The sequence below is a fragment of the Exiguobacterium sp. SH0S1 genome (genome assembly GCF_004337165.1).
In the GTDB taxonomy this organism is placed as follows: Bacteria; Bacillota; Bacilli; order Exiguobacteriales; family Exiguobacteriaceae; genus Exiguobacterium; species Exiguobacterium aurantiacum_A.
On the sequence record NZ_SJVC01000002.1, the window covers coordinates 230,687 to 288,357 of the forward strand.

At 50.1% G+C, this 57,671-nt stretch carries 52 protein-coding genes and 1 pseudogene (2 of these 53 running past the window's edge); 9 read left to right on the top strand and 44 right to left on the bottom strand.

The features are described 5' to 3' along the window. A protein-coding gene (locus tag EVJ20_RS07910) for a DinB family protein (protein WP_131507767.1) crosses the window boundary here: on the top strand, positions 1–324 show its 3' portion. It extends 150 nt beyond the left edge of the window; 324 of the gene's 474 nt are visible here — the last part of the coding sequence; the start codon falls outside the window, past its left edge; it ends in the stop codon at positions 322–324. A 531-nt stretch (positions 325–855) separates the two neighbouring features. Next, complete coding sequence (locus EVJ20_RS07915) at positions 856–1,947, top strand: RNA-guided endonuclease TnpB family protein (protein ID WP_131507769.1); 1,092 nt, start codon at positions 856–858, stop codon at positions 1,945–1,947. 84 nt (positions 1,948–2,031) lie between these two features. Here EVJ20_RS07915 and EVJ20_RS07920 read toward each other — a convergent pair whose 3' ends face one another. The 4 genes from EVJ20_RS07920 to EVJ20_RS07935 all read right to left on the bottom strand — a co-directional run bounded on the left by EVJ20_RS07920 (position 2,032) and on the right by EVJ20_RS07935 (position 5,099). Beyond that, positions 2,032–2,646, bottom strand: coding sequence for a hypothetical protein (locus tag EVJ20_RS07920; RefSeq protein ID WP_131507771.1), 615 nt, complete (start codon positions 2,644–2,646; stop codon positions 2,032–2,034). Beyond that, the gene (locus EVJ20_RS07925; RefSeq protein ID WP_131507773.1) at positions 2,639–3,382 is read right to left on the bottom strand and encodes an ImmA/IrrE family metallo-endopeptidase; all 744 of its coding nucleotides are present in this window, start codon (positions 3,380–3,382) and stop codon (positions 2,639–2,641) included. The genes EVJ20_RS07920 and EVJ20_RS07925 overlap by 8 nt, the downstream gene beginning before the upstream one ends. Continuing rightward, positions 3,379–3,714, bottom strand: coding sequence for a helix-turn-helix domain-containing protein (locus tag EVJ20_RS07930; protein ID WP_131507775.1), 336 nt, complete (start codon positions 3,712–3,714; stop codon positions 3,379–3,381). The genes EVJ20_RS07925 and EVJ20_RS07930 overlap by 4 nt, the downstream gene beginning before the upstream one ends. A 143-nt stretch (positions 3,715–3,857) precedes the next feature. Then, the gene (locus tag EVJ20_RS07935) at positions 3,858–5,099 is read right to left on the bottom strand and encodes a UDP-glucose dehydrogenase family protein (RefSeq protein ID WP_131507777.1); all 1,242 of its coding nucleotides are present in this window, start codon (positions 5,097–5,099) and stop codon (positions 3,858–3,860) included. A 126-nt stretch (positions 5,100–5,225) separates the two neighbouring features. Between EVJ20_RS07935 and EVJ20_RS07940 the strand changes: the two genes are divergently transcribed. Further along, positions 5,226–5,465, top strand: coding sequence for a hypothetical protein (locus EVJ20_RS07940; RefSeq protein WP_070328462.1), 240 nt, complete (start codon positions 5,226–5,228; stop codon positions 5,463–5,465). Positions 5,466–5,681: 216 nt separating this feature from the next. Further along, positions 5,682–6,335 (top strand): hypothetical protein, encoded by a 654-nt coding sequence (locus tag EVJ20_RS07945; RefSeq protein WP_131507779.1) that lies wholly within the window; start codon positions 5,682–5,684, stop codon positions 6,333–6,335. A gap of 19 nt (positions 6,336–6,354) precedes the next feature. On the opposite strand, the gene EVJ20_RS07950 is transcribed toward EVJ20_RS07945, so the two are convergent. The 22 genes from EVJ20_RS07950 to EVJ20_RS08055 form a co-directional block, all read right to left on the bottom strand. Continuing rightward, a complete protein-coding gene (locus EVJ20_RS07950) occupies positions 6,355–7,002 on the bottom strand; it encodes a thioredoxin domain-containing protein (protein WP_161568100.1) in 648 nt (215 codons plus the stop codon). Between the two features lie 138 nt (positions 7,003–7,140). Continuing rightward, positions 7,141–7,560, bottom strand: a complete 420-nt coding sequence (locus EVJ20_RS07955) for a GNAT family N-acetyltransferase (RefSeq protein WP_131507783.1) — start codon at positions 7,558–7,560, stop codon at positions 7,141–7,143. Next, the gene (locus EVJ20_RS07960) at positions 7,557–8,498 is read right to left on the bottom strand and encodes a hypothetical protein (RefSeq protein WP_131507785.1); all 942 of its coding nucleotides are present in this window, start codon (positions 8,496–8,498) and stop codon (positions 7,557–7,559) included. Before EVJ20_RS07960 ends, EVJ20_RS07955 begins: the two co-directional genes overlap by 4 nt. Beyond that, complete coding sequence (locus EVJ20_RS07965; protein WP_131507787.1) at positions 8,495–9,481, bottom strand: glycosylase; 987 nt, start codon at positions 9,479–9,481, stop codon at positions 8,495–8,497. Before EVJ20_RS07965 ends, EVJ20_RS07960 begins: the two co-directional genes overlap by 4 nt. Positions 9,482–9,487: 6 nt before the next feature. Then, positions 9,488–10,537 carry a dTDP-glucose 4,6-dehydratase gene (gene rfbB / locus EVJ20_RS07970; RefSeq protein ID WP_131507789.1) on the bottom strand — a complete coding sequence of 350 codons (1,050 nt, stop codon included), beginning with the start codon at positions 10,535–10,537 and terminating at the stop codon, positions 9,488–9,490. Further along, a complete protein-coding gene (gene rfbA / locus EVJ20_RS07975; protein ID WP_131464301.1) occupies positions 10,440–11,414 on the bottom strand; it encodes a glucose-1-phosphate thymidylyltransferase RfbA in 975 nt (324 codons plus the stop codon). The genes rfbB and rfbA overlap by 98 nt, the downstream gene beginning before the upstream one ends. After that, the gene (locus EVJ20_RS07980) at positions 11,411–12,532 is read right to left on the bottom strand and encodes a DegT/DnrJ/EryC1/StrS family aminotransferase (RefSeq protein WP_131507791.1); all 1,122 of its coding nucleotides are present in this window, start codon (positions 12,530–12,532) and stop codon (positions 11,411–11,413) included. The genes rfbA and EVJ20_RS07980 overlap by 4 nt, the downstream gene beginning before the upstream one ends. Positions 12,533–12,555: 23 nt before the next feature. Next, positions 12,556–13,254 carry a WbqC family protein gene (locus EVJ20_RS07985; RefSeq protein ID WP_236636308.1) on the bottom strand — a complete coding sequence of 233 codons (699 nt, stop codon included), beginning with the start codon at positions 13,252–13,254 and terminating at the stop codon, positions 12,556–12,558. Between the two features lie 13 nt (positions 13,255–13,267). Further along, the gene (locus EVJ20_RS07990; RefSeq protein ID WP_131507793.1) at positions 13,268–14,248 is read right to left on the bottom strand and encodes a glycosyltransferase family 2 protein; all 981 of its coding nucleotides are present in this window, start codon (positions 14,246–14,248) and stop codon (positions 13,268–13,270) included. A 12-nt stretch (positions 14,249–14,260) separates the two neighbouring features. Then, positions 14,261–15,376 (bottom strand): polysaccharide biosynthesis C-terminal domain-containing protein, encoded by a 1,116-nt coding sequence (locus EVJ20_RS07995; RefSeq protein WP_131507795.1) that lies wholly within the window; start codon positions 15,374–15,376, stop codon positions 14,261–14,263. Continuing rightward, positions 15,340–16,599, bottom strand: coding sequence for an ATP-grasp domain-containing protein (locus tag EVJ20_RS08000; protein WP_131507797.1), 1,260 nt, complete (start codon positions 16,597–16,599; stop codon positions 15,340–15,342). The genes EVJ20_RS07995 and EVJ20_RS08000 overlap by 37 nt, the downstream gene beginning before the upstream one ends. A gap of 20 nt (positions 16,600–16,619) precedes the next feature. After that, on the bottom strand, positions 16,620–17,750 hold the full coding sequence (locus EVJ20_RS08005) for a glycosyltransferase family 4 protein (RefSeq protein ID WP_131507799.1): 1,131 nt from the start codon (positions 17,748–17,750) through the stop codon (positions 16,620–16,622). 10 nt (positions 17,751–17,760) lie between these two features. Beyond that, positions 17,761–18,804 carry a polysaccharide biosynthesis protein gene (locus tag EVJ20_RS08010; RefSeq protein WP_131438962.1) on the bottom strand — a complete coding sequence of 348 codons (1,044 nt, stop codon included), beginning with the start codon at positions 18,802–18,804 and terminating at the stop codon, positions 17,761–17,763. Positions 18,805–18,912: 108 nt separating this feature from the next. Beyond that, positions 18,913–19,554: a sugar transferase gene (locus EVJ20_RS08015; RefSeq protein ID WP_131507801.1), complete on the bottom strand. Its 642-nt coding sequence runs from the start codon at positions 19,552–19,554 to the stop codon at positions 18,913–18,915. 3 nt (positions 19,555–19,557) lie between these two features. Then, positions 19,558–20,709, bottom strand: a complete 1,152-nt coding sequence (wecB, locus tag EVJ20_RS08020) for a non-hydrolyzing UDP-N-acetylglucosamine 2-epimerase (protein WP_131507803.1) — start codon at positions 20,707–20,709, stop codon at positions 19,558–19,560. Positions 20,710–20,720: 11 nt separating this feature from the next. Beyond that, positions 20,721–22,283 carry an oligosaccharide flippase family protein gene (locus EVJ20_RS08025; protein WP_131507805.1) on the bottom strand — a complete coding sequence of 521 codons (1,563 nt, stop codon included), beginning with the start codon at positions 22,281–22,283 and terminating at the stop codon, positions 20,721–20,723. 19 nt (positions 22,284–22,302) lie between these two features. Next, positions 22,303–23,352 carry an EpsG family protein gene (locus EVJ20_RS08030; RefSeq protein ID WP_131507807.1) on the bottom strand — a complete coding sequence of 350 codons (1,050 nt, stop codon included), beginning with the start codon at positions 23,350–23,352 and terminating at the stop codon, positions 22,303–22,305. A gap of 15 nt (positions 23,353–23,367) precedes the next feature. After that, positions 23,368–24,294 carry a glycosyltransferase family 2 protein gene (locus tag EVJ20_RS08035; RefSeq protein ID WP_131507809.1) on the bottom strand — a complete coding sequence of 309 codons (927 nt, stop codon included), beginning with the start codon at positions 24,292–24,294 and terminating at the stop codon, positions 23,368–23,370. Continuing rightward, positions 24,291–25,508: a glycosyltransferase gene (locus EVJ20_RS08040; RefSeq protein ID WP_201740015.1), complete on the bottom strand. Its 1,218-nt coding sequence runs from the start codon at positions 25,506–25,508 to the stop codon at positions 24,291–24,293. Before EVJ20_RS08040 ends, EVJ20_RS08035 begins: the two co-directional genes overlap by 4 nt. Before the next feature lie 10 nt (positions 25,509–25,518). Next, positions 25,519–26,214 (bottom strand): CpsD/CapB family tyrosine-protein kinase, encoded by a 696-nt coding sequence (locus EVJ20_RS08045; protein ID WP_131507813.1) that lies wholly within the window; start codon positions 26,212–26,214, stop codon positions 25,519–25,521. Beyond that, positions 26,180–26,938 carry a YveK family protein gene (locus tag EVJ20_RS08050; protein ID WP_131507815.1) on the bottom strand — a complete coding sequence of 253 codons (759 nt, stop codon included), beginning with the start codon at positions 26,936–26,938 and terminating at the stop codon, positions 26,180–26,182. Before EVJ20_RS08050 ends, EVJ20_RS08045 begins: the two co-directional genes overlap by 35 nt. Positions 26,939–27,145: 207 nt before the next feature. Then, positions 27,146–27,601 (bottom strand): hypothetical protein, encoded by a 456-nt coding sequence (locus EVJ20_RS08055; RefSeq protein WP_131507817.1) that lies wholly within the window; start codon positions 27,599–27,601, stop codon positions 27,146–27,148. 355 nt (positions 27,602–27,956) lie between these two features. Between EVJ20_RS08055 and EVJ20_RS15290 the strand changes: the two are divergent. Then, positions 27,957–28,899, top strand: a pseudogene (locus EVJ20_RS15290) (family 1 glycosylhydrolase); the annotation flags it as partial. Here EVJ20_RS15290 and EVJ20_RS15395 read toward each other — a convergent pair. Both EVJ20_RS15395 and EVJ20_RS08070 read right to left on the bottom strand, forming a co-directional pair. Then, complete coding sequence (locus EVJ20_RS15395) at positions 28,875–28,961, bottom strand: hypothetical protein (protein WP_442899276.1); 87 nt, start codon at positions 28,959–28,961, stop codon at positions 28,875–28,877. The pseudogene EVJ20_RS15290 and the gene EVJ20_RS15395 overlap by 25 nt on opposite strands. 246 nt (positions 28,962–29,207) lie before the next feature. Next, the gene (locus EVJ20_RS08070) at positions 29,208–30,233 is read right to left on the bottom strand and encodes a GTPase (protein WP_131507819.1); all 1,026 of its coding nucleotides are present in this window, start codon (positions 30,231–30,233) and stop codon (positions 29,208–29,210) included. Between the two features lie 358 nt (positions 30,234–30,591). Between EVJ20_RS08070 and EVJ20_RS08075 the strand changes: the two genes are divergently transcribed. Next, complete coding sequence (locus tag EVJ20_RS08075) at positions 30,592–31,938, top strand: PDDEXK-like family protein (protein WP_131507821.1); 1,347 nt, start codon at positions 30,592–30,594, stop codon at positions 31,936–31,938. 387 nt (positions 31,939–32,325) lie between these two features. On the opposite strand, the gene EVJ20_RS08080 is transcribed toward EVJ20_RS08075, so the two are convergent. From EVJ20_RS08080 to EVJ20_RS08125, 10 genes are all read right to left on the bottom strand, one after another. After that, positions 32,326–33,777 (bottom strand): class 1 isoprenoid biosynthesis enzyme, encoded by a 1,452-nt coding sequence (locus EVJ20_RS08080; protein ID WP_131507824.1) that lies wholly within the window; start codon positions 33,775–33,777, stop codon positions 32,326–32,328. Between the two features lie 131 nt (positions 33,778–33,908). Continuing rightward, positions 33,909–35,486: a phospholipase D-like domain-containing protein gene (locus tag EVJ20_RS08085; protein WP_131507826.1), complete on the bottom strand. Its 1,578-nt coding sequence runs from the start codon at positions 35,484–35,486 to the stop codon at positions 33,909–33,911. Beyond that, on the bottom strand, positions 35,477–38,959 hold the full coding sequence (locus EVJ20_RS08090; protein WP_131507828.1) for an AAA domain-containing protein: 3,483 nt from the start codon (positions 38,957–38,959) through the stop codon (positions 35,477–35,479). Before EVJ20_RS08090 ends, EVJ20_RS08085 begins: the two co-directional genes overlap by 10 nt. A gap of 23 nt (positions 38,960–38,982) precedes the next feature. Next, positions 38,983–40,662 (bottom strand): Hsp70 family protein, encoded by a 1,680-nt coding sequence (locus tag EVJ20_RS08095; protein ID WP_131507830.1) that lies wholly within the window; start codon positions 40,660–40,662, stop codon positions 38,983–38,985. Beyond that, positions 40,655–41,464: a hypothetical protein gene (locus EVJ20_RS08100; RefSeq protein WP_131507832.1), complete on the bottom strand. Its 810-nt coding sequence runs from the start codon at positions 41,462–41,464 to the stop codon at positions 40,655–40,657. Before EVJ20_RS08100 ends, EVJ20_RS08095 begins: the two co-directional genes overlap by 8 nt. A gap of 57 nt (positions 41,465–41,521) precedes the next feature. After that, positions 41,522–42,046, bottom strand: coding sequence for a hypothetical protein (locus EVJ20_RS08105; RefSeq protein WP_131507835.1), 525 nt, complete (start codon positions 42,044–42,046; stop codon positions 41,522–41,524). Between the two features lie 11 nt (positions 42,047–42,057). Further along, positions 42,058–42,477 (bottom strand): CFI-box-CTERM domain-containing protein, encoded by a 420-nt coding sequence (locus EVJ20_RS08110; RefSeq protein WP_131507837.1) that lies wholly within the window; start codon positions 42,475–42,477, stop codon positions 42,058–42,060. 414 nt (positions 42,478–42,891) lie between these two features. Beyond that, on the bottom strand, positions 42,892–43,854 hold the full coding sequence (locus EVJ20_RS08115) for an aldose epimerase family protein (protein ID WP_131507839.1): 963 nt from the start codon (positions 43,852–43,854) through the stop codon (positions 42,892–42,894). A gap of 61 nt (positions 43,855–43,915) precedes the next feature. Continuing rightward, entirely contained in the window at positions 43,916–44,776 is an 861-nt protein-coding gene (locus EVJ20_RS08120) for an NAD-dependent epimerase/dehydratase family protein (protein ID WP_131507841.1), read from the bottom strand. A 77-nt stretch (positions 44,777–44,853) separates the two neighbouring features. Continuing rightward, a complete protein-coding gene (locus EVJ20_RS08125; protein WP_236636311.1) occupies positions 44,854–45,624 on the bottom strand; it encodes a tyrosine-protein phosphatase in 771 nt (256 codons plus the stop codon). A 197-nt stretch (positions 45,625–45,821) separates the two neighbouring features. Here EVJ20_RS08125 and galE point away from each other — a divergent pair, with 197 nt between their 5' ends. Continuing rightward, positions 45,822–46,862: a UDP-glucose 4-epimerase GalE gene (gene galE / locus EVJ20_RS08130; RefSeq protein WP_131507843.1), complete on the top strand. Its 1,041-nt coding sequence runs from the start codon at positions 45,822–45,824 to the stop codon at positions 46,860–46,862. Between the two features lie 38 nt (positions 46,863–46,900). Here galE and EVJ20_RS08135 read toward each other — a convergent pair whose 3' ends face one another. The 3 genes from EVJ20_RS08135 to EVJ20_RS08145 all read right to left on the bottom strand — a co-directional run bounded on the left by EVJ20_RS08135 (position 46,901) and on the right by EVJ20_RS08145 (position 50,042). Continuing rightward, the gene (locus EVJ20_RS08135) at positions 46,901–48,097 is read right to left on the bottom strand and encodes a hypothetical protein (RefSeq protein ID WP_131507845.1); all 1,197 of its coding nucleotides are present in this window, start codon (positions 48,095–48,097) and stop codon (positions 46,901–46,903) included. A gap of 83 nt (positions 48,098–48,180) precedes the next feature. Further along, positions 48,181–49,104, bottom strand: a complete 924-nt coding sequence (locus tag EVJ20_RS08140; RefSeq protein WP_131507847.1) for an LCP family glycopolymer transferase — start codon at positions 49,102–49,104, stop codon at positions 48,181–48,183. Positions 49,105–49,220: 116 nt separating this feature from the next. Beyond that, positions 49,221–50,042 (bottom strand): YihY/virulence factor BrkB family protein, encoded by an 822-nt coding sequence (locus EVJ20_RS08145; RefSeq protein ID WP_236636314.1) that lies wholly within the window; start codon positions 50,040–50,042, stop codon positions 49,221–49,223. Between the two features lie 205 nt (positions 50,043–50,247). Between EVJ20_RS08145 and gnd the strand changes: the two genes are divergently transcribed. Next, positions 50,248–51,129 (top strand): phosphogluconate dehydrogenase (NAD(+)-dependent, decarboxylating), encoded by an 882-nt coding sequence (gene gnd, locus EVJ20_RS08150; protein ID WP_131507851.1) that lies wholly within the window; start codon positions 50,248–50,250, stop codon positions 51,127–51,129. Between the two features lie 114 nt (positions 51,130–51,243). Here the strand turns inward: gnd and EVJ20_RS08155 are convergent, their stop codons facing one another. Beyond that, the gene (locus tag EVJ20_RS08155; RefSeq protein ID WP_161568101.1) at positions 51,244–52,317 is read right to left on the bottom strand and encodes a Fic family protein; all 1,074 of its coding nucleotides are present in this window, start codon (positions 52,315–52,317) and stop codon (positions 51,244–51,246) included. A 750-nt stretch (positions 52,318–53,067) separates the two neighbouring features. Here EVJ20_RS08155 and EVJ20_RS08160 point away from each other — a divergent pair. Beyond that, positions 53,068–55,521, top strand: a complete 2,454-nt coding sequence (locus EVJ20_RS08160; protein ID WP_161568102.1) for a sensor domain-containing protein — start codon at positions 53,068–53,070, stop codon at positions 55,519–55,521. Positions 55,522–55,648: 127 nt separating this feature from the next. On the opposite strand, the gene EVJ20_RS08165 is transcribed toward EVJ20_RS08160, so the two are convergent. Continuing rightward, complete coding sequence (locus tag EVJ20_RS08165; protein ID WP_131507857.1) at positions 55,649–56,059, bottom strand: hypothetical protein; 411 nt, start codon at positions 56,057–56,059, stop codon at positions 55,649–55,651. Between the two features lie 128 nt (positions 56,060–56,187). After that, positions 56,188–57,671, bottom strand: partial view of an FMN-binding glutamate synthase family protein gene (locus EVJ20_RS08170; RefSeq protein WP_131507859.1) — the 3' portion only. 103 nt of this gene lie beyond the right edge of the window; the window shows 1,484 of its 1,587 coding nt (coding positions 104–1,587); the start codon falls outside the window, past its right edge; the stop codon is at positions 56,188–56,190.

A 57,671-nucleotide genomic window follows, 5' to 3' on the forward strand; every position in this document is an offset into this window, starting at 1 on the left:
ACCGCGCTCGGCTACTTCACGAACTTGCTCGGCTTCCGTCTCTCAGCTTTGAAGAGCCTGACCCAGCCCGATCAAGCGGGCCTGATTGCCGACCAGTACGAACGATACGCGCAAGAAATCTCAAGCGCCGCTGACGGTTTTACAGATGACTATTTGCTAGAAGAAGTCGACGTCCATGGGAAGATGACGCCGCGCGGTGCCGTCCTCCGCATGATGATCGACCATCAGACGCATCACCGTGGTCAGATGACGGTACTTTTACGCCAAGCCGGACAACACGTTCCCGGTGTCATGGGTCCGACAAAAGAACAGACGAACCGCTAACTGACCTGTCGCTGATGGGATTGAAGCGCATGATCGAGGAAGGCTACTATTTCACCGAACCGCTCGACGCCATCGCACTCATCACCTCGGGCATCGACCACATGTGACTGCTAAACTAAAAAGAGACGTTCGAGAACCGCCTACAGGAACAGTTCGTACTCGCCGTTCTTCGGGAGCGAAACAAGCTATCGGATAATGTCTGACATGAAGAAAAGTACCCAAGCCGCGTCATAAGTCGACGCATATTGGGTACTTTTTTGTCTTGATGATGCAACATCGTATTCATATCTCATCAATGTGTTGATCGAGCACATTTAACATAATTAAGCGAGAATTCTCCCACCTCTAAGCGTCTGGGGCGAAGCCCAGCGTAGGTGGGAGATGAATCGCCCGTACATAAACCTCTTGGCCACCCCTGTGACAGATATGACGAACAGAAGTTCGTGATTCCGTCAGATTTCCCTTCCCCCGCTGCGGGTATCGGATGAGGAAGACGTTCATCACGATCATCGGCCGAGAGGAGGCGCAGACATGCTGAAGGGTTACAAGTACCGGATCTACCCGACGGCGGCACAGGCCGAGTTCCTCGTCAGGACGATCGGCTGCGCCCGCTTCGTCTACAACAAGCTGCTCGAGGACCGCATCACCCTCCACGAGGAGTCGAGGGCTGGGACCGGCCCGAAGCGGAAGCCCCCGACACCCGCCTCGTACAAGCCCCTGTTCCCGTTCCTCGCCGAGGCGGACAGCCTCGCGCTCGCCAACGCGAAGCTTCACCTCGACGCGGCGTTCGCGAAGTTCTTCGCCGGGACGGCCGGCTTCCCGGTGTTCAAGTCGAGACGGAAGGCGCGCGCCTCCTACACGACGAACAACCAGCACGGCACGATCCGCATCGAGGGGGACCATGTCCGGCTCCCGAAGGTCGGATTCATCCGCTTCACACAGCACCGAATCTTCGATGGCGAGATCCGGTCGGCGACCGTGTCGATGACGAAGACGGGCAAGTTCTTCGTGTCGCTCCTCGTCGAGCAGGCCGACGAGCCCTGGGTCCCCGCCGAGCACAAAATCGGGATCGACCTCGGCCTCGGGCACTTCGCCGTCATGACGAACGACGCGCTCGTGACGGAGAAGGTCCCGAACCCGCGCAACCTGCGCGAGGCCGAGGCGCGGCTCAAACGGGCGCAGCGCGCGCTCTCCCGCAAGAAGCCCGGCAGCAAGAACCGCGAGAAGGCCCGGCTCGTCCTCGCGAAGAAACACGAGCAGGTCAAGAACCGACGGCACGACTTCCTCCACAAGCTGTCTAGACGCATCGTCGACGAGAACCAAGTCGTCGTGGTCGAGACGCTGAAGCCGAGGGAGATGATGCAGGACCGCCGCCTGGCGAAGTCGATCGGGGACGCCGGATGGGGCGAGTTCGTCCGCCAGCTCGCCTACAAATGCAGGTTCTACGGCCGGACACTGATCCAGGCCGACCCGTGGTTCGCCTCGACCCAGGTCTGTTCGGCCTGCGGCGAGAACGGCGGCAAGAAGGACCTGCACGTCCGCGAGTGGACATGCGCCGCATGCGGCACGCACCACGACCGCGACGTCAACGCGAGCCTCAACCTGTTGAGGCTCGCCGACTGAAACACTCCAGGGCAGGGACTGCCCGACGAGCTTGGTCCACAACCGTGGCTGGTCAAAGCACGGTCTTCCCAAGAAGCTCCCACTTCAAGTTGCAAAGCAAACAAGTGGTGAGTAGTTCACATCACGGGGACGAATCGTCTTGAAAAACTTTCGAACCTCGCTCCTTTTCACGACCTCAAATCGCTTTAAATGTATACAGAAATCAATGAGGGTATGCTGACGAATCAATGTTTCTTTCTCCTCTAGATCTACGATGTACAGTTCAGCGTCTGTGATGACTTCTCGAATGTCCGCGTCATCGCTACAAATTAAGCCAACGCTGATCAATCGCGTAGCAGCAAGGCTATGGATTTCACCCAAGTCACTCGTATGTTTGAGTGGCCGACCTTCTCTGATTTTCTTTTCATCCAGTTGTTGAAACGCAAGACGAACTTCTGTCAGATAAACTAGATAAAGGTCATAGAGTTCATCTGTCGCAATCGATGCTTCCGATTCAGGATCGAATAGCACCCAAGTCCCTTCATTGATGAACGCGTCGACCTTTTCTCTAACCGAAGATGTCTTCAGTTCATTCAATACCTCAACATGGATAAGAACTTGTCCATACAGGCTGTTGATCCAATCAAAGACGTCGGCTTGTCGAAAACTTGCCGCATGGATGATGATGTTCGCATCGATGAACACCGGTTCATTAATCATGGGTGGCATCCTCTTGTAGACGACTGACCTCATCTTCTTGAAACGCTCGAGCCAGCTCGGGTCGATAGACGGAGAGCTTGTTCGCAGCGCTCAATCGTGTCAATCGTTCTTCTTCTACTGCTTTGACGACCACTTGTTCATAGGCTGGAAATGACTCGAAGCGTTGGGCTTGATCTAATGGGCTCGGAGCGATCCCGAGACGATTCCGTTCCTTGCGCCAATCGACTTCCTGTTCGCTCAAGTCAGAGAATCGATAATTGAGTTCTCGGAGTCGTCGGACGACCGAGACGTATGGCACTTGGGCCATATCGGCCAAATAGATGATGGCGGACTTCGTATCATAGCCGTCTTTAAGCTTCTCCCAGACTTCTTTTGTCGTACTCTTCGGCAACATGATCGCAGCTGCGAACCGGTCGGCCGCCCGCTCGTGATCGAACCCGTTGACTTGCCACTCGCTTGCTTCAGACAAATGCCATAGTTCATGGGCCGCTGTAAAGTAACGCATACGCAGCGGCTGGTAAGAATTCAATGCGATGAACTCTTCTCCTGACATATGCTTGATAGCGACACCGTAATAAGAGTCGTCCTCGACATATTGAAAAATGAGGTTCGCGCGTTTGGCCAATACCTGTTCGATGTAAGCGCCAATGAAGACGTGACTATCAATGACTTGCTCTAAGAAGTCGGCTGCGAACGCTTCTGCCGTGTCTTCAGCAATTCGTGTTGACGGCTTCATCTCTGCTCACTCTTGAGACCAACATAGTCTTCCACCGCAAATTTCAAACGTTCAAGTTCCATTTTGGACCGTCGCTTCGAGAGTGTCCCTCGCAACTCGACCGTCATGCGCTCTTCTTTCATCGAATCGTCGGTTGTCAACTCGTTGACCGATACGCCTAAGGCCTTCGCAATAGCGACAATACGTTGTGGTTGGATGACACGGCTCTCATTCAACATATGACCCACCAATGCCTTGCTGACCCCGATTTTCTGGGCTAACCATTGATGCGACTGTTGATGATCTTGTAGCCTTGATTTTATATTGTTCACGATGATTGTATTTGATTTCATGATGCCACCTTCTTTCAACGTAATTATAACACCTCTTGTAGACGACTACAAAATTATAAAATAACAAACAATAATATTCCTCACTTGTTCAAAAAAAACCCTCTTCTCATCCTTCGATGAAAAGAGAGCGCAATATGAATGGTTCATTTCGATGACGGTGTGTTCGTCTTGCCCTGCATGCGGCCGACGCCTTCGTACTCGACGTCTTCTGGGTCGCGCGCATACTTCCATGCGTTCCGTGCGTCAATCAACCGTTTCGTCCGCATCCCGGCGAACGCTTCCGGCTTCAAGTTGACGAGTTCGTCCCATTCCGTGACAAGAATCGCCACGTCGGCTCCTTTAAGCGCTTCTTCCGGTGTCAACGCTTGACGGTACTCCCACTTCGCGAGCGGATCGTAGCCGACGACTTCGACTTCACGTAACCGTAAGTGATTGGCGAGTGTGATCGACGGTGCGTCACGCATATCGTCCGTCCCTGGTTTAAAGGCGAGACCGAGGAAAGCGACGCGCAGGTTAGACCGGTGTTCGATCTTCGACGCGACATAGGCGATCTGTTCATCGTTCGCTTGGATCGCCGCACGGATGACCGGCAAGTCGAGTTCGTTCTCGGCCGCGACGTTCAAGAGCGCGTTCATATCTTTCGGGAAGCATGAGCCGCCGTAACCGAGACCAGCGTTTAAGTAAGAACGTCCGATGCGCGGGTCAAGCCCCATCCCGTCGGCAATCGTCGCGATGTCGGCGCCTGCTTTATCCGCGAGGCGTGACAAGTCGTTCATGAAACTGATTTTTGTGGCGAGAAACGCATTTGAAGCGTACTTGATCAGTTCGGCGTTGATCGGTGTCGTGCAAACAATCGGAACACCGAGACGGCCATAAATACCGGCGAGTTCTTCGCTGATTTCAAGATTCCCGCTGCCGATGACGACGCGGTGCGGTTTGAGGACGTCGGCGAGCGCACGCCCTTCTTGTAAGAATTCCGGCACGATTGCGAACGTGTGGGATGGATACATGATGCTAAGTAAGTCGGTCGTCCCCGGTGGCACAGTGCTGCGGATGACGATTTTTTGCTTCGTGTTGATTTCAGACAAAGCCGCATCGACGAACGTCATGTCGCAGCTGCCATCTTCCTTGCTCGGCGTACCGACAGCTAAGAACAAGTAATCGACATCATTTGTGTCGGCGGTGTTATCCGTAAGTGTGATCGAGTCTGCATAGTCTTGGAGCACCTCCGACATACCCGGCTCGTGAAACGGTGCGTGGCCGCTCATGAGGCGGCGCAGTCTCGGTTGGTCTTTCTCGACACCGATGACTTCATGTCCCGCTTTTGCAAGGCCACACAGGGTGGCTAATCCGACATATCCTAAGCCGATGATTCCAAATTTCACGCTAGTTCCTCCTTAAATAATCTATCTTCAACTGTAGCGAAAAGTCGTCTTAAAGGGAAGCCTCTAACACTCTCGCAATGTTGTCTGCTATAATTGGTCAAAATGATGCTAGAAAGGAATAACCGCATGGGCTTGCTCGCTTTCTTTTTGATCACGTTATTCATCTATTACTGGTTTCCGGTCCGGGGGGGACTGCGAACCTTGTTGCTCATCCTCGTCATGATCAGCGGATGGTTGTCCATCTTTGAAATTGTCGCGATTCTCGAAGCCCGTCCTTGGGTGGCCGCTCCGATTTTCCTCGTCCTCGGTCTTGTGATTTGGAAATGGCGTAAAAATCAACAGCTTGAAGACAAGAAGAGCGTTTGACGACAGTCGAACGCTTTTTTTCTTTTTGCACTTATTCCACGAATCTGCCGAAACTCCTGCTTTTTCGATATGTATGACACGTGAACATTTGCTGTGATAAATGTGGTTCAATATCTAGCTGTCGATCCGATTTCTTGAAAGTATGCTTGCGTTGTCGCTTCATTTTCGAGTCGAAACAGGAATAGTCAAAGAGAGTCTAGGAAAAGAGGGGTGTCTATGACGATCATGACGTTCATCACGGCCGCATGCGTGGCGAGCACGCTCAGCCTCGTGTTCATCTGGTTCGCCGAACATCCGGTCGAGCCGATCAAACTACAAGTCTTCGCGACCGTCTTATATTTACTGCTCGTCGGCTCGAGCGTCTACTATTACAACTTGGAACAAGACAAGCTGCACGTCAGCGCCGACTTAGCTGAGATTGAGGCGAGCTATGACGAATCCCTGCTCGCCCTCGAGGAACAACATGCCGACGCCCTCGCCTGGCAAGCGATTCAAATCGAGCGGGACGTGACCGAGAAACTCGAGGCACGCCTTGCCGCCCGCGAAGACACGATGAAAGACAACTTGTTTCAAAAAGTGTTAGATCTAGAAGAAGTCGTTAAGACGCAACGGACCGAGATGTACGCGCTCGAAGACGAATTGCGGGAAGCGCACGCCTTGAACGAGCAACTCGAAAGTGAACTAGCCGCCCTCCAAGACGACGCAGTCGCCACGACCGACGAGACGGATGCGTTCTTCGAGGTGTACGGCTCCTGCCTCGATTTGAACGCAGTCTACCCGGACGGTGTCCCACTCGAGCACGACGCCTATTTGCTGTCGTTTGACACCGATCTTGACGGCATCGCCTGCGGACAGAGCGACACCCAGTAGAAATGAGGGTGTCGCTTGTTCATTCTTTCGGCATCTCGACTTGGTCCCCCGCCTCAATCTCGCCAGACATGACCCGCTCCATCTCCTCTAAGCTGAACGCGTCGAGCAACTTGATCCCGTTCACATACACGGTCGGCACGTATTCGACGCCGAGGTCACGTGTATAGAGCCGTGCGTTTTGAATCCCCGCGTCGACTTGCGGCGCGAGCAGAGCTTCCGCGTCCACATCGAACGTTTCCGCGAGCCGTTGGACGTACGCCTCCGTACCAAAGTCCGAGACCGTCTCGGCGTCGAGCCCGATGTGGCGTTGCAACGCATAGTACCGTTCCGGCATCACTCGTTCCGCATTCGCATCGACACTAGCGAGCAGTTGCGACTGCTCATTCAACAAGACGAGCGGCTGTCCTTTGAACGTCGCCTCTCCCGTCTCGATCCACCGCGACTCGATCTCCGGCAAGACGCTCTCCATCCATTTTTTGCACCATGGGCAACTGTAGTCAAAGACGAAGACGATCTCGTGATCTCCGGTCTCGCCGAGCGCGACCTTATCTTCGAGCGGGAGCTCATACCTCGTATATGTAAACTGCTCTCCCCGTTCATCCGCCTCGCTTGTCCCGCAAGCCGCCAACATCGTCACACCGAGTAAAATCAATAGTAAACGTTTCATGCTCATCCTCCATTTGTCCTTCTGTTCATTTATTCACATACATCTGTTATACCACGCCTCCTATGAAAACTCGAGTGACGTTCTGTTGACACTCCCCGGGCCAAACAAAAAGAAGCGCTACGATTCTAATCAGAACCTTCACGCTTCGCGCTCCATAATCACATCGTTCCCCGCTAGTCCCGTCCCGATGAAGCCATGCTTTCTATAAAATGAAATGGCGTGCTCATTCGTCTTCTCGACGTGTAGCCGGATCAACTGCTTACCTTGCTGCGCCGCTTCATCGAACAGTCTGACCAACAAGTCATGCCCGCTCCCTTTCGGTGCCTCCGGCAAGACGCAGATATGGCTGATGAAGGCGACGTCCGTATCGAAGTAGGCCGCGAGGAGGCCGATCAACCGGTCGTCGTCCCACAGTTCGAACGATGTCGCCCGGTCATGCAGCTTGCGCGCATATTCGTGCAAGTCGATCCTCTCCGACAGTGCCGTCGGGAACAAGGCATCACACGCCTCGAGGTGGGCCTCGTAGTCGGCGACCGACCCGCGGCCGAGCGTGATCATACGTCCTCCAAGACGGCGACACCGAAGCCGTCGCGTCCGAAGGCGTTGCCGTTATACAGCAAATACTGCCGCCCGTTCATCTCGAACACGTGCGGGTAACACTCCATTGCTGAATCCCACCCCGAGTCGCTCCGCTCGAAACCGAGCGAGGCGTCGTCGCGCGTCCACTGCATGAGGTCGTCGGAATAAGCGTAACCGAGCCGGTAGCCGCGCGTCGGGTCGTCCCGGAAGCCGAACGTGTCACGGAAACAGAACACCATGTGATAGCGGCCACCCGCCTCGAACACGGTCGGGAGTGCCTGGCTCTCGTCTGGAATCACATCATCGACGATGCGGCCGTACCGGGTGAACGTGCGCCCGTCCTCGGACGTCGCGAGCGCGATCTTGTACGTCCGTTCGGCGACGCCGTCCGGGCCCGTCTGCCACGTCGTACCGTAAATGTAGTACATATACAGCTTGTCTTTCGTGAAGACGAACGGGTCCCCGACGAGGAACGGCTCATCGACACTCGCCGATAGCACCGGCCCATCACCGAGCCGCTCGAACGTATGCCCGTCGTCATGACTGATCGACAGGCCGATCCCCGTCTCGACCGACACCGACTCGCGTCGGCTCCAGCCGCTCGTATATCCGTACAGGCCCGCGTCCGTCCGCGTGACGTGGAACGGGAAGATGCCGTGCTCATCGAACGTGCCCAGTTTTCCGAGCGGGATGACCGGGTCGTGCGATACGGCGATCACTTCGAACGAAGGTGTCATATCGACGTAACGGATATGGCTCTTGAACGTCCCGTCCGCATCCGGCTCCCGGGTCGAGAAGTAGATGCGGACGAAGTCGTCGAAGACGAGTGCTTGCGGTGATTGAGCGAACGCTGAATAGTCCCCGAAAAAGCCGTGCGGCTTGGGATCGAAAACATGCCCGAGTTTCCGCCACTTCATGTCGTTTCCTCCTTCCGCTCGGCGATGCCGAAACCGGCCCGTCCGACCTCGTTGCCGAGATAGAGCAGATAACGCTTCCCGCCGACGACGAACGTGTGTGGATAGGCGACCATCTCGTCGTCAAACCCGACGTCTGAGCGGGTGAAGCGCATGACGTCATCGTCGCGTGTCCAGTTCAACAAGTCCTGAGACGACGCATAGCCGAGCCGATACGTCCGTTCGGGATTCTTCCGGTAATCGGTCGCGTCGCGATAACAGAAGAACATATGGTACGACCCGTTCTCATAAAACACGTCCGGGCTCGCCTGTGCCTCGTCCGGGATGATGCTCTCAATCAAGTCGCGCTCTTGTTTCACCCAGTTCACGCCGTCGGCTGACGTGGCGAGACGGATCTTGTACACCGGTTCCGGTTTACCTTCGTGCATGAGCCACTCCCGGCCCGCGATGTAAAACAAGTACCACATGTCTCCAAAGCGTCGGATTTTCGGCCCGCTCAAGACGAACGGTTCATCGAGCGTATACGACAAAACCGGTCCCGGTCCGATCCGCTCGAACGTCTTGCCACCGTCTTGACTCACTGCTTTACCGATATTGACGTTGAACGGGACCGACGTACAACGTGTCCAACCCCCGTAGTAGGCGTGTACCTCGTCCCCGACGTCGATCGCCGAGAACGGATAGATGCCGAACTCGTCGAACGTGCCCCGCTCCCCGAGCGCAAGCACTGGCTGTTCGCTCACACGTAAAATCGAGAAGTCTCGTTTATCGACGTCGACGTAAGCGCTATAGCTGACGTAGCGGCCATCGATTGGTTTCGGCCGGCAACTGAAATAGATGCGCAAATACGTATCACGCTCGAGCACGGACGGTGCCTGCGCGAATGCATCCATCCAATCGATGTCGGTATCTCGTTGTGGACTGAACAGCAAGCGTCGGTTCGTCCATTCGTACGTCGTCTTCGTCGTCTTCGTCGTCTCAGCCATTCCCCGTCACCCTTTCGCGTACATCTTGTCGTAGTAGTGTGCATAATCCCCAGAAACGATGTGGTCGACCCAGTCAGGATGCGTGACGTACCAGTCGACCGTCTCCCGCAAGCCTTGGTCGAACGTGTAGGCCGGACGCCATCCGAGCTCGGTCGTGATCTTCGTGTTGTCGATCGCGTAGCGGCGGTCGTGCCCGGGACGGTCGGTGACGAATGTGATCTGGGAGTCATCTTTACCGAGCAATTCTAAAATTAAGCGGACGATCGTCACGTTCGCTTGTTCATTGTTGCCGCCGATATTATACACGTCGCCGTCGCGTCCCCGCTCAGCGACCGTCCAAATCGCCACGCAATGGTCTTTGACGTGGAGCCAGTCACGGATCTGTTGACCGTCACCGTACACCGGGAGCGTCTCCCCGCGCTCGGCGCGTTGGATCATGAGCGGGATCAGCTTCTCGGGGAATTGGTATGGTCCGTAATTGTTGCTGCAACGCGTAATATTGACCGGGAGGCCGTACGTCTCGTGATAGGCTCGGACGATGAGGTCGGAGCTCGCTTTCGAGGCCGAGTACGGACTGTTCGGGGCGAGCGGGGTCGTCTCGGTGAAGAGCCCGTATGGCCCGAGCGTCCCGTACACCTCGTCGGTCGAGACGTGGACGAATTTGACGCCTTCCAAATAGTCACGTGAGTGTTTATCATCAGGACGTAAATTCCAGTACCGCTTCGCCGCGTCTAACAGCATTTGTGTCCCGAGCACGTTCGTCGTCAAGAACACGTCCGGTTCGACGATGCTCCGGTCGACGTGCGACTCGGCCGCGAAGTGGATGACGCGCGTCACGTCATACGTCGCAAACACGCGTTCGACCGTCTCGCGGTCCCGGATGTCACCTTTGACGAACACGTAACGCGGGTCGTCGATGTCTTGTAGCGTCTCGAGGTTACCGGCGTACGTGAGCGCGTCAAGGTTGACGATACGCCACGGCTCGTTTTCCAGAAGCATCTTTATGAAGTTTGATCCGATGAACCCGGCTCCGCCAGTTACGAGTAAAGTCTTCATCTTCGACACGCTCCTCTTCAAGAAGTGATAGGATATACTGCCCGTAATCCGTCATCTTTAACGTTTGGCCGATATCGCGGAGCTCGGTCGACGTGATGAACCCGCGGCGCCAGGCGATCTCCTCGAGACAGGCGATATAGTAACCTTGCCGCTCCTGCACCGTCTGGACGAACACCGACGCCTTGATCATCCCTTCCGGCGTCCCCGTATCGAGCCACGCCATCCCGCGTCGGAACAAGACGACGTTCAAATCACCGGCCTCGAGGTACATCTGGTTGATCGAGGTGATTTCGAGCTCGCCGCGCGGGGATGGCTGGACTTGTTTGGCGTACTCGACGACACGGTTATCATAGAAGTAGAGACCGGGCACGGCATAGTTCGACTTCGGCTGCGCCGGTTTCTCTTCGATCGAGATGACGCGGCGATTATCGTCGAACTCGACGACACCGAACGCGCGTGGGTCCTTGACCGGATAACCGAACACGGTAGCCCCCGTCTCGCGTTGTTTCGCGTCACGTAAGAACTGCGTCAAATCCTGTCCATAAAAGACGTTATCGCCGAGGATGAGGCAGACCGAGTCGTCACCGATAAAGTCCGCGCCGAGGATAAAGGCGTCGGCGAGACCGACCGGTTTGTCTTGCACTTTATACGTGATCGACAACCCGAGCTGATGTCCATCCCCGAACAACCGCTCATAGCCATTGATGTCTTTCGGTGTCGAGATGAGCAAAATGTCTTGGATCCCAGCGAGCATGAGCACAGACATCGGATAGTAGATGAGCGGCTTGTCGTAAATCGGGAGCAACTGTTTCGAGACGGCTTTCGTCATCGGATAGAGCCGTGTCCCATTACCGCCTGCTAAAATGATTCCTTTCATGTCCGGTTCCCTCCTTCAATAATCAAGTCGCAAATCCGGTCGACCATCTCGAGCGTCATGTCCGGATAGAGCGGCAGCGTCAAGATGCGGTCGGATACATATTTCGCGTTCGGCACGCGGGCGTCGAACGCGTAACAACTAAAATCGGTGACGAGCGGATAAAAGTACTTCCGGGCGAAGATGCCGTGCTCGGCGAGCCAAGCCATCATCTCGTCGCGGCGGCGCCGGTCACCTTTAAACAGCACCGGATAGTAGGCGTAGTTTGAGACGGTGTCGTCGCCTCGGCGGTTCAAGCGAATCGTCGGGATTCCCCTGAGCCGTTCGTCATAGCGTTCGACGATAGCGCGCCGTTTCATGACGTCGTGCTCGAACAGCGGCAAGTTACAGCGTCCCATCGCCGCCTGGAACTCGTTCATCTTGGCGTTGCCCCCGACCGATTCGATCGCTTCGGGTCCGGTGATGCCAAAGTTGACGGCCTGTTCGATGGCGTCTCGGTAACTCGTCTCATCGTAGGCGAGCGCACCGCCCTCGATCGTATGGAATACTTTCGTCGCATGGAAACTGAACATGCTCATGTCTCCATATGTGGCGATGCTCCGTCCTTGATGCGTGACCCCAAACGCATGGGCCGCATCGTACAGTACTTTCAACCCGTGCCGTTTGGCGATGCGGTCGATCTCGTCGACGTGGCAGACGTTGCCGTACACGTGCACCGGAAGGATGGCCGACGTCTTGTCGGTGATGAGCGACTCGAGCTGCGAGACGTCTAGCGTATAGTCGAGCGGATTGATGTCACAAAAGACCGGTGTCAGTCCTTTTCGGACGAGCGCATGCGTCGTCGAGGCGAACGTGAACGGTGTCGTGATGACCTCGCCCGAGAGGCCGAGGACGTCGATCGCCGTCTCGAGCGCCAAATGTCCGTTCGTCAGGAGCGAGACGTGCTCTGTACCGAGCACTTCCGTCAATTCTTCTTCGAGTGCGCGGACGTGTTCGCCGCGATTGCTGAGCCAGCGGCTGTCCCAGAGCGGTCGGATCATCTCAACGTAAGCCTCGAACTCAGGCATCGCCGGACGTGTCACGGCGATCGGCGGCGACAGATCGTGTTTCGGTAAGTTCATCTAGTCCCTCTCCTTCTATAAAGTCAAATTAGCGTGTAGGCGTTCAGCAGCTCGCGGACTTTCGGTTTCGAGTTGAACATGAGCACATCGATGATCGACAAGTTCGGTGTGAACGGTTCATTGAATTGCCGGTATGTGACCGGGTCCATCTTAATGAAGTCGAGCTCGACCCCGGATTCGGCGAACATCGCTTTATCGTATAAGGCCGTGCCCCCGATCGCGTTGATGTAATGGTCCGCATCTAAATGTTCACAGATTGATAAAACGAGATGCTCGCGTTTTGTCGTTTTGTCGTTCGTGAGCTCCGACGAATAGACGATTGATGTGTCGAGTCCCACATAGTCACGCACCTCACTCAAGAGACGCCCTAAGTAAGCGGCGACGTTCCGCTCCTCGTCTTTCATGATCCGCTCGACCATCGGCATGACGTCGTCAAAGTGAGGCGCACGCTGATAGGCGTGACGGATGAGACGTAACTGGGAGTGCCGCTGCTTCGAATCAAGCACACGGTCATGCTCGTTGATCAAACGCAGTTGGGACATGTGCTCGACCGGCATGAGGATCGGTTTCGTTTTACCCTCGAGCAGGATCGTGTTGCGATGGATCCAGCCCCCTTTAATGAACTGGACATCGTCAAGGATGACGAACGTGTCGACCGCGGCCATGAGTTGGAAGTAGCCGAGGTATGGAAAATAGTAAGGTTGCATGATAGCCAGTTTCAAGTTTACGACCCCCTCATATCAGTTGCCGCGATCGAAGCCGAATCAACAGTTCGGTGACGATCGGATGCCGCACCATCAAGTAAGGACGAATCCTCTCTTTCCCGACGAAACGGTCAAGGTAACGGTCGTATCGTGGTGACTTTAAAGCGGCATAGTCTCGTCTCAGCCGGTGCAGCCCGACCTCGAACGAGATGCGGGAAAGTTCCATCTCTTGATGATACTGTCCGTTTGAATACGCATCGAACGTATCGATGAAGCGGATGAACGCCTCGTGACGCGCGATATCCCGCTCGAGGTTCCCTTCGTTCCAGATCGTCGTCGCCGATCCTGCGACGCCATATCGATAAACGCTCATCACCTCGGGCATATAGTAGGCGTAGCCATGACTCGCGACGTACAGTTTCATCGCCCCGTCTTTTGCCGGCGCATCGCTCAACCAGTCCGGCCCGTCCATGATCAGCCCGTTTCGGTACAACATCGACATCGTCGGGATGAACCCGAGCAGTTGCAGCTCACCGGCGTTGTACGTCCGTGCTTCAAACGACGCATACTTCCGGTTCTCGGGCATCCATGGAATGACGCGCCAATCCGTATGCAACGTGTCGTCCGTCTCGACGTAGGCGTCGTGGAAGCAAAGCGTGCAGTCGGGATTTGCTTCCATGTAGTCGACTTGCTTTTGCAGCTTGTGCGGGTCGATCCAGTAGTCGTCACCGTCACAGAGGGCGACGTATTTGCCGCGGGCCCGCTCTTCGTTCAACAAGTTGACGAACACGCCTTTTGAATACTGGTTCTCCGTCTGATAAATGACTCGGATCTTGTCGGGGTGAAGACGTTCGTAACCCCGGACGATCTCGGCCGTCCGGTCCGTCGACGCATCCTCATGGATCAGGATCTCGAAGTCGAAATCCGTCTCCTGCATGAGGAATCCTTCGATCGTCTGACCGATATACGCCTCATGGTTATAGGTGATGCAGTTGATACTGACCATGATCATCGCGTTTCCTCCTCACAGCACTTCGGTTTCAGCTCGGGCGACGGTATCGGCGTACGTGTCGGGCTGGCCCGGGTCGAACGGTTCGTTCACCCACATGATGGTGACGAGGTCGGTCGTGCCGACGTTCTCGATATTGTGGACGTATCCAGGCGGGATCTCGACGACTTCGAGCGTTTCCCCGCTCACATGGAACGTCATGACTTCCGTGTCGTCGACCAACCGGAGCCGGATGACACCTTCTCCGCTGACGACGAGAAATTGCTCATGTTTCGTGTCGTGCCAATGTTCCCCTTTTTTGATGCCCGGCTTGGCGACGTTGACCGACACTTGCCCCCGGTCCGGCGTCTTCAAGAACTCGGTGAACGAGCCGCGCGCGTCGCGGTGCATCAGGAGCGGAGTCACCATCCGCTCTCTCGGCAAGTAACTCGTGTACGTGCTATACAGCTGTTTTGTGAACGCGTCCGACAAGTCCGGTACGCTGTGCGCCACTCGCATCGTCTCGAACGTCTCGAGCGTTCGGACGACGTCGAGCAGGGAAATCTCATGCGCCGGGACGGTCGGATAGAGCGAGACGTCCGTCGTCAACGTGTCAAGAAACGAGGCGACGACATCATCGACGTGGGCGAGCGTGAGCAACCGATCAGGATCGTTCACCGTGACCTTCTCGCCGCGCGAGATCTGATGACAGAACGTCGTGACGGCGCTGTTATAAAACGGACGCCCCCACTTCCCGAACACGTTCGGCAAGCGGAACACGTGGACCCGCATTTCCGAGCGTTCACTGTAGACGACGAGCATGTTTTCCGCGTCACGCTTGCTGCGGCCGTAATCATTGTCTTGTGTCGCCTGGATCGACGAGGCGAACACGATCGGGACCGGGTTGTATGACAATAGCTCCGTCGCGATGACCTCGGTCAAATCGACGTTACCGGTGATGAATTCGTGCGGGTCTTCTGGCCGGTTGACGCCGGCGAGATGGAAGACGAAGTCGGCCGCTCGGAGCATCCGGCTCCGTTCAGCGAAGTGCGTCTCCCGCGTGACTTTAAGGACGTTGTGCCCGTCCTGTTCAAGTGCGTGCGTGAGGTGTTTTCCTAAAAAGCCGTTTGCTCCGGTGACGACGATGTCCATGATGATTCCTCCTTCCGTTGAGTAGCCGGCGTGACGTGAAGCGTCACCCATTTGTCCGGATGATCGAGCAAACGGAGCATCGTCGGCACGTCTTCAAACCGAAGGATGAGGCTGCCGAGCGATTTGTTCGCCCCTTCGAAGCACGGGATATCCGAACCGATCGCGTAGGCCAAATTCGATTTGACGATCGTGTACCCTTTGGATGCGAACGTGAGTCCGATAAAACGCCCCGGGATTTGGCTTCCGAGAATGAAGTAACTCGACGGCGTCGTGACACGTTTCATTTCCAGTTCGACCGGTCGTCCGAGCGCAAGGTCGATCGTCGCGCTCACCATGTCGACACCGGTCGCCTGTTCGATGATCTGCGGGATATAGTTGCCGCCGTTACGGGGGCCGATGTCCATCAAGTAGACGTCACCTTTACTGACGAAAATGTCGAAGTTGAGCGGACCGTTCTTCAGCCCGACTTTCGTGATCATGCGTTGAAGCGTGGCGTGGACTTTCGCTTGGACGCGGTCCGGTTGGACGCTCGGGAAGCTCGCACCGATGGGCGCGAACGGGTTGACGCCTTTGACGTTGAAATGGCTGTTGCCGAAGCAGCGGAAGACGAGTTTTCCATTGACGACGAACCCGTCTCCGGCGACTTGGTAGCCGTCACGTTTGACGAACTGTTCGACGACGATTTCCCCGCCCGGTGACACTTCGAAGGCGGCGGCTAGCTTTTCGCGAATCCTCCTGGGCGTATCCGACGAGGTGATGCGGCTAATCCCTTTGCTACCCGACGAGTCGGCTGGTTTGACGACGTACGTCCCACGCATCGTCGACAGTGCCGAAACGGCCGTTTCGAATTCGGTGAAGGCGTATGCCTCAGGTGTCGGGAAGCCGTTCGCTTTCAAGAAGGCGCGGAACTTGACTTTATTCGTCAACGTCTCGACCGTCTGGAACGGGTTCGTGACGAGTCCGAGCGCTTCGCCGACGTAAGCCGCAGTGCGAGCGGCCGGGTCTGACGCGTAAGCGATGATTCCGTCAATCTGTTCCTCGCGTGCCACTTCGAGCACGCGTTCGCGGTCGAGCGTGCTGATGCAATAATAGCGGTCAGCGACGGTTCGCCCCGGATTGTCCGGCAAGAAATCGCACAGGATCGTGAAGATCCCTTTCTCTTTCGCCTTTAAAATGACGGGCGTTTGATGCATCGCTCCTCCTAACAGCATGAGCTTCACCATGTCGTTGGTCTCCTTTGGCGTCAAATGATGTGTGCTTGCGTGAACAGTTGGCGATACGTCGCGGCGGTCGCACGGTTCCGGCGATGCTCGACGCTTTGTTTCGAAAGGGCGCCATGCGTCGCGAGCCGTTCCGGTGCTTCAAGGTAGTTCCGGAGCGACGCCTCGAGCGACGCAGCGGTCGGCTCACATTTGAAACAGTTCTCCCCTTCCGTCAAATGCCCCGAAACGTTGTCGACTTGACGACTGACGATGACGCCCATCCCGGACGCGCACGCCTCGATAATCGTCAAGTTGCCGTTCGAATAGGTCGCCGGCAAGACTAAGATGTCCGAGTCACGATAGACGAGATGCATATTGTCCCAGGCGTCGATTTCATCCAAGAACGTCACACCTTCGAGGTCATGCTCCTTGATGTAGTCACGACACGCCTCGTACAAGTGTCCGTCCCGGTTCAGCGCGAGCGACAGGTTCGGATAGTCTCGTTTCAAAGCCCGGTACGCTTCTAGGGCGACGAGCGGTTGGTAGCGGTCGACGAGCCGGTTCGCGAACAAGATCCGGACCGGGTCACCTCGGCGCTTCACGCGGAGCGGATGGTCGAAATAGGCGTCGATATCGATCGGGTACGGGGCATTGACGACTTGTTCTTCCATGAATCCGAACTCGCGGACGAATTGGTCGCGGGCGACCTGCCCCATTCCGAAGATCAGGTCGGTGTCGCGGAACATCGCGTGGATGATCCGTGTCTTCCACTTCGCGTTCGCTTGTTCGAGCAGCTTGTCCGAGGCGTTATCCTCACCCGACACGTCGCGGATCGGCTCGCTCAAGACGACGACTTTGTTCCCTTTCCGTTTCGCGAGCTTCAAGATGAGCGAGTGCAGCGGTGTGAAGCCGGCGACGAGAATGATGTCCGGTTTGAAGCGGGCAAGTTCTTGGAACACTTGGAGTGACACATAGTTCAACGGTCCGGCGAAGTAGTTGCTTTTAAGTACTTTACAACGGTCGCCGAGCGGGACTTTCCACCAGTCGGGACGTCGGGCGGTCAATTGGTCATAAAACCAAAACTCGGTATCGAAATGTTCTTGGAGCGCGTAGCAGAACTTGACTTGATACGGGGCGGCGATGTTCGTGATGAAGACGAGTCGTTGTTTCATCAGCTTCACCTCACCCGATCCGCTTCGTCGAGCTCGGCACGTGCCAAGCTGCGAGTTCTGCTTGAATGTAGGGCAGCGTCAACAGCAGCCGTTTCACGTCTTCGACGCCGAGCTGTTCGGTGTTGTTCGAGTTGTACTCGCCTTGGACCGTCAGCTCCCTGCTGCCTTCACTGAAATATTTGTCGTAGTTGAGGTCACGGTTGTCAGCCGGGACACGGAAGAAACCGCCCATATCTTCGGCGAGGACATGTTCTTCACGTGTCATGAGCGTCTCGAACGTCTTCTCGCCATGCCGGGTACCGATGACTTTGACCGGGTTGTCGACTTGGAACAATTGTTTGAGCGCCTCGGCGAGGTCACCAATCGTCGAAGCCGGTGATTTTTGGACCATGATGTCGCCCGCGTGCGCATAATTGAAGGCGAAGACGACGAGCTCGACCGCGTCACTGAGACTCATCAAGAACCGGGTCATGAGCGGGTCGGTCACGGTGAGCGGTTCCCCGTTTTTGATCTGTTCGACGAAGAGCGGGATGACCGAGCCGCGGGACGCCATGACGTTACCGTAACGGGTACCACAGATGAGCGTCTTGTCCGGACCGACGGCGCGTGCCTTGGCGACGAACACTTTTTCCATCATCGCTTTCGAGATGCCCATCGCGTTGATCGGATAGGCCGCCTTGTCGGTCGACAGGCAGATGACTTTCGCGACACCAGCGTCGACGGCAGCGTTCAAGACGTTCTCGGTGCCGAGGATGTTCGTCTTGACGGCTTCGATCGGGAAAAATTCGCACGATGGGACTTGTTTGAGCGCCGCGGCGTGGAACACGTAATCGACACCGTACATCGCGTTCTTGACGCTATTCGAATCGCGCACGTCACCGATGTAAAATTTCAGTTTGTCATCGTTGTAGCGCTTGCGGATGTCTTCTTGTTTTTTCTCGTCGCGCGAGAAGATACGGATCTCTTTAATGTCCGTATGGAGGAACCGTTCCATGACGGCGTTGCCGAACGAGCCGGTCCCGCCGGTGATGAGCAAAGTCTTATTCGAAAACATGATCGAGTCTCCTTTCTAATCTGCATTGTCTAAGAGGTCAGGAGGTTGTGTATGAAGTCTTTTACCCGCCAAATTTGAAATGAATTGGTAATAGAAGGGAAACCTCTATCATTTTTTCGCAACATGTGTCATCTCTTTTTCTTTCAACGGGACGGTCGGCGGTTCGACCTGCCCTTCGATGATGCCTTTGCGCAGGAGGACGTTTCGGACCGTCAACAAGATACAGACGAGGTCGAGACGGTGACCCATGTGCCGGACGTAATCCCCGTCAAACTTCGCCTTCACCTCGATTGGGAGCTCATCGCGTCCTTTCACTTGCGCCCACCCGGTCAGGCCTGGTTTGACCGGGGCGACGCCTTCTGCGCGTCTCGCCTCGATCAAATCGGTCTGATTCCACAGCGCCGGCCGCGGACCAACGAGCGCCATGTCGCCTTTTAAAATGTTGACGAGTTGTGGGAGTTCGTCGAGGCTCGTCTTCCTGAGGACGCTACCGATCGGCGTGATGTGTTTCGTCGGGTCGGCGAACATGTGGGTCGGCACGTCTTTCGGCGTGTCGTCCCGCATCGTCCGGAACTTATAAATCCAAAACAACGTCTCGTCCTGACCGACGCGCTGCTGCTTGAACAGGACCGGTCCTTTCGAGTCGAGTTTGATCAAAACCGCGATCAACATGAGCAACGGCGCGAGCAAAAATAGTGCGAGCGAACTCAAGACGATGTCGAGTTTCCGCTTTTGATTCAAATAGCGCATCCCTCACACCTCCTTCTTGAGCGGACTCCCCGGAGTCTGTTTCCACACTTCACGCATCACATAATCCGTGTACGACAACAAGATGCGGAGCACTTTATCGGATACGTTCGGCATCGCGTAGTCGGAAACGAGGCGCATCGGCGTCTCCGTCTCCTCTAACACGCGGAGCGCCTGGAGGACGCGGTCGCGTTTCAAGCCGACCATCATCGCCGCCCCTTCTTCCATCGCCTCGGGCCGCTCGTGCGCTTGGCGGATGTTTAAACCCTTCAGCCCGAGGATCGAACTCTCCTCGCTGATCGTCCCGCTGTCACTGAGCACCGCTTTCGCATGAAGTTGCAAGTGGACGTAGTCGCTGAACCCGAGCGGCTTAAGCGTGCGGATATTCGGGTGCAGCGTCACCCCGGTCTCGCGAATCCGGTTGGCGGTGCGCGGGTGCGTGCTGATGATGAGCGGGAGGTCGTACGTCTCGGCGATCGCATTCAACGTGTCGACGAGGTCGAAGAAGTTCTCATCCGCGCTAATGTTCTCGTCCCGATGCGCGGAGACGACGAAGTAGCCGCCTGCAGTCAGACCGAGCCGGTCGAGCACGTCCGAGCGGTCGATTTTGTCTCGCTGGCGCGTGAGCACCTCGAACATCGGACTGCCCGTCTTGATGACGCGGTCGGACGGGAGCCCTTCTTTCAGAAGATACTCGCGGGCGATGTCGCTGTACGTCAAATTGACATCGGCGATATGGTCGACGATGCGGCGGTTCGTCTCTTCCGGCACCCGTTCGTCAAAGCAGCGGTTCCCTGCCTCCATGTGGAAGATCGGGATTTTATGTCGTTTGACGGCGATGGCGGCGAGGCAGCTGTTCGTGTCGCCGAGAATGAGCACGGCGTCCGGTCGTTCAGCCTTGAGCACCGGGTCGACCGCAATCAAGATGTTGCCGATCGTCGCCATCGGCCCGTCCGCGGAGGCGTCGAGAATGTAGTCGGGCGGGCGCAGACCGAAGTCTTCGAAAAAGATCTCGTTCAACTCGTAGTCGTAGTTTTGTCCGGTGTGGACGAGGACATGCTCGATCGCCTCCGACGCCTCGAGCTTGGCGATGACGGCCGAGAGACGGATGATTTCTGGGCGCGTGCCGACGATGGTCATCACTTTGAGTCGATTCATAACGTTCCCTCCTAAGAAGTATGGTGGATGGATAGGATGCGGATCTTCACTTGGGCAAACACTTGATGGACGAGTGCTTTCTCGCTGTCATCAAACGCGAGGAACCACATGATGATGCCATAGAGGACGACGAGCACGCCCCCTTTCAAGGCGAAGGTGAACAGGTTCGACGCCGGGAACAGCTGTTGGATGCCCCAGCCGATGACCGTATAGAGCGCGAGCGCCGGAAGAATCCTCACGTGGCATGACCGGAAAAACAGGACGATGTCGAGTTTGAGGATGCGGCTGTAGACGAAGTTCATGTAGAAGACGAGCCCGACGACATTGCCGATACAGATGGCGACAGCCGCCCCGATCGGCCCGTAAATCGGGATGAGGAGCGGAGATAACGTGATGCTGATACAGGCGACGATGAGTGCGCCATACGCCCGATACTTCACTTTGTTCTCGGCGATGAGCGTCGTGTTGCCGATGTCTTGTGTCAATGTGATGAGGCTCGGGGCGATGAGGAGGAGCGCGACGTAATACGAATCGTGAAACGCCTCGCCGACCCAGAGCCGCATGAACTCTTGCCCGAGGACGAAGAATGACAGGACGATCAATCCGACAATATAGAGCTGGATGCGGCCGATCCGGATGAACAAGACGGCGATTCCTCCCCTGTCGTCACGCGTGAGCATCCGGCTCACTTTCGGCAAGAACAAGAAACCGAGCGCCGACGCGATCGTCCAGACGTACCCTTCGATGACCATCCCGACCGAGAACAAGGCGATCGAGGCACTGCCGGCGAGCATCCCGAGCAGGCTCGGCGTGATGTTGAGGATGAAGCGCTGGGCGACGAGTGTGACCGTGCTCCATGTCATGAAGCCGAAGATGTCTTTATAAATTCCTTTGTCGCGTTCACGGAAGTTCGCGCGGACCGTCGTCTTCCGGTGGATAAAGATGTATTCAATGATGAGCACGAGCGTGCCGACGAACGCGGTGACGAGGACGAGCGCATACAGCCCGTAGCCGAGAAGGAGCGCCGTCACCATGAGGACGACGGTCGCGATCTTTTCTGTTAACTGGAGCGCGCTCGAGAACAAGAAGTACTCATGTGAGACAAGGATGCCCGTGAACGGTTTCGCCGGGAATGACATGACGATGAACAGACCGGCGACGACGTACAGGACTTTCAACTTGTCGAGTTCGGCCGCGGTCAGCCCCGCGTATACCGAGTCAAGGAAGAAATAGACGACCGCGAGGATGACGAACAAGACGAAGCCGATGACGGTGAACAGTTTATAGGCGACGCCGAGGAAGCGTGCCGCCTTATCCTCGTCCCCTTCCGCCATGTATTTGCTCATGAACCGGGATACGGCCGCGTCGAGCCCGAAGTCCATCGCGAACATGCTGATCAGCGAGATGGTGAGCATGTAGAGCCCGTAGTTCGCTTGACCGATCTCCTGGATCATCCACGGCGTATAGATCAATCCGGACAAGATGCCGAAAAAGATTTGCGTATACGACATCGCTGCCCCGTATTTGATTTTGCGCGTGCTCGCGGCCTCATCGGGCTCGACGCGTGTCGACATGTGTTTCCACCTCTCTTCCTTACTGCCAGAAGAACGTATACACCGGTGCGTCCTGCAGGAACAACAAGACTAAAAGCGTCACCGCCGCGTAATAGACGAGCAATCGTTCGCGCCGCTCGAACGTCTTGAGGATCTCCGGGATCATCAGAATCAAGAACAGCGTGAAGTATTGGACGAGCCGCATCATCGACGGGTTGATGAACGTGAGCGGCAAGAAGCATGCCGCGAGGAACAACGCGTTAAAGTAATGCGTCGCCGACGGGTTGTTCGCCAAAATCTCATCGCGCCGCCATAAGGCGACGAACAGGACGAACAGGAGCATGACGCTGAAGTTGATCGCACCCGCCCCATTCATGTAGTCATACGTGTCGTAGCCAGATAACGTCACCAACATCTCAAAGAACGGGCCCCGAAACACGAACAAGGCGGCGATGAAGCCGAGCATGCCGAGAATGTACGCTTTCGTCAGTTGCCGGTTGGCCAAGAAATAAAACGGTAAGAACACGAGCGCCGACTTATGGATCGTCATGGCGACGAGCACGAGGACGAGAAACATCAGGAGCTTGCGGGCCCGGACGAAGTGATAACCGACGAGGACGACGAGCGCCGTCGCCACCGTCTGGCGTAACCCCGTCACGGCGAAAAATTCATAAAACAGGACCGAGAAGAGTAAAAAGCTGATGAGCGGCTCGCTCGAATATTTATAGATGAAGTAACCGAGCGGCACCATGAAGATGACGGCGATCAAGACGAGATACAGTTGATAGTCCGAGATGACGAACTGGGCGAGCCGTTGGAACAAATAATAGCCCGGATCCTCGCTCTCGGTGAAGACGAGGGTAAAGAAGTCCTGCGTCAGCGCGTCGAGCGGCAGCGGCTTCGTCGCAAGGAACAGCGATCCGTATTGCGCCGTGTCGTCCCCGACCGAGATGTGACGAAATCCCGACAAGACAATCCACTGGACGGTCGCGAATGTCACGAACCAACCGCGCCTGTAAGTCGTGTCAGAACGCATGAGTAGCATCGCCCAGAGGACGAGCAGTGCTATGTTGACGAGATAGATGGTCATGAGGTCGCCTCTTTTCTAACGATAGATGAGGTTCGTGACACCCCGATAGAGCGACAGAACGTGCGAGATCAACAGTCCGTTGAACCGCAGACGCCCATGTTCGAACGGACTGAAATAGTCACGCACGTCCCGGGTCGCGAGATACGCTTCACGCACCGCCGCTGCGTCTTCTTTGAACGTATGGCGCAAGATGATCGGGATGAGCGTACCCGCGTCCGGACGGCGCTCGACGTCAAGGAGTAACTGGCTGAGATAGCGGTCCGATTCGATTTCGGCACGGTGGGCAATCTTTTTCGTCTGTTGGGCCCCGTGAATCCGGGACAGAACGAGCGGCTCATCCGTCAAATAGTAGTCAAACCCGTCAAGCGCGAACCCGATCCAACACATCCAATCTTGGATGAACCGGTCCTCCTCCGAGAAGCGCCGCGTTGCGAACGCCTCGCGTGGGATGAGGAGCGCACAACCGTTCAGGCTCGACGTCAACATCAAGTGACGGAACATATCACCCGCTTGATACAACCCGGTGAACTTGCGCTGGTAACGCCGGATCGGGGCCCCGTGTTCGTCGATGAAGCGGGTGCCGGTGACGAGGATCGTCCGCGACGGGTCGAGTCTTTCCCGCTCGAGCGTCTCGAGCTGCGCCTCAATCTTCCGCGGGGCGTACAAGTCGTCGTGGCTGAGCCAAGAGAAGAAGTCACCGCGCATCTCGTCGATCCCACGGTTGAGCGCGCTCGAGACGCCACCGTTCACTTGCTCGATGTAACGGATCCGATCGCCGTAGGTTTTAGCGATGGCGGCCGTCTTCCCTTCATCGGTCGAGCCGTCGTTGACGACGATGACTTCGATATGCGTATACGTCTGGGCCAGGGCGCTGTCGATACATTCGGCCAAATAGTTGCTCCCGTTATACACCGGGATGATGATCGAGACGAGTGGTTTCATAGAATATCCCTCACTTTCTCGTGTCGGAGCGCCGCATAGACGTCCAAGTAGTCGATGGCGCGGTCACGGAGCGCAAAGTTCGTCCGGGCATGGGTGACGCATGCGTCTTTGTACGACCGTTTTCCACGGGCAAAGATGCGCTCGATCCCGTAATTCAAATCGGTAAGTCCCCGTGTCGCGACGACGACACCCGTATCGTCGGTGACGAGTTCCGGGCTCGCGGTCGCGTCCAAGACGAGCACCGGCGTCCCGCACGCCATCGCCTCGACCGTGACGTTGCCGAACGACTCCTGTTCCGATAAATTGAGGAACACGTCGGCGAGCGCGTAGTAGCGGGCGAGCTCACGGGCGTCGTTCGTCTCGTTGACGTGGATGACGTTGGCTGGAAGCTCGGTGTCGTCAAGCCGGCCGATCAAGAGAAAGGCGTCGTTCGGACGTGCCGCCGCGAGGTCGAGGAAGGTACCGAGCCCTTTCGCCTCACTCCACGTGCTCGCGACACCGAGCAGCACCATCTTGTCGGCCAACTGAAGCCGTGCCCGGAGCTCGGTCACGTCGACCGGACGAAACACGTCGAGGTCGACCCAGTTATGAATCCGGCGCAATACGGCAGCGTGTCGGAGAAACGAAAAGCGCGCCTCAGTCGTGATCCAGTCGGATACCCCGACGACGGCGAGGCGCGGGACCGCCGTCAACCAGCGACGTTTGTCGTCGAGCATCTCACTCGTCCGGTCGAACAGCCAGCTCGGGATATCGTCCCGAAGTTGCGGGCAGTCGCCGCAACCGTGTTGCCACTTGTTGCACCCGGCCGTCGTGTAATGCGTGCATTTGCCTGTGAAGAACCAGCAGTCATGGAGCGTCAAAACGGTCGGGATGTCGCGTGTGGCCAAGTATTCGAACAACGTCCTGAGATGAACGTAGTTGGCATGCAAGTTATGGAGATGGACGATGTCCGGAGCGAAGCGCTCGATGTCACGGACCAAATTCTCCGTCGCAAATCGTGAGGCGTAGCCTTGCCGTCCGGTGATGCGGGCGTGCAGCGCGTGCAGCTTCACGTCTACGGGATCACCGATGACGTAACTCGCCTCGGTGAACGGTCCCGTCGAATGGGCGACACGTGTCTCGTGTCCGCAGTCATGATGGACAGATGCGAGTTCTTTACAGATTCGTCCAGTGCTCTTCACGTCGTTGATCGCGTTAATATGGAGAATTTTCATCGTCGCCACCTCACTCGTACGCGTAATACTTATGCCGTCTGCTCTTCCGCTTGTTCAAGACGAGGCCGAGCATATGCGTCCCGGTCCGCTCGAGCTGTTCTTTCGCTTTCACGACGAGTTGGCGCTCCGAATTCTCGCAGCCGATGACAAGGATCGTGCCGTCGGCGATTTTTGCGAGCAGACGGGCGTCCGCCACTTGCATCATCGGTGGCGCGTCGAGGATGACGATATCGTATTGCCGGCGCACCTCGTCGAGCAGTTCGACCATCTGGTCAGAAGCAATGAGCTCGGTCGGATTCGGCGGGATCGGTCCTGCGGTGAGGAGCGACAACCGCTCGACGCCCGTCTTTTGAATGGCCCGCTCGAGCAAAATCCGTCCGACGAGAATCGTCGATAGCCCGGCTTGGGACGAGAGGTTGAACGTGAACTGCGCCGTCGGTTTACGAAGGTCACAGTCGATGAGGAGGACGCGCTTTCCGAGCTGCGCATAGACGACGGCGAGGTTCGCCGCGGTCGTCGACTTCCCTTCCCCGGTCGAGGCCGATGTGACGTTGATCATCTGTAGCTTCTGACCGATCGACGTGAACTCGAGGTTCGTCCGGATCGTCCGATACTGCTCCGAGATCGGCGACTTCGGGTTGGCGAGCGTGATCAAATCACGCTGTCCGTAATCAGGAAGATTGTCGTTCTTTTTTCTCAGGAACATGAGGGGCCTCTCCTTTCCCTTTAGGGGTGTTCGTTTTTATTTTTTTCGGTTTCATGTCACGCCGTTCGATGACCGGCACCGATCCGATGACGGGAAGGTCTAGGAGCCGTTCCGCCTCTTGTTCGTTTTGGATACGTTTGTCGAACACATAGCGTAAGAGACCGATCAGCCCGCCGAAAAACAAGCCGACGAACATACCGACCCCCGTATTGACGAGGATGTTCGGCGACACCGGGTTGAGCGGCACTTCAGCCGGTGACAAGATGCGGACGTTGTCGATGTTCATCAAGTCCGGGATCTCGTCCGCGAACACTTCGCTGATGACGTTCGCCGTCTCGGCCGCCACCGCCGCGTCCGTATGGGTGATGACGACGTTGATGACTTGCGAATCTTCCTCACTCTCGACCGTGAGCACATCACTGATCGGGTCTGGCGCGTTCGGGACGCGTTCTGTCACTTCGTTCAAGATGGCCGGGCTCTTCATGATGACCCGGTACGTATTGACGAGCGAGAGCGACGAGAGCACTTCCGAGCTGTCGACGCGGTCGCCTTCTTGTTCGGTCACTAAGAGCACTTGCGTCGAGGCCTCGTACGTCGGTTGGATGAACGCCGTGCTCACATAATAAGCAGCGAGCCCGCCGAGCAGGATGAACGGGACGAGTAACCACTTGCTTTTCTTAAGTACCTCGACGAGATCACCGACGATCGTCGTTTGCTGATTCATGAATGTTTCCCTCCCTACAGACAGAATGGACGACAGAAATAAGGCATGAGCCTACCGTAATACGTTCTTTCCCTGTTCATCTTGACAATCGGAGGGAATCATTTATCATTTTTTCGCAACATCATGTCATGTTGCCGTTCCGTTTCGTTCTTTGCCTTTTTAGGAACTTGGACCTAAAAAAAGACCGCCTCTCGAGGAGACGGTCGGTCAGTTCAGTTCGCGATGCAGTTCGCGGTCGGTGATGTAGTCGGGTTCGAGCTTTAGGATGACGCGGTCGAAGGTACGTTGAAGGGCTAACATGCCAAGCAACAGGACACCGAGCGCTAGAAAGAACGACGTCCCCGGCGAGGCGGTTTCAAACCACCCAAGCAACGCGTACAAGACAAGGAGGCCAAACAGCGTCAGCCAAAACGGGAAGCGAATGAGCCGTTGATACGTCGCGTCATCGTTGAACGTACTCCGGATTGTCCCGAGTTTCCATTCACGCACGAGCAGCGGGACGACGCCGAGAAACCCGAGTCCGATGAGGAGCGGTTGTGAGATGTCGATCGTTCGCAGGAACGTGCTCGTCAGGAAGATGGAACTGGCTCCGATTATAATCGCTTTTGCTTTGCCTTGCCGTGCGTAGTCGACGAGGCGGCGGATATGTTGTTCGCGTCTCATAGGTAAGCGCTCCTTTTTACGTCGTTCATCCATTTACGAAGTGGTTCCTATTTTGGTTTCATGACGGAACGATGAGCACTATATATACACCAAATTCCATCCCTCACTCCCCATTTGTGTCCAATAAAAGAAATCTGAATATTTTTAAATGTAAGCGTCGGCATTCCTTTTTACCGCGTGCTACATTTCAAGTATCAAATAACAATTGAATGATTCCCTGCGCTGAAATGTTACCTTCAGTGGGCATAACCTGACCCGTGTCAGCTCAGTATACGTCTCGTTATGTATCCCATCTGACACGGGTCAGTTTTTTTATTTGAACAAACCAAATTCAATGTAAAGGATGGGAATGGACATGAAATACGAACAGCTCGCACGCGGCATTATCAAGCACGTCGGCGGCAAAGAGAACGTTACTAGCATCGTCCACTGTATTACCCGTTTACGATTCAAATTAAAAGATGGGAGCAAAGCCAATATCGAAGCGCTTAAAAACATGGACAGTGTCGTCACCGTCACGAAGAGTGGCTTTCAGTACCAGGTCGTCATCGGCAACCACGTCCCAGATGTCTATAAAGCAGTCGTCGAGGTCGGTGGCTTCCAAAACCAGTCACCACTTGAAGAAGAGGAAGGTCCAAAAGGTTCATTGTTCAGTCGATTCATCGATATCATCTCTAGCATCTTTACCCCTGTCCTCGGCGTCTTGGCCGCGACCGGGATGATCAAAGGGTTCAACGCCTTGTTCGTCGCCGTCGGTTGGCTCGATAATACGTCGAGCACGTATCAACTGTTGAACGCTATCGGCGACTCGCTGTTCTACTTCTTCCCGATTTCCCTCGGCTATACGGCAATCAAGAAGTTCGGCGGCAGTCCGTTCATCGGTATGGCTATCAGGTCTGCGCTCGTCTATCCGACGCTGTCGGCGCTCACGGCCGGTCAGACGTACCCCTACTCCTGCAACCCGGACGACGTGTTAGATGCGATGAACAAGGATCGAGAATCGTTCTTCTTCATCGACGTGTATTCGCGCGGTGAATACCCGGGCTATACCAAACGCTATCTCGACGAGCACGGACCCAGAGATCAATAAATCGACCGAAGGGAACATTTTCAGCTCACTCGAGAACCCGTTCCTCGAGAAGTCGGAATGGGGCTGGACAATCGACCCGATCGGCTTCCGCATCACAGCGAACTAGTTGTACGACCGCTATCAAAAGCCACTGTTCGTTGTCGAGAACGGACTCGGGGCCGTCGACGCGCCGAAAGAGAACGGCTATGTCGAAACATATCGAACAGATGCACGATACCATCTCATCCATGTGTGGATCTGGGATTCGCTTTTGATTCCGTGTTTCTCCATGATCTCTCTAGTCGTCAACTCACCGCTCAATTTGTCTTTCACCACTGCCCATTTCACTTCACTTGAATATACGTTTTTGCCCACGCAAAAACACCTCCGATGCTAGCACTTTTTTAAAGTGTACCACTGCGAAGGTGTTTTTATATTGTCTCAAAAATTTAAGTTAGCCCACTTTGGCCACGAAGCTAAGGCTGCTTCTTTTGTAAGATGAACTCTAAATTGAAAAGTTACATACGTATCTGATTATTATTTACTCTTTTCTTTATTCAAAAACATGTTGTACACAAACTTCAATTGCTCAGCTGTAAGTTCAATATTGTGCTCATGCATATATTTGACGGCATATCCCAATGCGATTGTCGCGGCACTTGCTACGCCAGCCCCAACTGCCCAACCAGCGCCAGGCACTAATTTGACCAATTGACGAAATGCTGTCTTTCCTGCATTTCCGACAATTGTCGCAATCAATAACTCTTTCGCACTCTCTTTCGACACTGGTTTATCATATAGAAGAGACAGTTTGATGATTAGACCAACTTGAATGCCTGTTAGCGGGATAATATCAGATCCAGGTATTGGAGATGCTCCAATTGCGGCTGATGCAAGCCCTGCGCTGTTGATCCAACGATTCGCCGTTGTTGATTTGTCCTTTAGCTCACGAGCCATCAAAATATCTTTTTGCTTCTCCTCTAAAATTTTTAAGAGCTCTTTTTGTAGCATCCCGATATTCTCACCTGTTCGTGATGAGATTGGAGTGACCGGATAAACATAGTTTGTCGCCTGTTGGATGTATTGAACGAGTCCACCGATATCTTCAGCTGCATCAATCTTGTTCAGGACGATGATGATGTTTTTGTTCGTCTTCTCAATCTCTTTTAAGTTCTTCAACTCATTCTCGGATAACACGGTACCAGCCGCATTCGTGAAGAACAAAATAACGTCTGATTTCTTATAATAATCTAGCGTCACTTGCGAATTCTCTTTGTTGATATCATCGAGACCTGGGGTATCAACAAATACAATTTTATCCGTGTATTGAATTTCTTTAATCTCGACCGTCTCTCCAGGTTTTGCCCCAGTCGATACAATCTCACCATCCATCAACTTGTTAATGGTAGACGATTTTCCACAGTTTACATCCCCAACAAGCGCAATCAGAATATTGCTTTCAAGTTGGTCATTCGCTTGCTTGAATTGGTCATCATAGTTTTGATCAAACTCTTGTTCAAACACTTCTTCATCTACTTCATTAAAATTGAATGTTTTGTCCATTCTAGTCCCTCCGGATTCATAGTTTTCACGATAAATTCTCGCTTACCTCAAGACGCTCCATTGTTGATGTTACAAAATAGGAAGCTAAAATACTTCTTCTTTTATAATAAAAAGTAGATGATATTCCGCCCACTACTCCAAAATCGTTCGACACCTATTCGACAAAGCAGATAAAAAACTTTTTATTAGCTTGTTATGCATCATCGATCGGAGCCAATCGCAATATCATCCGTCTCATAATATTACCTTTTAATCCTTTATCGCCCTGTAACTATTTCTAACCATGTCCAATATTTATTCATCTTCCTTAGTATTTTTGTAGTTTACTAATCTTATCAACTCTTCTTAGGAGGCTCTCATGCCATACTCACTCGACACCATCTTGCAATTAGAAAATTCGACTGACTTCAATCGTCTCCATCAACAGTTCCATCAATTCAATCCGCTCAAAGTGCTACGCGTCGATCAATACGAGATTCGCCACTCGAACGTCCTCGCCTGGCTGTTCGACCCGAACGAAAATCATCGATTAGGAAGTTTCTTCTTACGAAAAGTACTGATGAACCTCGTAACGAAACCTGATAATGAAGATAAAATCGATGGCTTTGATTACTTGTCGTTTCTTCATACGTCGCTATCTGACGTCATCGTCCATCGGGAATGGTCGACGAACGGGAATGGTGCGATCGATTTACTGATTGAAATTCCATCGTTAAATGTTATCTTGCTCATCGAAAATAAGTTTCATTCAGCTGAATCCTCAGGTCAACTTGAGCGTTATTTAACGAGCGTGACGACGCGCTATCCCAAGTGGAACGTCCTTCCCGTTTTCTTGACTCTGTCCGGTGAAGCACCGTCTCATAATGCTTACTGGATGTTGGCATATGAAGATGTCCTACAAATCATCACTCAAGAACTCGATTTGAATAAGGAAACGATTGCCGACAGTATTTATGACTTCTTGAACTTCTATGTCGCGTTGCTTGAAGAGCAGTTGGTCGAGGATGACGACACAATGCAAATCGCAATGAAGCTGTATCAGAACTACGCCTCGGCCATCCATTTGATTTGTGCGAACGCATATCAAGATATGCAACGTCAAAAACAAATCGAGCTTCGTGAGGCCGTGACCGTGCTCAAAGGCTTATCCCCGGTTCAACGTGATCATTTGACTAAAATCTATGCGAAGAAAAGCAAAACGATTGATTACATCTTTAAAATGGGTAGCAATATCTTACACCAATCGTTCTTATCGTTTGCAGATAAGCATAAGTTGCCTGAACATTTGTATCGTCCGCATGCCAAAGTCCCGAACTTTGTCTCCCCGCAATGGGCACCCTATTTGGAGCGCATGGAACAGCTCGGCAATAGCTACTGGCTCGGCTATGGATTGATCATTTGGTTCTCTCGGGAGTGGAATCAGGATTTAAAGATCCACGTCGAAGTCGGTCCTATCGATTATCCGGATCGATTGGAATTGTTAGAGGCGTTACGGGACCAGGGAGTCTCATTCCGACCATCGGGTATGCTAGAAGGTAAGAAATATACGAAAATCTATGTCGCAACTATTCCAGTCTCAGGCTGGACGGATACAGCCTGCGTAGAACGTGCGATGACTACGCTCGTCACCTCTTCTGCCTATAAAGAACTCGAGACAAAAGTGTTGGATGTATTGGGTTCACTTTATACAACAGTCGCTAATTAAAAAAATCACCTGAAGATTTGGCTACACGAATAGCCGAACCTTCAGGTGTTTTATTGTGTATTCATGCGAACATTGTAGACTCGATTACTTCACTACTTTTGTCGCTTTCTTCATCTCTTGATAGCCGCTCTGTGTCATCTTCACGGTCACGGTGACACCTGCTTTTTGGCGCAGGATTGTCAATATATAATTTTCCGAGTTTACTTTTGCGATGAACGATGGACCTAGTTCCTTAAAAATATAGGAAAACCGACATTATATTTTCTTATTCTTATTATCATAGTGCATATTATCTTTGGGTAATGCTTGATTCTTTCTTATCAACACATCGCAAAAAAAGCGTATTGAGACCCCATTCAAAATACGCCTATATAATCTTATAAAACACTATTTACTATTCATAAAATGTGTTTTAACTGTAAGTAATATGTCTTTAAAATCTGAAAACGTAGCTAAAGTATCAATTTCAACTTTGTATTTTTCAGAAATCCTTTCAAAATCTACCCCTGCATGTGCACTAATACTATTTAAAAAATCATCATTGAAATAATTACGATTAATTAAATAAAACTTAAAAAAGTCTAATCGAACTGCAAACAGCTCCATGCGTCTAAAGAACACAGGACGTTTCAATGAAGGTATCAGTGTGGTCATCTTTTCAAAACTCTGTTGAATTCCCACTAAACCATATAGTGCTTCTTCTAAATCAACGCCTTTTTTAATACGCATTGACCAAATAGTATTAATATCTTCTCGCAAATCAATTTCTATGTCATGCAAGTCGTCCATCAACTGAAAAATTGCACCCATCCCAAAAAAATGTCGAAACGCCATTTTATCTAATTCTCCCAAAGCTATGTAGCCATAAAATGCAAAAGCGTATCCACCCTTATTTAAAGAAATTTCAATAATTTCTTCTTCAGATAAATGATTATTTTGTTGATGTAAAGAATGAATTTGCCATTCATGGAGCTTTAACAAAATTTCAACTAGTTCTGGATTAGATGCTACAGGATATTTTTTATATATGATATCGATTAGGCGAAATACAGTGTTTACGTCTTCAAATTCACTTGAAATCTCTTCCCCTTTTATCTTCTTCTCCATCTGAATGAGCATTTCTTCAGTTACTCGATTTCGATCAATGAAATCATCTTGAGCCGGATGGATAGCAGAAGCGGCAAACATGACTTCACGTAAATTTTCAGGCAACAATAGTTTCCCCGTAGTAATGACACCATGAATATATAAATTGAAATAGTTAAATAGACACCGCTGTTCGCCATCTTCAACGTAGGAAACCTGATACTTATCGCTATATCGCATCAAGTCTTCGACACATTCGTAAATAATATACCAAATCGCGACAGCATAATGTTCTACTTTGGGTTTCCAAAACGAACGATGTGTCTTATCAATATAACGATTAATAATTTTGAAAATTTCTGCTGTTTTCACGCCATCTGAATGAGCAATATTTGTGAGCTGTTCGTCCAATGCTTTGATAGCTTCTTCATTTTTTTCTAATTCTGGAATAGCAAAATAATCGAATAGGCTTACGCCTTTCGTCTCCATTTTTTCAAAATATGCATTAGAAAAGGATTGCGTTACATAATCAGCTTCTTCTCCAATCGTTAAGTGCGTAGCTGTAACTTCCCCACTATCGGTATACATAGAAATCACGAATTCTGCTAATCGATCAACGGAACTGTTACTGAGATTAAAATCATTCTCTGTCATGTGTTTATCAATTTGAATTTCTTTATTTAGATGTCTGCGTAGCTTGAATTGCTCAAGCATAGCGATTTTTTTATTGAAATCGCGCTGCACCCATTTCATGTATAGTTTCTTAAACATATATTTCCTTAATCTTTTCATTAGTCACTCCTGTTATGTATTCATTCATGGCTTTATTTGTAATCGAAGCGGACGTCTTAAACTATTTTCTAAGACGCCCGCTTCGCAATCAGTTAAAAATCAAATCGTAGCTTAATCGTCTCTTGAATAAGTGTTTCATCTTGACAATATGTGCTACCTTCATTTCTAAAATATTTGTCCTCGCCACCTGAATAAGATAGGAAATTGAAGCTACCGTTAATGTAGTGAACATCATCACAGATAAGCAATTTTTCATGGGTTTGACCAAACTTTAATCCAAACAAATTTTCGTAAGGCTCAGCAAGACGAATAAGTTCTTTAGCAATTTTTTGTGTGTTCTTATCACGATAATCTTGATTTTCACTAGTGAGATCAGCAATACCACAAATGATACGAACTTTTACACCACGCTTGAGTAAATTTTCTAAATCACGCTTAAATTCGTTATTGATAATATAATTATTCATCCACGGACTAATGATATATAATGATTTTTCTGCATTCTTCAAGTAATCAAGGAATTGTTCACGAATTTTGTAGTTCATAATATACCGTATGGAAATATCTTTCGGTGCTAATTGTTCAATGTTTTCTAAAGACTGACGGTATTCTTCAATTTGAGTCAGGTGGAGAGAAGTTTCTTTACTCACTTCTTCTAAAGCCTCTAATTTCTCAATCTCCTTAACAATCTCTATATTTTGACTCACATCTACTTCGTCTATATTCTGTTGACTGATTCGCTCGACCCAAGTCTCATCATTAACAACTGTCGCCAACCGTGTACTAAGCATTTCATTGGCATAATTTTTTAATGCCGTTAAAATCCCATCGACTGAAATCTGTTCCGGTTCATCAACAAGTAAATCAGCAAAATATCCATCATCCGCTAATTCCATAATGGATTCCGTAACTTGTTGGTCGACAAAGTCTTTACCACATGGATCATGAGCAATTAACTTAAATTCATTTTCATCATTCTGAAAAACAAGTACACGGTATTCATGATAATAGATTTCTCGATCTGTTAATAATTCAAAATGTTCAATATTCACAATACTTTTTGACTTAATCTGTTCTTGTTCCACTTGATCTATTTCATCAATTTTTTCAATCGTTTGACGAGCAAGTAATTGAAAATGAAGATCTGATTCATACTTAGGAAAAACGGTCGGGGTAATAATCAACTGGTCTTTCTCTTTCGAGATTTCCTTAAATTTTTTAAACTGGTGTTCATGGGAAGTCGAGAAAAAATCTAATTTATACTTGTCTCCTAAGCCATCATAGTACCAGTCTGTCATCATTGTTTTTGGTTCGAAACGCGTTCTTTTTTCAATAAGAACTCTTCCAAGTTCAGTAAACCTATAACATATTTGATTGTCCTCAGCCTGTTCCTCTAAGTAGTCACTTTCTAGTAATGGGGCAATTGCAATATCAAATACTTCTTCATCTAATGCCAAAACAAACATAATCTTTGATTTGGTTGCAATACCGCGCTCAATGCACTTACAAATAAAATCTTCTGTCATTGTCAAATCAGTTTCATACAAATAGTTCATTTGCAGTGTCACTTTAAAAAACGGAATCCAAACACTATAGGAACCATTTAAGCGATAGTCATCCATATACTCTTCGTAACGCGCATGAATCTGTTCTATTTTCATTAACTCCATACGGTTTCACCATCTTTCATAAAATCATTCGCATGTATAACCGTATTTCGTTGTTCTGAATCGTCAATCATGCTATTGATTTTGACTACTTTTGATTTGTTATTACGAATAAAATCAACATTACCCACATAAATCGATAACTCTTGTGCTCGTGATAATGCTACGTTCATACGAGAATCCTGACGAATATGACCTACAGTTCCGTTTTTATTGTTACGTACAAGGCTATTAATGATAATATTCTTTTCTCGCCCTTGGAAGGCATCCACTGTATTGATTTCAATATCAAGCATCGGATAACGTTCAGTGTCAATAACTTCTAATAGCTTGTTCATTTGAGCCTTATACGGACTAATAACCCCTAGAGACTTTCGAACTTGTAGCTTATTATTTAACCATTCTAATATAGCAATAATCGTTTGAATTTCCCCCTCGTTGTAGAACGACGTGCTTTCTTTCTTTTCAAAAAATTGAGGCGTACTTGGCGTATCTATCCAATAAAATGCTTTTGCTAGATGAGTTTCTAGCGTATGTTTCTTGTCATGTACGTTTTCACCATCTAGCAATTTACCGTCGTAATAATATTTTGAGACGACATGAGAAATATCTGGATTCATACGGAATTGCTTATTTAAAAATGTTTTAAGTTGATCATGTGCATCCTCGTACATTAAACCAAATAAAGACTTTTTATAAACAGAGTTAATTTCAGCGGTATTTACCACATTGTCTCGCTCTAATTTCTCTAAAATATCGCGTTCTAAAGTCGGGCTAATTTGCTTATGGTCTCCAACAAGTACTATTTTTTTGCCACGAATTAATGGAATCAACAATTCCATACTTGAAGCACGTGCAGCCTCATCTAAAATAACGTAGTCAAACTCTGTATTTAAGAAATGGTTATTGGTCGTTGAGGCGATACCTAGGCACGTTGCACAGATTAAATTTGAGGTGTTAATATAAATGTCCTCAAAGCTTTGTTGATAGTATTCTAATTTTTGCTTCCATTCCTCTTGAATATCTAGCGTTGATTCATATAACTCCAACTCTTCTACATTCCTTTTATATGTAGAAATAAATGTTTTTGTCCGAGATAATTCTTGCTCAATTTCCAGTTGGTCAAATTGCATACCGTAATGAGCCATGTAAAGTTTTAGTTGGTCATTTTGCATATAATTGACTAACGACTCTTTAAATTTCGATACATACTTTTGATTTTTCTTCTTTTCTATCTCAAGTGCATCCAACATTTGCTGTAGCTCTACCAGTTCCGCTTGAACGGATGAAATTTTACTAAAGTCATCCAACTTAGTTAACAGTTGTGTATGCTGAATTACTGATGCAAATTCATCTTTAAAACTATCAATTCGACTCCATAAATCCACGAATTTTTCTTTAGTAATCGTAGAAGTATCGAAATATTTCTCCCAAATATGAAGATTTTGAGCGATTGTTTGCTCAATCACTCCTTTAATTTCAAGCGCTAAGTTACGTAAGTTTAAAGCTTTAACATTCAAATTTGAAATTTTTTCATCAAGCTTTGTTAGCTGATACTTCTTTTCGTGTAAATCTACTTTTAAGTCTTCAATCGTTAACTTGAAATTGTTTACGTCACGCATAAGATATGTTTGCATTTGCTCCGATAATCCAGGACGTTGTGATTCTAACCCTTCGATACGTGAGTATGTATACTGCATATCGTTAACAATTTGTTCCATCAGTGAAATAGAATTCGCTCGATCCTCTTTTAATTTTTTCACTTCAGAAATAATTACTTGTATTTCATTGACTAAACCTTTGTAAATACGCACATTGTACGTATCCTCATCTGATAGGTATATTTCATCCATTATGTCAGCGCTCATAATATTTTCTTTTAAAGTGTTCGTACTATGTTGTTGGATTTTATGCAACTGCTCTAATACATCAGAATGCTTTCCGATTGCTGTATGCTGAAGCTGTGCGACATGTTTCTGCTCGTCTAGTTTGTTTCGTAAGTGGTTTTCCTCATTAATTGTCTGCGCCAGCATCTCATCATAAGTGATAAGATTTTTCTTAATATTGATCATTGGTTTGATCTCTATTTGCACATAACGATGAGCCTCTAACAAAGTTGTACTGTTCTTCATCATTTCCTTTACGAGCCTGAAATGATTCGGACGTTCCTTCAATGTGGTTGTCATTTTATTCTGTAAATCTTCTACTCGATGTTCGAGTGAATATTGAATACTATCAAGCTCAAATTTTTCTTTCGGACCGATACGAATAGCGCGCACATTTTCTTTTTGACCAATACGCTGTAAAACATTATCGACTGCTAAATTAGTTTGGGACGACAATAGAATTTTTTTATTATCATTTACTAGGTATTGAATAATTTCGCTAATAACTGTTGTTTTCCCGGTACCCGGAGGACCTTGTATAAGGTAAATATCACTACAGTTTAGAGCACCTAAGACAGCTTCTTTTTGTTTGTCTTTAAACTGGTGGAATCCATCAGAAAGCAATTCAAATTTAACCTGTTCATTCACGACGGGATTTTTAATTGACGCAATTTCAGGAATAAAGTTTTTTAGCTGCTTATTTACACTTTCTCCTCTAAATAATGTTTTTAAAGCTTCACTTTCACGTCTAAGTTTAGATTTTGAACCGATATCATCGACCCATAAATAACCTGATTTCAATCGCTTATCTTCCATTAAATTTTGGATGGTCGAGGAGTTAGAATGAATAATGAGTATACGATTACCTTTATGGTATTTGCTTACGCGACCTAGATTGAAGCCTCGCAATGTCTTTAAGTGACCATTATCTAATTGATAACGTCTCTGCCACACATCTTCAGACGCAATCACAATATTCTCATCTAATTTATAATCAGAGCTACCTTCGTTTAGTTGAACCTTAATTAATTCTTTATCAAAATCAATCGTAAAACGATTGAATTGCGCAATAGATGCTATTTTTCTTTCAAACAAAGCTTCTTCTTGATACTTTTTTACGATATCGTGATTTTCCCAGTACGCAATATATTTTGCAAATGCAACACCATCATCAATTGAAAATGAATCTTCGCTATTCTTCCGTAGTTCGTCCTCAATAAATCTCATCGAAGATTCATTTTGACTATGATCATTCTTCTGTAGACGGCGCGTATCATTTGGCATAACGAACGTCCAATCTCCAGTTAAGATTTTTCCTCGTTCTAAGATAAAGTGGTATTGAAAATCTTTTACTGCCTTAATTGAAATAACTTTCAAACTATCTTTTTCGTTTGCCCCAACACAGACAAGCGCTACATGTTTAGACCAAATTTTTATGTAATTACCTTCTTCGAAATATAGGAGACCACGATTATTCGGACAAAAATCTTTCTTCAATATAGATGGGATATCAGTTAGTGGCTCGTTCATTTCATCGTAAACTGTCTTTAGATTATCTACAATCCGGGGCAATAATATAATATTTTTCATCACTAATACCTCACTTTGATTGACTAGTCTAAAAGATCAGCCATAATATCATCTAATTCATCTTTGTTCTCATATCTTATTGCCTCGATAATACGATTTTTATCTTGGCTCGCATTATGTTTTTTTAAAGAGTCTACCATCGCCATTGCCTCTTCAACTTTATCATCCTGAATAAAGTGCGATTCAACCTTATTTTTTGTAGCACGAGATGCTTCAACGCTATAGCCATATTTGTGCGTATGAGTCATTTCAACACCCGTGCTTAATATTTTGGCGCGAATTGATAAAATACCGTCTGTATTGTATTTGAAGGTAATTCGAATTGTTTCTTTGCCGGCTACACGTTCAGGAATGTTGCGCACCACAAAATCGCATACTTTTTCATTCTCACTTGCATAATTCGATTCTCCTTGATAAATTTCAAGTTCCATCGTGTTTTGTAAATTTAGAGCAGTTGAGTACTCTTCACTAAATTCCTCACCATAAGGGAAGTTTTTTGTAATTAACGGATCAAATAAATCGTTACTGACACCATCTCCATATTTTAAGCCAAGTGTAAATGGACAAACGTCACGGGTTATTCTAACGCTTTTCTTTAGCAATGACGTTCCCGATAGATTTGCTGCTTCAATACCTGCACCAATAGCTACACATTCATCAGGATTAATGTTTCCAAAGGTTGCAGGAATACCAAGTTTCGACTTGATTTGTTTCTTTATGAATGGAATTCGGCTACTACCCCCAACTAGTAATACCTTGTCAATGTGTCTAAGTGTTACACCACTCTCCCTCGCTACATTGAGGACAATTTGAATAGTCTTATCAATTTCCTTACTAATTAACGATTCAAACTCACTTCTTTTCATTTTTCTAAAATATCCGATTGTTCCACCGTTAGGTTTTTGTAGCGCGGGGATACTTATAGATGCTTCCTCTTTCTCCGTCAAATCAATTTTTAAGGTTTCAACAGCCGAAAAAATTTGAAGTGCTCCAAAGTCTAAATTTGTTTTTGGCCCATTAAATGAAAAGCCTCTCATTTGTTGTAATTCCTGATTAACAACATTGAATAACAATTTATCAATATCGCTACCACCTAACTCTCGATTACCTCCTGTAGCTAATATTTTTACCTTTTGTCCATTATAGCTACTTGTAATTTCAGCAATCGAAACATCAAATGTACCCCCGCCATAGTCATAACAAAGGACTGTCTCTTTTTGAATAGAGTTTTCAGCTGCATAAGTAAGTAAAGCTGCTGTGGGTTCATTAATAATTTTTCGTACGTTAAATCCAGCTGCCTCCCCCGCCCGAATAATTTCTTTCCTCTGAGCATCTGAAAATTGGGCAGGGACTGTGATGACAACATCGGTAATTTCTTCGTTAAAATAAAGTTGCAGGTTCCGCTTAATCTTTCGTAAAATAATAGCTGCAATTTCATACGGCAACATTAGATGACCATCAAAATTTATTCTTTTAGATTTACCGATGTATTTTTTTATCTCTTTAACTCCATCTCCTTTAGAGAAAGCTCCAAGGTTTTCTTTTGCTTCTTTTCCAACAATCAGTTTGCCGTTAAACTTACAGACGATTGAAGGTAAAATATGTTCAATGTCTTCGCTTTGAATTGTTCGAACTTTTCCGCTTTGAGCGAAAGCTACCAAAGAATTGGTCGTCCCAAAGTCAATACCTACAATTTTAGTCATCTAATCCTTCCTCCCAACGATATACAACAACTGAAGCTTTTCGATGTAATTCACCCTTCAGAGTAATACCTTTTCGCATGATTTTTTTGATTAAAAACTCTTTTGTTATATCACCTGTCTCACAAACATCTACGGTAATACACTTTTCTAACTCTAAACGATCTCCAGCCTCTAGTTTTAAATAAGAAATCTGCATAGCTTTTAAAACTTCATCGAACTGAATATTGATTTCTTCAATCTTTACTTCATGTAATGACAACTCATATGCTTCCAGCAAATCGATTATGATAGTCGCCTGTTCAATGACTTGCTTATACATCTTGGCAAAGTCATCTTGCTTTATTATCAAGGTTTCAATCATTCGAGATTTAATAATTTGATTTTTTATGCCCCACGATTTTTCATGGTTAGGGTACTTTAGCATCTCGATTTGCTCTTCTAATGATAATTCGTTCATCTGATCTACCAACTGTGCCCCTAGATACCTCCATTCGTCTGATTCATCTAACGAAGAAGTGGTGCGCTTAGCATTAAACAAAAATGCTGCCTTTGTATCTTCCGACAAACTTATATCCATGTTTATGGCTGAAATCACTTTTGTCAAATACGTATAAAATAAACGATGCTGAATCCAATCGTTTAAATGGGATAGCTCCTCTATCGTAAAAGAAGGTAATTGTTTGTTATCAATTGAGTATGCCTGCTTTACGTCTTTCATAGACGGGATCATAGGCTTTATTGACTTTTCATTAAGTTGAAGGTATCCGGGGGGCCGGTTGTCTTCCCACAAACCTTTTCTCATTTTCGCTTTCCTCCCAAGCCTCACAAATAGTTTTATTAGCCACATCATTATTCACCCTTATTCCTCTTTATTGTTGTTCAAAAATTGATGTAACGTATTCAAGAAATATTCTGATTCATTACGTTTGAAAATCTTGATTAAAAATGATGATTTCTCATATGGGGAAATATTCAATAAGGTTTGAGCACTATCCAAGACACATTGAATTTGTTTAGAAAAAAAGAGCAGTTTCTTAGCTGAAACTACTCGATTTGGAACAAATTCCTCTAGAAGTTCCTCATATCGTTTAGGATTCTCGTATAAACTTAGTATGAAATTGAATGTTTCCTTTGGATATCCTTTCGGTACAAATTTATCGGCCAATGAAGTCGATAAAAGTTCTGTTATATATCGGCTTTTTTTCACTTCCTCATTTAATAAAGCGACCTCACCTTGCCAACGTTTTGCTAACTCCGGCCAAATTTTGTCTTGTTTATGAAAAATATGTTCAAGACTGTCAACGGTTTCTTGTATACAAAGTAACTGCAAGTAGCTAAGTTCAATTTGTAGTATTTCTTTTTTAAAGTGTTTTTGTAATTTCATGAGTCACGACCTCATTTAATAAAATAAATAATACCTTTGATCATATAACGGACAGGCGCTTTTAAAACTGGATATCTTCTAATAAAGTTTGCAACTATCGGTCCAAATTTGTAATAACCCGTGATAAATTTACGACCGCCACTTGTATATCTAAGCGAACGATCGCGCCAGTCACGAAGAACTTGAATTTCGTCCTGTAAAGGCGTGCCAAATGCAGCTGTAGCTACGAAACAATCCGAATTATTCGAGCTATTCGAACTGTTCGAGTTACGAGTGCCTTGTTGATTCGTACTCGAACTACTGTTTCCTGTGCCACCTGGTATAACTTTTGGACGTCCTTGTTGATTCGTACCCGAACCACTGTTTCCCGTTCCGCCTGGAATGACTTTCGGACGTGCTTGCCCTGTACTTCCACCTATTACTTTAGACATAAAATTCTCCTTAAATATGATATTATTTTCCTTATAAAATTATAGCATCTATTACCTCTATATTCATTTCAATTTTTTGAAAGTTAAATATATACAATTTATGTTTAATTCAATTTTCGACTAAACAGTAATTTCTACTCATAAATTCAAGCTGATAATTGAAAATAGTATTAATTAATAATGATTCATTCTTTCTAGGACCAAATTAATAAATCATAGGAGGGACGACGCTTGAGGTTATTCGAAGTCATACTAACTTATCCAAAACACCGAAGCTCATTTGTCCTTAGTGCGAATCAAATTACAACCCAGATACATAATGAGTTACGCAGATATAAAGGGACTTACGTCTTTCAAGAACACAAAAAAACCTTCGTATCGGCATACATTTTGCCGTACGAAGGTTCTTCTCTTTCATTCCACCCCAAACCGATAAACCGTCCTCGAATGATACAACTCACCCGGTTTCAGTTCGATCGATGTGGCGATGTCTGGATAGTGCGGCGCGTCTGGAAGCGCCTGGGCTTCTAAACAGATAGCGCTATGCTTCTGCCGTCCCTCGAGCGTGACCGGTGTCTCTTCACTGAGGAAGTTGGCCGTATAGACGACCATGACCGGTTGGTTCGTCTCGACGTCGAGCACGCGTCCGCTCACCGGGTCGTGCAACCGCGCCACCCCATCCTTCAAGATGAACGGATGATCGAGCCCGCCGGCTTTCGCAATGGCTTCATCGTCTGACGTGATCGCCTCACCGACTCGTTTCCCGTCGCGGAAGTCGAACGGTGTCGCATCGACAGGCTGCAATTCCCCAGTCGGGAGCGACTCGTCATCGAGCCGCGCGACGTGGTCGGCCGGCAACGTCAGCACATGATCGTGGATCGTCGGCCGGCCACCGAGATTGAAATAGTTGTGATGGTTCAAGTTGACCCACGTCAGTTTATCCGTCGCGGCCGTCATCGTAACGACGAGCTCATTGTCGTCCGTCAGTTCATAGATAACTTTGAAGCGGACGTTCCCCGGGTAGCCTTCTTCCCCGTCCGGACTTAAGTATATGAATTGAATCGCCTGTCCGTCGACGTCCATGTCCCAATACCGCGACGTGATGCCATCCGTCCCGCCATGAATATGATGCGGGTCCTCGCTTGGGGTCAAGGCCACACCATCGATCTCGGCGTTACGGATTCTTCCGGCGATGCGGCCGACGACCGAGCCCAAATAGACCGGGTTCTCGAGATATTGATCCAAGTCGCCATATTTCAAAATGACAGAGTCCATGTTGCCGTCACGGTCCGGTGCCGTCAGCTCGGTCATGGCACAGCCATACTCGATCGCCGACAGCCGCATCCCGTTCTTGTTTTCAATCGTTGCTTCTCTCACTGGCTCACCTACTTCAACTAGTTTACCTGTTCATTCCCGAAGACGACGCGCCGTACTCCACTTACTTTCGTTCTGTCACGACGATGCTGTCAAAGAAGTCTCGAACATGATAGTCCTGCGGATACACCGACAACTCTTTCGCGTACGCTAAGTCTCCGAACAGCTTGTTCATCGTGACGTTTCGGTCGACGAGTTTATCGATGACACCGTTGAACAGACCTAAGCGCCGGACTCGGTTGCCGTGGACCGATGCGATCATCAAGACGAGGTCTGACGTGCACACATAGTCCGCATTCTGGGGATGGAACGTCCCGCTATCTCCGTTCAAGATGATGAGTGCTAAAAACTCGGACAAGTTATCGATATGGATCATGCTGCGCTTGTTCTGATGGCTCGGGAAGAACGGGATTTTTTGAGCAAGGCCTGCCAGTTTCACGTAATTGCCTTTCGAGCCCTTCCCATAAATCATCGGCGGTCGGACGTTCGCGACCACAAACGCCTCGTCTGCCAACTCCGCAAGCTTGTTCTCGGCTTTGAGTTTGCTGTCACCGTAAAAGTTAGTCGGGTTCGGCACGGTGTCGCGCGTGATCACTTTCGCAGTCGTCGTGCCCCCATAGACGCTCATGCTGCTGAGGAAAATGAACTGCTTCACGCCAGACTGCTTCGCCTTGGCTGCGACGTCCGCGGTCAGATCTGTGTTCACCTTGTAGTAAAGGTCTTCCATACTTTTGTCCATCGAGACATGGGCGATCCCGGCCACATGTAAGATTGAATCATAGCCTTCAAACGAACGTTCTCTCCATGCGCCATCACGCATCCCGACCGTATCGACGTGGATCCGTTCTGAATACCGGTCTTCCACCCATTGTTTGAACGCTTTTCCGACGTAACTGTCGGCTCCTGTGATTAATACTTTTATCACGTGTTATCCCCCTTAATTGCAACTGTGATAATTACCCCTCACACTAAACCAATTCGAGTAGCCGCGGCGGCTCTCTATCACTTCCACTTCCCCAACCAGTTTTTCTTCGGCATGTTCAAATCATCCACTAAAATCACTTCATCCTTCAACACCGATTCGCTGTTGTGAAGGATTTGTTCGGTCCACTTTACGCCTAGTTCTTTATTCAACACCGCCACCGCTTCTTCCCAAAAGAAAGCTCTCGATGAACTGTTATGGGCATCCGAGGCAATCAATTGGCTTAACCGATGACGCAAAAAAACGAGTGCCATCTCTTGCGTGTGTCGCCCAAATTGACCGGCCACGCTCGCCGTCGTCACTTGTGATAACGCGCCAGCAGATGCGAAACGATATAACCGTTCTGGCTCGATGAGCAACTGCTGATTCCGTTCAGGATGGGCAATGACGGGGACATAGCCCGCAATCTGCAACTCAAAGAATAAAGATTCTGTGTATGAAGGGACGGTTTGATGAGGAAATTCGATTAACACATAACGCGAGTTCCCAAGTGTCCCGACGTTCCCTTGATCAAGCTCACCCAACACGTCCCCACTGATCCTGACCTCGTTTCCGCTATGTAGACGGAGCACGATTTTCTCCACATCAAGCGCACGTTGCAACTCGTTCATTTCATGCTCGACATCGATCGTCTCTGTATCAAACTGCGGATGAAACAGATGTGGTGTGACGACTAGATCCGTGACACCCGATGCGTTCGCCCGTCTTGCCATTTCAAACGCCTCCTCCACCGTAGCAGGTCCGTCATCTACGTTCGGCAAGATATGGCAATGTATGTCGACTATCCCCATGTCGTTCCCCTCCTTTGCCTTAACCTTTATTTATTCGTTTTTATCTAACAATATTCCTATTGGTCTGTAGATTTTAATTGTTGTATCGTTATGAACAATCTTAACGAAATTATGATCGTGTGTTCTCTCTTATTGTTGATTCGTCGGTGGTATAGGTATAGAAGTCCTGCTTTTATTAAAAGGAAGGAGTTATCCCTATGAGTGCTGCTTTCACAATTTTAGTTACCGGCGGCGCCGGATACATCGGCTCCCATACATGTGTTCAATTACTTGACGATGGATATTCTGTCGTCGTGATTGACAACCTTTCCAACTCTAGCAAAGAGTCCATTAAACGGGTTGAACAGCTTTCTGGGAAATCCCTTCATTTTTACGAAGGCGATATCCTAGACGAACTATTTCTTGAGCGAATTTTCAACGATCACGCGATTGATGCCGTCATCCACTTTGCCGGCTTGAAAGCAGTTGGAGAATCCGTCGAACTCCCGCTCGCCTATTATGAAAACAATGTGGCCGGGACAGTCACGTTGATGCGAGTCATGCATCGACACGACGTTAAACGAATGGTCTTCAGTTCTTCCGCTACCGTTTACGGTACACCCGACCGTGTCCCGATTGTCGAAACGGCCGCGCTCCGCGTGACAAACCCGTACGGACGAACAAAACTGATGATCGAGGACATTATGCGTGATGCGGCAGCCGCCGACCCGCTTTGGAGTATCGCCCTTTTGCGTTATTTCAATCCAATCGGCGCCCATCCGTCCGGTCAAATCGGTGAGGATCCGAATGATACGCCGAACAATATTATGCCCTACATCACACAGGTCGCGATCGGACGCTTGCCGCAACTGAGTATTTTCGGGGACGATTATCCGACAGAGGACGGTACCGGGGTGCGTGACTACATCCATGTAATGGATTTGGCGAACGGACATTTAAAGGCACTTGCCTACACCTTCTTACACACTGGGGCCGAGCCTTTCAATCTCGGGACCGGCTCTGGCTACAGTGTCTTACAACTTGTGAAAGCCTTTGAAACGGCGACGACACAGTCGGTTCCTTATCAAGTCGTCGCGCGACGGCACGGGGACATCGCGACTTGTTATGCCGACGCTTCTAAAGCGGAACGGCAATTGGGATGGAAGGCTCAACTGAGCATTGAGGATATGTGCCGCGACGCATGGACGTGGCAGTCTAAAAACCCTGTCGGTTATCGACAGCAAACTGGTCCTTCATGACGACGAACATCCCCCGCCTCGTTTGAGACGGGGGAATTTCATGTCCGGATCCATACGTAGTCATATGGGGCCAAGTCGATTGTTTCAATCGGTTCGCCTGTGAATAAACTTTCTCCACGAACAGGCAGTCGGACCGTTTCCTCACTGACGTTCGTATACAGTTGGACGGTCTCATTGCCCGCCTTTCGTTCTACCGCGAATAGTCGTGAATCCTGTTTCAGAATCCGTTGTTCCGCGTACGGAGAAAAAGCAGGGTGCGTTCGTTTGACGTTCAGCTGACTGATAATACCGGAGAACACTTGCAGACGATACGGGTCGGTCTTCAATTCTTGGACGAGCGTGTCACGGTCGGTCGGAGTGCTGACCCCAAGCAACGTACGGTAATCGACGGACGGTATCCCTTGGAGCGAGAACAAGATACTATGGGCCGCGAGTAGCATCTCGACGCCCGGATCAATCAAGTTTTTCTCGAACGGGTCCCGCTCCGCCATCGACAAGAAATTGAAGTACGTTTTCTCAGCCGGCGGCGCCTCGATGGAGCGTGCCCAGTCCGAGAGCCGGGTCGCATTCCCTTGGGCAAAGGCAAGAATCGTATGGGAAGACAAGTCGAAGTGACAGATTACATCGACGACTTCAAAATAAACATGTGCTGAACAATTCACCGCCTCACAAGCAAGAATGAGTTGTCCGTTCGGTTTATAATGGTGGAGTATCGTATGCCACAGCGCGAGGACGTTTTTGATACTGTCTTCCGGCATCCCTCTAAACGACTGGATGTGGACGCGGATTTTCATAGCGCCCTGCGCGAGCCGCTCAATAAATGCATCCGTCTCTTTCAGCATATCGAACTGTTTCTCATTGTAGACGTCAAGATCCATCTCGAACATGAGCTCAAACTCGTTACTGAAGCGTCCGAGATCTTCGTATAATCTGATGCGAGGACTCAAAGGCGTATCGCTTGGATGAGTCGAGTATGGAAACAGTGATACAAGATACAGATCACTAACCGACGCCTGGACATGGTCTGTCAACAGTTCATGGAGCGCATCAAGGTCAGGCTTCCGATCCACTGTCACGGCGTTCGCATCAACCATGAGCACGCTCGTTTTTTCGTCTACAGCATCATGATCGTGCCAAATATGTCCTTCCCACTTTTCTAACGTGCGACGCCACTCTTCTATCGTATGGTCATCTTCTAGTCGTTGTACAATCGGTTCTAGCTTGTCCCAAATCATGATCATCCCTCCTAGGTCTGTTCTTATCACTCCCACCTTTCGGCTAATTTAAAACGCTAAAAAGGCCGTCTTTGCGGACGGCCTTACTCCATTAGTCGCTTCAACTCGTTTTGCACGTCAGCAAGGGATGCCGAATCTGGATTCCAGTAGTAGATACCATCTGATTCAACGCCGCCTGTCCCTTCGATGCGGAGCGTGCTCGCATTGCGGAACGAATTCATATAGTCTGTTGACAGCGTCACGAGCTCGTTAAACTCTATATTCGTTTTCGCATGATTACCGGCAACATCTAAGAGGCGAGTCACGGTGTCGACTGAGAAGTCAGAACGCCCCTTCTCAACGATAGCGGTCACGACGGCACGCTGGCGCTCTTGACGGCCAAAATCACCGTTTGGGTCTTCATAACGCATCCGGGTGTAGGACAACGCCGACTCTCCGTCCAACTCGACCTCTCCGACCGGGAAACGATAACCGTCCGTTGAAAAGGCGAAGTTGTTCGTCACTGTGATTCCACCGAGCGTATCGACGATTTCAGTGAATGCATCCATATCTGTCTCAACAACATAGTCGATTGGGATATCTAGTAGCGCTTCGACCGAATCCATCGCCATCTCCGCTCCACCGAACGCGTAGGCATGATTGATTTTGTCTCGAACACCGCGACCGACAATCTCAGTCAACGTGTCCCGCGGGATGCTGAGCATCGCCCCTTCGTTCGTCTCCGGATTCAAGGTCATGACAATCATCGAGTCACTCCGCCCTTGTTCGCTCCTTCGGCGATCGATGCCAAGGAGCAGGACTGAAACCGAACGCTTTTCTTCAATCGTCTCCACTTGTTTACGCTTCTCACTGATTTGAAGGTTATCATTTACTCTCGTCACGGTTTCATTGACATCGCGATACATAGACCAGACGATGACCCCTCCGACGATGAGGGCAACCGTCACGACGCCGAGAATAATCGCCAACAGCTTTTTCCATGGTGATTTTTTTCGATGTTTTGCCATCAGTTTTCACCCGCTTTCACGTATTGTTTAAATACGGAGTTAGTATGAAGAATTCCCTTCCTCTCTATTGAAATACGGCGCTTTCTGAAAAAATACTAGTATTTTCTTTTCGTTTTTCAAGGGAAGTGTGTCTTTTCGGCTCGTCGTTTCCAGTCAGATGGCCAAGCCGCGTTGATTTCTGCACCAAGCAACATCGTCGCCGCCGTCAAATAGAGCCAAATTTGAAGTAAGATGACGACACCAATCGTCCCGTACGTGTCGCCAAACATTGAAAACTGATCAACGTACACACTGTAACCAGTCGAAATTAATTGCCAAGAGATGACGGCAAAGATGGCTCCCGGAAGTGTCTCAGTAAATCGTACACGTTGCTGTGGTGCGACCATATAAAATGCGGAGAACGCCACGATGAGAATGATTGTCGAAATCGTGTACCTCACCAGTGTCGCCAATCGATTGAAGTCCTCTAACCGCGGCAACAAGGAATACATCAGTTCAATGAACTCGCGGCCAAAAATATGAAACACGATCAAGATGATCGCCCCAACGCTCCAAGCGAGCAGCGTCAGTAAGCCGATCAAACGGCGGCGGATATAGCCTCGTCCTTCTGTCTCCCCGTAGGCAAAGACAGTCAATTTTACGAGGCGAGCCGTTCCGTTCGAGGCAGACCATACAGCAATCACGGCACCAAAGGAAAGAAGACCTGCATTGACGTTTCCGCTCACATCGTAGACGACGGCAAACAGTTCTCGTACGCTCGAACCTGGAACCAACGTTTCAATTTGTTCAATTAATAGCGCCTCATCGATTTGAAGCCACGCCATAAGTGCGAATAATAAAAAAAACGTTGGAAAGATGGCCAGAAACCAAAAGAAGGCCAACGTCGCGCTGTAGTCATTAATATTATGGTCGCGAAATCGTCGACGTATCTCTTTCATAAGGTTTATCCATTTTGAAATATTCATTTTATCAATATCCTTCCTAGCCGAGATCAAGAAGCTGATAACGAAGCGTGTCCATTCAACCTATGTCCCTTTCCCTATTTCTTATCGGTTTCCCTGCAACTCGTGTTCACTCCTTTTAGCCCCTGCACATTTTGGGTACTGAAGTAAAGTACACATCTTCATGAACGGGGGAACGAACATGGAACTAGGAATGATTGGACTTGGCAAGATGGGACTCAATCTGGCGCTCAATCTGACGGACGGAGGCCACCGCGTCATCGGTTACGACCCGGGCAACGTGTCGACGAGCCAGTTCGAGACGGTTGATTCGCTCGAAGCGGTCGTTAACGAATTGAAAGTCCCGCGTGTCGTCTGGGTGATGGTACCGGCCGGAGACGTGACCGAACGTGTGTTGAACGATTTGCATGCGCTGTTGTCTCCAGGGGATATCGTCATCGACGGCGGCAACTCGAACTATAAAGAGTCGATGCGGCGGGCCGAGCACTTCAACGACAAGCTGATTTACTTCTTCGACGTCGGGACGAGTGGCGGCATGGAAGGCGCGCGCAACGGCGCCTGCACGATGATCGGCGGCGATATCGAGGCGTTCGGCAAGATCGAGGAATTGTTCCACGACGTGTCGACGGACAACGGCTACTTGTACGCCGGGCCGAGTGGCAGCGGGCACTTCTTGAAGATGATCCACAACGGCATCGAGTACGGCATGATGCAGGCGATCGCCGAAGGGTTCGAGATTCTCGAGAAGAGCCCGTTCGATTACGACCACGAACAAGTCGCCCGCGTCTGGAATCACGGTTCGGTCGTCCGCTCGTGGCTGATGGAGTTGACCGAGAGCGCGTTCCACAAGGACGCGAAGCTCGACGAGATCAAAGGCGTCATGCATGCGTCGGGTGAAGGCAAGTGGACGGTCGAGACGGCGCTCGAATACGGCGTCCCGGCACCGGTCATCGCCATGTCGCTCATGATGCGCCAACGCTCGCTCGAGGAGGACACGTTCTCCGGCAAGGTCGTCGCCGCGCTAAGAAACGAGTTCGGCGGGCATGCGGTCGAGAAGAAATAAGGGGATGAAGCGTCGGTCGAGTTGGTCTTGACCGACGTTTTTTTTGCGAAATCACTCCAATAAGACACACGCTCTAATTGGTTTGAACATCAAAAAGAGTAACGACCGTAGCCGTCACTCTAACATCACACGTTCACGAAGCGATGAACTGAGATGATACATATTGTAGCGTCCCACTTTTTCAACCTCGACAAATCCTTGTCGGACGAGATCTGTCACGGTCGCCCTTGCCGTCGCTTCTCCTAATGGATGGTTTGACTCACTGGCGATCCGCACAAGGTCTGGTGTGAGCAACCCTGCTTCTTCTGAGAAGATTTCATGCAAACTCAGAATATAGATGATTTCGTGATGTTTTGGATGTTTGGATAAAAACGGCTCGTCTTGCAATGCATGTTTCATCGCTTCGAAACGATACAGATTTCGGCGAAGCTCTTCATTCATTCGAACCTGCGTCTCTAAAAATAGACCAAGGAATCGATCGATAAAGAAATTCATTTCTCCTTGCATACTGACGTCGTTCGTTTTTTCGAACGCCTCTAGGTACTGGCCTCGATTTAAGTTACACGCTCGCGATAGAGACAGTGCCGTCAACGTATGAAACTCCTCTTTCATATACAAGCTACTAATGAAGCGCGACGTTCTTCCATTGCCGTCGTAGAACGGGTGGATGTATCCAAAGTAATAGTGACCGACCGCGACTCTGATCAACAAAGGAACATCTTCTGCGTTTAAGAATTGAAGCAACGTCTTAACAGCGCCGATGATTTGCTGTTCCGGTGTCATCCCTACGTGAATCGGCTTACCTGATTTTGTGCCTTTATATAGGTAGGTCGGTTCGGTTCGGAACCATTTTCCATCGGGCAACTCCTCTTCTTCAATTTCATCTGCCACGAGCAAGTCATAGAATGTCCTTACGTCACCTGGTTCCGTCGGAGTGTCTACTTCACCACTAATCAACCGGTAATACGTTTTCACTAAACTCGTGAAACGTCCGGTTGGTTCTTTTTTATTCTCGAGAAGGTGGGCACTTCTCACAAACTGTTCTTTTGTACTTTTCACGCCTTCGATTTCATTCGTATGAAACAATTCTTCGGCAAATATGTCACGAACCAGTGCCGACTGAACGATACCCGGTAACCGTCGGACGAGATGGTCTGTTTTTTTATCCTGGATATAAATCTGACTCATGAGTTGTGTCGTTCCAGGATTATGAGTGAAATATGTAGGGACATCCGTACTTTTATTAGACGGATACATGTTAAATGGAAAAACTTGAGTCGCTATACTGTGTAACCGTTGTTCATATACTTCATTCACATTACGATTCAATGCTTTTTCATAATACAAGCGATAAAAATAAGGATAATCCATTATATCCACCTCATTTCTCAATATTCATTTTAAATATAGCGCTTTTTTAAAACGAAATGATAGTTTGAGGTGTTATGTTTTAATTTCGTTCGTAGAATACATGTCACTTTACGAGCCGAATCCTCATCATGTGATGGCACATCGCTTTTACGAATGTTATGACCGTTCCTTGAATTAAGTGTATACTTTGAGACGCATGATTCGCTCGTTTTCACGTTACGGGTATGCTGGCTTGTCGGCTGAGACGTTCAGCGCTTCGAATCACAGTCTCGCTACGATCATCCCCCGCTATCATTATATGGAAATAATATACATAAAAAATATATAGTGTAATTTCATTCATTTTTATGTATACGTATAAACGATTGTCCGATTCTTCTAATTCTTCTAATATCGCGACGTTTTAGGTCTATTTTACCGTTTTATCGACTCTTCACTCAAACATATTTACTACTCGTCAAATTATGCGTATATTTGTAAACGCTGCTGTTTTTGTAATGATTGGAAATGAAAATCTGGAATGTTTCACCGTTCCTGACTCGATATATTCAGATTAAGGAGGAAACTATGACTCGGTTCAACTGGATCAATCCGCTCAAATCTCGATTGGCTGCCACTGACTTACCGATTGCACTCGCTGACGTCACGAACGACCGCCACTTCATCGAAGGACACCTCGACCCGGTCTTCTTGCTCGACATTCACGGGAACATCGTCGATTCCAACGAGAAATTGTCGCTCTTGCTCGGCTACACGAAGCGTGAGCTGTTCACGCACTTCGCCCGCTTCACGACCGAAGCAGATGCCGAACGGATCCAAACGTATTTCGCAAGCGCCCTGTCAGGAACTGAAGAGACGTACACATGCATGGCGAAACAGAAGGACGGCCGCATGTTGAAGCTGCAAATCACCAACATCCCTGCCTATGACAACCACTTGATCGTCGGTGTGTACGGGATCGCCCGGGACATCACGCAAGACGACCACTTAAAGGACGAGGTGGGACGGCTTCGCGACTTATACAAGCACATTGAGGCGTCCATCTACCGAAAAGATTTACGGACCGGTAAGCTCGAGTTTTATACCGCCGGATTTGAGACGTTGTTCCAGACGGCACCGCAAGCGATGGGCGAGGACCCGACATCTTGCCATCACGTGATCCATCGGAACGACTTGGCCAAAGTCCGGGCCGCCCACGCAAGTGTCGAAGCGGGGCAGGAAACGACCGTCCTCTACCGGACAAGCTTCACCGACAGCGTCAAATGGGTCGAGGAACGCCTCATCCCGAAGTTTGACGACGACGGCACGGTCATGGCCGTCATCAGTATCGCCCACGATATCACCCGTCTGAAGACGCAAGAAGAACAGATCTGGCAGCTCGCCATGCACGACTCGCTCACCAGTCTGCCGAACCGGAGCCTGTTTCTCTATGAGCTGGGCGAACGGATGGAGCAGCACGAGCACATCGCGGTCCTGACGATCAGCTTCAACTCGATTCACCGGATCAATCACGACTTCGGCTACGCCGTCGGAGATGACTGGATCGTCGCGGCGACGTCGGCCCTGCTCCATCGTTTGCCGAACGGCAGCTTCGTCGGTCATCTCGGGGGTGACGAATTCATGTTGCTCTTGCCCGATGTCACGGATGAGCCATCGTTGATCATGAACTGCCAGTCTTTGCTCAAACTCGGGGAGAAGCATATCCAAGTCGGCCCGTACGAATGGCGACCACCCGTCTCGATCGGGGTCAGCCGCTATCCGCATGACTCGACCGTCGCCGAAGAGCTACTGCAGTACGCCAACACGGCACTCGGCCGGACGAACTTGCCGGGCATGGACCGGTTCGTCTTTTACGCCTCGAGCTTCAATATCGACTCGTATCGGCGACATCAGCTCGGCAACGATCTGCGTCGCGCCATCGAAGAGGACGAACTCTTCCTTGAATTCCAACCGAAAGTCGACGCCTGGTCGGGCCGGATCGTCGGGGCCGAGGCGCTCGTCCGCTGGCAACATCCCGAATGGGGACGGATTCCGCCGAACGACTTCATCTCGTTGTCTGAAGAGAGCGACCTCCACATCCAACTCGCCGATTGGGTGCTCCATCATACGTGCGCCCATCTCCGCGACTGGCAGGACAAAGACCTCCCCGTCGTCCCGGTGTCGATCAACGTGTCACCGAAACGACTGTTGCATGGGCACTATGCCGAGACGGTCACGCGGGCGCTCCGCCGCTATACGCTCACGCCGTCGCTGCTCGAGATCGAGATACTAGAGACCGATGTCTTGAGCGATAATCGGAAGATTCACGACACGCTCGAACAGCTCGACGCCGCCAATATCCGTGTCGCCCTCGACGACTTCGGGACCGGCTACTCGTCGTTATCTTATTTGCAGCAGTACCCAATCAAGACGATCAAGATCGATCAACAGTTCGCCGCTGACTTGCATGAGAACAAAAAGACACAGGCGATCGTGCGGACAATCCTGTTCATGGCCGAGGAGTTTGCGATGGACGTCGTCATCGAAGGCATCGAGACGCTCGAGCAACTCGACGTCGCTCGACGCCTCAACTGCCGCATCGTCCAAGGCTACTTGTTCAGCCGTCCACTCGGCGCCGAGCAGTTCGAACGTACGCTCGAGGACCGCTTCCTAGCGACGACGGAGACGGTCGGTCCAGCCGTCACGCGACAGGCGTTCTCGCTCGAGGCGAGCGTGACGATCCACAAGTTCCACGACCGGGAGCTGTCGATCGGCTCGACCCCGATCCTCGTGACAAAGAGCGGGCTACAAAGCCTGCATTTTTACGCCCGGGTTCGCCTGCCGGTCACCGAGGCCATCGAATTGAAGATCCTCTTGCCACAAGTCGGTGACAAGACAGACATCCTCGTTCGACTCGTCCGTGTGACCGAGCTCGAAAGCGGCTTGTTCGAATACGAGGCGAGCTATCTCGATACGAGTGAATCGCACCGTGTCATGATGACGCTTCAACAAAACACGCAAGTCCCGAAAAGCTTTTTGTGATCAGTCGAGGGCACTGAAAAACTTCAAATGTTTTTATCTCGAAGTGTTCTTCACGCGAAGCTTCAAAGCGAGAAAAACGACACAATAAAAACGACCATTCCTTCGCTCTGAAGGGATGGTCGTTCGTTCATTTCCCGCGTGTCTCTGTCTCGTCGGCTGTCGGGATCACGATTCCGTCGAACTGGTCATCGCGACAGAGCGTGATCGCTTGCATCGCGAGTTGATAGTCCTCTTGCGGCAAGCTGATCAGTTCCGTCGGTAGCACCCATTCTTTATGATTGTACAGATGAATGACGAGTTTGACGAGGACGATTTCGCCCTTCTCGAACGTATTGTCGTCGATGATGGTCGATGTATTGATTCTCCCTGTCTCGAGGTTGATGTACGGCAGCAGAATGTCACGCACCCGCTCGTTCCCCGCGATCACGTACAGCGCCGAGAAATATTCTTTCCCCGCCGCCCCTGGGTCTTCTAACCGCCGTGCCATTTGTTTGAACACGCGATAGTGGTCAGCCGACAAGAAGTCAATGTTATTCATAGTGTTCAGCCTCTCTATCCGTATTTCGCTAGATATGTATCATTTCCACGCTTTGTCAAAACGTAACCCTCTCCGCAGCCTATTCCGTAATCTTTACATTTCGCGATGACAAAAAAAGCGGCAGCCCTTCAGCCGTCGCTCGTCCCGAACAGTTCGGTCCCCGGCTTCACCCGTCCATCATCGTATTTGTAGATGATGTGCTCGGCTGAGAACTCGGTCGGTATCGTGAGCCCGGCCGCGGCCGTCAAGTTGTACAGCCCTTCGCGGAGCGAGATGATATAGTTCGTCACCCGGAAGCTCTTCTCGTCGACGACGAGCGCCCGTTGCAGCTTCGGGTCCGTCGTCGCCACACCGACCGGGCACCGGTTCGTATGACACACTTGTGCCTGGATGCAGCCGACGTTGAACATGAGGCCGCGGGCGATGTTGACGAAGTCCGCACCGAGCCCTAAGGCGATGGCGACCTTATCGGCCGTCACGAGCTTGCCGGAGGCGAACAGTTTGATCTTGTCGCGCAGTCCATGCTCGATGAGGAGACGATGGACGTACGGCAACGCGGCGTGAAGCGGCAGTCCGACCGCGTCCGCGAGCTCTTGGTACGTCGCCCCGGTCCCGCCTTCCCCGCCGTCGACGGTGATGAAGTCCGGATATCGATCGGACGTGGCCATGGTGGCTATCAAGTCATGGAGGTCATCGAGCCGACCGACGACGAGCTTGATGCCGACCGGCTTGCCCCCGACGTCGCGCAACCGCTCGATGAAGGCGAGCATCTCCGTGTTCGTATGGAACTCGTTAAACCGGTTCGGGCTGTCGATGCTGACGCCGACTTTGACGTTGCGGATCTTGGCAATCTCCGGCGTCACTTTCGTACCTTCGATGTGGCCGCCCCGCGTCTTCGCACCTTGGGCGAGCTTCAGCTCGAAGGCGCGCACTTGTTTGATGGCACTCTTCTCCTGGAACGCCTCCCATGAGAACGCCCCGTCCTCGGTCCGGACACCGAACAGCGCCGGTCCGATCTGATAGACGAGGTCGACGTCCCCTTTCAAGTGATAGTCGGACAAGCCGCCTTCCCCGGTGTTCATCCATGTCCCTTTCGCCCGGCCGAGACCGATCGAGAGCGCGCTGATGGCGTTCTCGCCGAGCGAGCCGAAGCTCATCGCCGACTGACCGATGAGGCCGCGCACTTGGAACGGCTCCCGGCATGTGTCTTTGCCGATGACGGGCGCGTCTGCAAGCGGCAACAAATACGGCGACACCTTTTGCTCGACGATGTGCTCTTTTCGCGTGAACAAGTTGTCGGCGTCGAGGTGATACATATGCGTCGTCACCGTCTCGTCACGAGCGATCTTCAAATCAGTTCGTTGCGTCGGGAACAAGGCGTTCTGGACGTAGAAGCCGTTCGCGTCGAAGTCCCGTTCCGACCCGAAACCGATGAGCCGCGACTTATATTTCCCGGAAATGACGGCCGACTCGTACTCGTTCCGCGAGAACGGCGTCGCCTCGTTGTCGTTCAAAAACAAGTATTGGCGCAGCTCGGGGCCGATCATCTCGAGGATGTAGCGGACCTTACCGAGGAGCGGGAAATTGCGGAGGACGGCGTGCTCGCGCTGAT

What these genes read in the sequence shown, in the direction of transcription:
- EVJ20_RS08085 (WP_131507826.1), bottom strand. Translation starts at nt 35,486, where the DNA reads ATGGAGTTAATGAAAATAGAACAGATTCATGCGCGTTACGAAGAGTAT.
- galE (WP_131507843.1), top strand. Translation starts at nt 45,822, where the DNA reads ATGAGTGCTGCTTTCACAATTTTAGTTACCGGCGGCGCCGGATACATC.
- EVJ20_RS08025 (WP_131507805.1), bottom strand. Translation starts at nt 22,283, where the DNA reads ATGTCGACACGCGTCGAGCCCGATGAGGCCGCGAGCACGCGCAAAATC.
- gnd (WP_131507851.1), top strand. Translation starts at nt 50,248, where the DNA reads ATGGAACTAGGAATGATTGGACTTGGCAAGATGGGACTCAATCTGGCG.
- EVJ20_RS08030 (WP_131507807.1), bottom strand. Translation starts at nt 23,352, where the DNA reads ATGACCATCTATCTCGTCAACATAGCACTGCTCGTCCTCTGGGCGATG.
- EVJ20_RS08155 (WP_161568101.1), bottom strand. Translation starts at nt 52,317, where the DNA reads ATGAGTCAGATTTATATCCAGGATAAAAAAACAGACCATCTCGTCCGA.
- EVJ20_RS08035 (WP_131507809.1), bottom strand. Translation starts at nt 24,294, where the DNA reads ATGAAACCACTCGTCTCGATCATCATCCCGGTGTATAACGGGAGCAAC.
- EVJ20_RS08105 (WP_131507835.1), bottom strand. Translation starts at nt 42,046, where the DNA reads ATGAAATTACAAAAACACTTTAAAAAAGAAATACTACAAATTGAACTT.
- EVJ20_RS08140 (WP_131507847.1), bottom strand. Translation starts at nt 49,104, where the DNA reads ATGGCAAAACATCGAAAAAAATCACCATGGAAAAAGCTGTTGGCGATT.
- EVJ20_RS15395 (WP_442899276.1), bottom strand. Translation starts at nt 28,961, where the DNA reads ATGGAGAAACACGGAATCAAAAGCGAATCCCAGATCCACACATGGATG.
- EVJ20_RS07950 (WP_161568100.1), bottom strand. Translation starts at nt 7,002, where the DNA reads ATGAAACGTTTACTATTGATTTTACTCGGTGTGACGATGTTGGCGGCT.
- EVJ20_RS08075 (WP_131507821.1), top strand. Translation starts at nt 30,592, where the DNA reads ATGCCATACTCACTCGACACCATCTTGCAATTAGAAAATTCGACTGAC.
- EVJ20_RS08080 (WP_131507824.1), bottom strand. Translation starts at nt 33,777, where the DNA reads ATGAAATGGGTGCAGCGCGATTTCAATAAAAAAATCGCTATGCTTGAG.
- EVJ20_RS08110 (WP_131507837.1), bottom strand. Translation starts at nt 42,477, where the DNA reads ATGTCTAAAGTAATAGGTGGAAGTACAGGGCAAGCACGTCCGAAAGTC.
- EVJ20_RS07955 (WP_131507783.1), bottom strand. Translation starts at nt 7,560, where the DNA reads ATGATCACGCTCGGCCGCGGGTCGGTCGCCGACTACGAGGCCCACCTC.
- EVJ20_RS08055 (WP_131507817.1), bottom strand. Translation starts at nt 27,601, where the DNA reads ATGAGACGCGAACAACATATCCGCCGCCTCGTCGACTACGCACGGCAA.
- EVJ20_RS08135 (WP_131507845.1), bottom strand. Translation starts at nt 48,097, where the DNA reads ATGATTTGGGACAAGCTAGAACCGATTGTACAACGACTAGAAGATGAC.
- EVJ20_RS08145 (WP_236636314.1), bottom strand. Translation starts at nt 50,042, where the DNA reads ATGAAAGAGATACGTCGACGATTTCGCGACCATAATATTAATGACTAC.
- EVJ20_RS07960 (WP_131507785.1), bottom strand. Translation starts at nt 8,498, where the DNA reads ATGAAGTGGCGGAAACTCGGGCATGTTTTCGATCCCAAGCCGCACGGC.
- EVJ20_RS07995 (WP_131507795.1), bottom strand. Translation starts at nt 15,376, where the DNA reads ATGGACATCGTCGTCACCGGAGCAAACGGCTTTTTAGGAAAACACCTC.
- EVJ20_RS08095 (WP_131507830.1), bottom strand. Translation starts at nt 40,662, where the DNA reads ATGACTAAAATTGTAGGTATTGACTTTGGGACGACCAATTCTTTGGTA.
- EVJ20_RS08160 (WP_161568102.1), top strand. Translation starts at nt 53,068, where the DNA reads ATGACTCGGTTCAACTGGATCAATCCGCTCAAATCTCGATTGGCTGCC.
- EVJ20_RS08005 (WP_131507799.1), bottom strand. Translation starts at nt 17,750, where the DNA reads ATGAAACAACGACTCGTCTTCATCACGAACATCGCCGCCCCGTATCAA.
- EVJ20_RS08040 (WP_201740015.1), bottom strand. Translation starts at nt 25,508, where the DNA reads ATGAAAATTCTCCATATTAACGCGATCAACGACGTGAAGAGCACTGGA.
- EVJ20_RS07990 (WP_131507793.1), bottom strand. Translation starts at nt 14,248, where the DNA reads ATGATCATGGTCAGTATCAACTGCATCACCTATAACCATGAGGCGTAT.
- EVJ20_RS08100 (WP_131507832.1), bottom strand. Translation starts at nt 41,464, where the DNA reads ATGAGAAAAGGTTTGTGGGAAGACAACCGGCCCCCCGGATACCTTCAA.
- EVJ20_RS08015 (WP_131507801.1), bottom strand. Translation starts at nt 19,554, where the DNA reads ATGCGCTATTTGAATCAAAAGCGGAAACTCGACATCGTCTTGAGTTCG.
- rfbA (WP_131464301.1), bottom strand. Translation starts at nt 11,414, where the DNA reads ATGAAAGGAATCATTTTAGCAGGCGGTAATGGGACACGGCTCTATCCG.
- EVJ20_RS08010 (WP_131438962.1), bottom strand. Translation starts at nt 18,804, where the DNA reads ATGTTTTCGAATAAGACTTTGCTCATCACCGGCGGGACCGGCTCGTTC.
- EVJ20_RS08165 (WP_131507857.1), bottom strand. Translation starts at nt 56,059, where the DNA reads ATGAATAACATTGACTTCTTGTCGGCTGACCACTATCGCGTGTTCAAA.
- EVJ20_RS08070 (WP_131507819.1), bottom strand. Translation starts at nt 30,233, where the DNA reads ATGGACAAAACATTCAATTTTAATGAAGTAGATGAAGAAGTGTTTGAA.
- EVJ20_RS07920 (WP_131507771.1), bottom strand. Translation starts at nt 2,646, where the DNA reads ATGATTAATGAACCGGTGTTCATCGATGCGAACATCATCATCCATGCG.
- EVJ20_RS07965 (WP_131507787.1), bottom strand. Translation starts at nt 9,481, where the DNA reads ATGGCTGAGACGACGAAGACGACGAAGACGACGTACGAATGGACGAAC.
- EVJ20_RS08050 (WP_131507815.1), bottom strand. Translation starts at nt 26,938, where the DNA reads ATGAATCAGCAAACGACGATCGTCGGTGATCTCGTCGAGGTACTTAAG.
- EVJ20_RS07915 (WP_131507769.1), top strand. Translation starts at nt 856, where the DNA reads ATGCTGAAGGGTTACAAGTACCGGATCTACCCGACGGCGGCACAGGCC.
- EVJ20_RS08090 (WP_131507828.1), bottom strand. Translation starts at nt 38,959, where the DNA reads ATGAAAAATATTATATTATTGCCCCGGATTGTAGATAATCTAAAGACA.
- wecB (WP_131507803.1), bottom strand. Translation starts at nt 20,709, where the DNA reads ATGAATCGACTCAAAGTGATGACCATCGTCGGCACGCGCCCAGAAATC.
- EVJ20_RS07925 (WP_131507773.1), bottom strand. Translation starts at nt 3,382, where the DNA reads ATGAAGCCGTCAACACGAATTGCTGAAGACACGGCAGAAGCGTTCGCA.
- rfbB (WP_131507789.1), bottom strand. Translation starts at nt 10,537, where the DNA reads ATGAAGACTTTACTCGTAACTGGCGGAGCCGGGTTCATCGGATCAAAC.
- EVJ20_RS07945 (WP_131507779.1), top strand. Translation starts at nt 5,682, where the DNA reads ATGACGATCATGACGTTCATCACGGCCGCATGCGTGGCGAGCACGCTC.
- EVJ20_RS08125 (WP_236636311.1), bottom strand. Translation starts at nt 45,624, where the DNA reads ATGGGGATAGTCGACATACATTGCCATATCTTGCCGAACGTAGATGAC.
- EVJ20_RS08000 (WP_131507797.1), bottom strand. Translation starts at nt 16,599, where the DNA reads ATGGTGAAGCTCATGCTGTTAGGAGGAGCGATGCATCAAACGCCCGTC.
- EVJ20_RS07940 (WP_070328462.1), top strand. Translation starts at nt 5,226, where the DNA reads ATGGGCTTGCTCGCTTTCTTTTTGATCACGTTATTCATCTATTACTGG.
- EVJ20_RS08045 (WP_131507813.1), bottom strand. Translation starts at nt 26,214, where the DNA reads ATGTTCCTGAGAAAAAAGAACGACAATCTTCCTGATTACGGACAGCGT.
- EVJ20_RS07930 (WP_131507775.1), bottom strand. Translation starts at nt 3,714, where the DNA reads ATGAAATCAAATACAATCATCGTGAACAATATAAAATCAAGGCTACAA.
- EVJ20_RS07980 (WP_131507791.1), bottom strand. Translation starts at nt 12,532, where the DNA reads ATGAACTTACCGAAACACGATCTGTCGCCGCCGATCGCCGTGACACGT.